Below are 57,671 nucleotides of genomic sequence, written 5' to 3'. Positions count from 1 at the left end.
GAGAACTTATTGCAGCTCCCTCGGCGCCAGGCGGTGAACCGGCAGTTCCTTACCGTGCCCGCGGCGGCGGGGGCGGTCAGCTCACTGATCGTCCTTGGGCTTCGCCGGGGTGCCCGGGCCCGCCTCGGTCGCCTTGGGGGCGTCGGCCGCCTCGTCGGAGGCGTTCGGCGCGGCCTGCCCGGGCTTGTCCTCGTCCGGGTCCGTGGTCTCGGCGGCGCCCGCCATGAGGCCGGCGTCCTCCGGCGGCGTCCCGGGCGCGTCGGCGGCCTCGGGCGGGACGCCGGGGGCGTTCGCCGCCTCGGGCGGGACGGACAGCGCGTCCACCGATTCCGGCGGCGCCTGCGGGGCGTCCGCGGACCCGGCTGGGACGGACGGAGCGTCGGCGGGCTCAGCGGGGGCGGGGTCGGGCTCAGCCGGGGCGGGGGCGGGCTCAGCGGGCGCGTGGGCGGCTTCGGCCGCGGGCTGCTTGGTGAGGGAGGGCCCGGTCTCCACGGCGCCGGAGGCGGACGCTGTGAGCTCCGCCGGCTCCGGCACCGCGGGCGGCTCGTCCTCCTCGGTCAGCAGCACGCCGACGACGGCGCGGATCTTGTCCTCGGGGATCGCGCCGAGGCGCAGCAGCCGCGGCACGGAGCCGGTCAGGTCGATGATCGTGGACGGGTCGGCGTGCCCCGACCGGCCGCCGTCCAGGTACACCGACACCGAGTCGCCGAGCATCTTCTCGGCCTCGTCGGCGGTGCGCGCGGCGGGCTCGCCGGACAGGTTCGCGCTGCTGACGGCGAGCGGCCCGGTCTCCTTGAGCACCTCGACGGCGAGCTCGTGCATCGGCATCCGGACCGCGACGGTCCCCTTGGTCTCGCCGAGGTCCCACATGAGGTTCGGGTTGGCGCGGCACACCAGCGTCAGCGCGCCGGGCCAGAACTCGTCGATCAGGTCCTGGCCGTAGGTGCCGAGGTCCTCGACCAGCGCGGTCGCGGCCCGCACGGACCCGACCAGGACGGGCGGCGGCATGTCGCGCCCGCGGCCCTTGGCGTCCAGCAGCGCCTGCACCGCGGCGGGCGTGAACGCGTCGGCGCCGACCCCGTACACCGTGTCGGTCGGCAGGACGACCAGCTCGCCGCGCCGGACCGCCGAGACGGCGTCGGCGATTCCCCGGGTGCGCTCCATCGGCTCGGAGCAGTCATAACGTCGGCTCACGGTCGCCCGTCTTCCCATCTGCGCGGCGCTCGTCCTTTATGGCACGGCCCAGGATAGCCCCGTGACGTGCGGTGCCGCGTCCCGAGCCGGCCGGGCCCCGGACGGCGAGGGCGCGGGCCTAGTCGGAGACCAGGCGGGCGGTGACGAACCGGTCCCGGTTGGTCAGGTCGCGGCGGTTGCGGACGTCCCGCCAGCCGTTCTCCTCCGCGAAGATCCAGTAGACGCCGTTGCCCTGCAGGTCGCTGTGCTCGACGGCGACGTGGCCGCCGGGGCGCAGCAGGCGGCGGGCGGTGCGCTCGACGATCCGGATCGCGTCCAGGCCGTCGTCGCCGCCGCCCCACAGCGCGTCCGCGGGGTCGTGGTCGCGGACGTCGCGGGGCACGTACTCCCATTCGCTCATCGGGATGTACGGGGGGTTGCTGACGACGAGGTCGACGGTGCCGTCCAGCTCCGGCAGCGCGTTGCCGAAGTCGCCCAGGTGCAGGCGGACGCGGCCCCGCTCGTCCAGTTCCTCGATGTTGCGGGTCGCGTGCACGAACGCCTTGGGGTCCTTCTCCACGGCGTGCACGCGCGCGCGGGGGGCCTCCAGGGCGATCGACAGCGCGATCGCGGCCGACCCCGTCCCGAGGTCGACGACGAGCGGGTCGCGGACGTCCATGTCGCGCAGCGTCTCCAGCGCCCAGCCGACCATCACCTCGGTCTCCGGGCGCGGCACGAACACCCCCGGGCCGACCTTCAGCTCCAGGTAGCGGAAGAACGCCCGGCCGGTGATGTGCTGGAGCGGCTCGCCGGCCTCGCGGCGCGCGACGTACTCCCAGAACCGGGCGTCGAACGCGCCGTCGGGCACCCCGTGCAGCTCCGAGCGCTTCACCCCGTGCACGGCCGCGGCCAGCTCCTCGGCGTCCGCGCGCGGCGAGGCGGCCCCCGCGTCCGCAAGGCGCGCGGTGGCCCTGGCGATCTCGTCCAGCAACAGCGTCATGACCGTGCTCCTCGAGGGGGGACGACCCCCCACACCCCCCGGTTCGCTGCGCTCATGACCGTGCCTCTCGAGGGGGGACGACCCCCCACACCCCCGGGTTCGCTGCGCTCATGACTTCTGGGCTTCGGCCAGCCGGTGTTCCATGTCCGCGTCGACCAGCGCCTGCGTCACGTTGTGCAGGTCCCCGTCGAGCACCTGGTCGAGGTTGTAGGCCTTGTAGCCGACGCGGTGGTCGGAGATCCGGTTCTCCGGATAGTTGTAGGTGCGGACCCGCTCGGACCGGTCGACGGTGCGGACCTGGCTCTTGCGCTCGGCCGCCGCCGCCGCGTCCGCCTGCTCCTGCGCCATCGCCAGCAGCCGGGACCGCAGGATCCGCAGCGCCTGCTCCTTGTTCTGCAGCTGGCTCTTCTCGTTCTGGCAGGAGACGACGACGCCGGTCGGCAGGTGCGTGATGCGGACCGCGGAGTCGGTGGTGTTGACGCTCTGCCCACCGGGCCCCGACGAGCGGTACACGTCGATGCGCAGGTCGTTCGGGTCGACCTGGACGTCCACGTCCTCGGCCTCGGGCGACACCAGGACCCCGACGGCGCTGGTGTGGATGCGGCCCTGCGACTCGGTCGCGGGGACCCGCTGCACCCGGTGGACGCCGCCCTCGTACTTCAGCCGCGTCCAGACGCCCTCTTCCTGCGCGCCCTTCGCCTTCACCGCGACGGTGACGTCCTTGTAGCCGCCGAGGTCGGACGGATGGGAGTCGAGGACCTCGGTCTTCCAGCCGACCCGCTCGGCGTACCGCAGGTACATCCGCAGCAGGTCGCCGGCGAACAGCGCCGACTCCTCGCCGCCCTCACCGGCCTTGACCTCCAGGATCACGTCCTTGGAGTCGTTGGGGTCGCGCGGGACGAGCAGCCGCCGCAGCCGCTCCTCCAGTTCGTCCCTGCGCTTGTCCAGGTCGGCGGCCTCGGCGGCGAACGCCTCGTCCTCGCCGGCCAGCTCCCGGGCGGTGGCCAGGTCGCCCTCGGTGGTCGCCAGCTCCCGGTGCGTCTCGACGATCGGCCGCAGCTCGGCGTAGCGCTTGCCGAGCCGGCGCGCCAGAGCCTGGTCGGCATGGACGGACGGGTCCGAGAGCCGCCCCTCGATGCCGGCGTATTCGCTGATGAGTTCGTCGAGATTCACGGTGTGTCCTGGCCCGTCCCGGCCCGGGGGCGCGGCGGCCTCCGGAAGCCGACTCCGGACGGCCCGGGGACCTGGAGAGTCCCCGGGCCGTCCCTGGTGGCTGTGCGGCGCTGTGCGTGGTCGGCCGTGCTACTTGCCGGCCTTCTTCTTGCCGAAGCGCTGCTCGAAGCGCGCCACCCGGCCGCCGGTGTCCAGGATCTTCTGCTTGCCCGTGTAGAACGGGTGGCAGTTGGAGCACACGTCGGCGTGGATCACGCCGTTCTCGGCGGTGCTGCGGGTCTCGAAGGTGTTGCCGCACGTGCACGTCACGGTCGTGACGACGTAGTCCGGGTGAATGTCGGGCTTCATGGGTTCTCCTCGCATGGGGCGGTCGCCGGGCGCTCCCGCTCGCCGGGCCGTTTCCATGGGCGTGTTCCATGGGACGGGGCCACGGGAGATCGGGGAGGCGTGAACCGGTACCGCAGCGGTTGCACTCCAAGTGTGCCAGATACCCGAACGTGCCGAGGTCACCGGTCATTCCCGATCTTGCACGGGGGCGGGGCCCGGGCTCGCGCGATCGGGCCGGGGGCGGTCAGGCGTCGGCGCGGCCCAGGTAGGCGAGCACGGCCATCACCCTGCGGTGCCCGCCCTGCGCGGGCTGCAGGTCGAGCTTGGCGAAGATGTTGGAGATGTGCTTCTCCACCGCGCCCTCGGTGACGAACAGGTCCTGCGCGATGGCGCCGTTGGCGCGGCCCTGCGCCATCAGGCCCAGCACCTCGCGCTCGCGCGGCGTCAGCGCCTCCAGCGGGTCGCCGATGCGGCGCCGGCCGAGCAGCTGGCCGATCACCTCGGGGTCGATGACCGTCCCGCCGGCGGCGATCCGGCGGACCGCGTCGATGAACTCCGCGACGTCCGACACCCGCTCCTTCAGCAGGTAGCCGACGCCCTCGGCGCCGCCGCCGATCAGGTCCGTCGCGTACCGCTCCTCCACGTACTGCGACAGCACGAGGATCGGCGTGCCGGGCCTGCGCTCGCGGACGGCCAGCGCCGCGCGCAGCCCCTCGTCGGTGAACGACGGCGGCATCCGCACGTCCACGATCGCGAGGTCCGGTTCGTGCTCCTCGACGATGCCGAGCAGCCCCGGGCCGTCCCCGACGGTCGCGACCGTCTCGATCGCCGCGTCCGCGAGCAGCCGGACGAGCCCTTCGCGCAACAGCACCGAGTCCTCGGCGATCACTACCCGCATGCGCCCATTATCGGCCCTCGCGGGGTGCGCCGGGGCCCGTCACCAGGTGCAGGGCAGGTCCGCGCGGATGATCGTCGGGCCGCCGGGCGGGCTGTCCACGATCAGCATGCCGTCGATGGTGGCGGCCCGGTCGGCCAGCCCGGACAGCCCGCCGCCGGCCCGTGCCACGGCGCCGCCGGCGCCGTTGTCGGTCACCTCGACGACCACCCAGCGGTCCTCGCGGGCGACCCGGACGGACGCGCGGGTCGCCCGCGCGTACTTGGCGATGTTGGCGAGCGACTCGGCGACGATGAAGTAGGCGATGCTCTCCACCGCGGCGGGCGGGCGCTCCGGCAGGTCGACGTCGACCTCGACGGGCACCGGCGCGCGGCCGGCCAGCCCGGACAGCGCCGGGTCCAGGCCGCGGTCGGTGAGGATCGCCGGGTAGATGCCGCGGGCGAGGTCGCGCAGCTCGGTGATGGCCTCCTTGGTGCCGGCGTGCGCCTGCTCGATCAGCGCCCGCGCGCCCTCCGGGTCCTCGTCGAGCTTCGCGCGGGCCCGGCCGATGTCCATCGCGACGGCCAGCAGCCGCTGCTGCGCGCCGTCGTGCAGGTCCCGCTCGATGCGGCGGCGCTCGAACTCCGCCGCGTCCACGCCGCGCGCCCGGCTGGCCCGCAGGTGCGCCGTCCGCTTCCGCAGCTCCAGGTTCTCCGCCTGGGACGCGTTCGGGCCGAGCATCAGCCGCGCCCACAGCGCGTGGCCGATCGCCAGGGAGCGGGTCGCGTACATCGCCGGGACGAGCACGACCAGGCCCGCCACCGACACCGGGAGCGCCTCGAACGGGTTCCCGGACCAGTACGTCACCCACCCGAGGTTGATCTCCATGCCGCCGCCGAACAGCACGATCAGCGGCATGAACAGCAGGGTGCCCGTCAGCGCCCACGCGAACGCCGACGCCGCGAACTCCACCAGCGTGAGGGGGAGCAGCAGCCCGAGGTAGACCAGGTCTTTCCAGGTGGCCGGGTCGGCGGCCATCGTCCTCAGCCGGACGAACGGGTTGCGGCCCTCCGGCGGCCGGCGGTACGGGTCGGGGACGGCGACGCCGAACGCCGCCCCGACGAGCCGGCGCTCCAGCCGCGCGCCGAACCGCCACGCCACCATCAGCAGCGCCAGCAGCGGGAACCCCACCCAGATGATCAGCGTGCCGATCGACACCGCGAGCCCGGCGGCCAGCACCACGAACCAGGTCAGCCCGAACGCCAGACTCACCGCCAGGTACAGCGCGGAACACCAGGTCAGCGGGGATCGGACCATCGCGATCGGGTGCCAGGAGGCGGTCACGACCGACCGGGCCCCCGCGGCCGTCCGGGTCGCGCCGCCGGCCCCGCCGCTCGCCGGCGGGCCCTCGGCGCCCCCGTAGTCCCTGCTCAGCTCGCCCACGTCGTCCCTCCACGCCCCGTTCCAACCTACGGTGCAAGCCTGCCTTCCGGGACGCCCCGCCACCATGCGGGCCCCCGCCCGAACGGAGGTGGGGCTAACCCCACCATCGGCGCCCGCACCCGCCGCGGGAGCGGGAACGCGGAACGCCCCCGCCCGGAACCCGGACGGGGGCGTTCACGCACAGGGACTAGCGGTCGTCGGAGACCGTGGTCTTCTGCACCTGGAGCAGGAACTCGGCGTTGGAGCCGGTCTCCTTCATCTTCTCGATGAGGAGCTCCAGCGCCTGCTGGGTGTCGAGCGCGTGCAGCACCCGGCGCAGCTGCCAGACGACCCGCAGCTCCTCCGGCGCCATGAGGATCTCCTCCTTGCGGGTGGACGACTGGTCGACGTCCACCGCCGGGAAGATCCGCTTGTCCGCGAGCGACCGGTTGAGCTTCAGCTCCATGTTGCCGGTGCCCTTGAACTCCTCGAAGATGACCTCGTCCATCCGGGAGCCGGTCTCGACCAGCGCGGTGGCGAGGATCGTCAGCGAGCCGCCGTTCTCGATGTTGCGGGCCGCGCCGAAGAACCGCTTGGGCGGGTACAGCGCGGTCGAGTCGACACCGCCGGACAGGATGCGGCCGGACGCCGGCGCCGCCAGGTTGTAGGCCCGGCCGAGGCGGGTGATCGAGTCGAGCAGCACGACGACGTCGTGGCCCAGCTCCACCAGCCGCTTCGCGCGCTCGATCGCCAGCTCGGCGACCGTGGTGTGGTCCTCGGCGGGACGGTCGAAGGTCGAGTGGATGACCTCGCCCTTCACCGTCCGCTGCATGTCGGTGACCTCTTCCGGACGCTCGTCCACCAGGACGACCATCAGGTGGCACTCCGGGTTGTTCTTGGTGATCGCGTTGGCGATCGCCTGGAGCACCATCGTCTTGCCGGCCTTCGGCGGCGACACGATCAGCCCGCGCTGGCCCTTGCCGATCGGCGACACCAGGTCGATGATCCGCGTGGTCAGGATGTTCGCGTCGGACTCCAGCCGCAGCCGCTCCTGCGGGTACAGCGGGGTCAGCTTGGAGAAGTCGACGCGGCCCTTGGCCTGCTCCGGCTCCATCCCGTTGACGGTGTCGAGCCGCACGAGCGCGTTGAACTTCTCGCGCCGCTCGCCCTCGCGGGCCTGCCGGACGGCGCCGGTGATGACGTCGCCCTTGCGGAGGCCGTTCTTGCGGACCTGCGCCAGCGAGACGTACACGTCGTTCGGGCCGGGCAGGTAGCCGGTGGTGCGGACGAACGCGTAGTTGTCGAGGATGTCGAGGATGCCCGCGACCGGGATCAGGACGTCGTCCTCGGTGATCACCGGCTCCTCGTAGCGCTCGCGCGCCCCGCCGCGTCCCCGGTTGCGCTCGCGGAACCGGCGCCCGCGGCGGCTCCGGCCGCCCTCGTCGTCGTCGTGCTGGCCACCGCCGCCGCCCTGGCTCTGGCCGCGCTGGCGGCCACCGCCGTCGCGGTCGCTCCGGTCGCTCCGGTCGCTCCGGTCGCCGCGGTCGCCCCGCTCACCGCGGTCGCCCCGCTCACCGCGGTCGCCCCGGTCGCGGCCCTCGCCGCGGTCGCGGCCCTCGCCGCGCTCACGGCCGCCGCGCTGGCGCTGGCGCCCGCTCTCGCGTCCTTCGCGGCCGTCCCGGCCGGACTCGCGGCCGCCCTGCGCCTCGCCGTCCTCGGAGCCGCCGCCCTGGGCCGCGGCCGGCTCCCGGTTCTGCCGGTCGCCGCGCTCGCCCCGGCCCTCGGACGCCCCCCGGTCCTGCTTGTCGGCCGCGCGCCCGCCCTGGCGGCCGCCCTGCCGCTCGGCCCTCTCGGGGCGCTCGGCGGTCTTGCCGTCCTGCTTGTCGGACTGCTGCCTGCCGTCCTGCGCGCCCGGCTGCGCCTCGGCCGCGGCCGGCTCGGCGACGGCCGCGGGCGCGGTGTCGGGGATGGCGACCTGCTCGGAGGTCTCACGCTTGGCCGCGGCGCGGGTGCGGCGCGGACGCTCGGCCTTGGCCGGCTGCCCGGCCTTGCCCTGGTCGCCCTCGCCGGCCCCGGCGACGGCCCCGGCAGCGGCTCCCTGCTCGCCCGCCGAGCCCTGCCCCTGGCCGCCCTGCTTGTCCTGGATGGCGGCGATGAGCTGGCTCTTGCGCATCCCGGTCACGCCGGTGATGCCGAGGCTGGACGCGAGCGCCTTGAGCTCGGGCAGCACCATGGCCGAGAGGCCGGTGCCGCGGCGGCGCCGGGGGGCGGCGGACTCCGCGCCGTTCTGGGCGGCGTCGGCCGCGGGTGCCGTGCTGGATGCGTCCGTAAGGAGTTCGCTGGATTCGCTCACTAAGGGTCCTTCCCAGGGAGCGGGCGTCGGCCGGCAGTTCGGCCGGTCAACCCGGTAATACGGCCCGGCGGGGGCGCCGAGTCGGGCTCCGCTGATCACGATGGGGCCGGGATCGGCGATTTTCTGGGCACAGCCAGATGATGGACGGGACGGTTCGCTCGCACGTGTCCCCGTCACCGCCACGTCCGAAGTTTCGCTGGAATGCCTGACAACGGAATGTCACGGTGTCGGGGAGCCTGGTACGCGGGACCGACACGGCCGGAGGGCCGGACAGGCGACGCGCGGCTGACGAGCACGCTGCCCCGAACGGGGCATCTGGTGCGGCAATCAGCCTAACATCACCAGGGCACACTGCTATTCCCCAGAGGTCGATGTCTTCGCATTTTACCTAGGTGGATCTTGTGCGGACCCACACCGGCCGGAGCGTCGCGGCGATCCCGGCAGCGGTCCCCCACCGGCACCGCGTCACGTCCGGTGGTCGGGTTCACCGGGCAGGACGCGTGCACCGCGGGTCGCGACGTCCAACGGGTGTTCGTGCCACCCATTACCCACTCGCAGAGCCATCGAATCAACTCGTGATGCGGTTGTGAAGGCCAGGACAGTGGGTCCCGCCCCGGAAATCACCGCCGGTACTCCGGCCGAACGGAGCCGTTCGAGGAGTTCCGCCGACTCCGGCATCGCGGGCGCGCGGTAATTCTGGTGGAGCCGGTCCTGCGTGGCGTCCAGCAGGACGTCGGCGCCGAGGCCGCCCGAGAGCGCGGCGACGAGCAGCGCGGCGCGTCCCGCGTTGGCCGCCGCGTCGGCGTGCGGGACGCCGTCCGGCAGCAGCCCGCGCGCCCGCTCGGTCGCCAGGCGCTGCTCGGGGACGAACGCCACGACCTGCCTGACCTGCGGATCCAGCCGGACGAGGCGGGCCCCGCCCGGGGCCGTCCAGGCGATGGTCAGGCCGCCCGCCAGGCACGGCGCGACGTTGTCGGGATGCCCCTCGATGTCGGTCGCGAGGCGCAGCGCGGCGTCGTCGTCCATCAGGTCGCCGTGCGGGTGCAGCGCCCGCGCGGCGACGATCCCCGCGACGATCGCGGCCGACGACGAGCCGAGCCCGCGGCTGTGCGGGATGCGGTTGCGGCACCGCAGCCGGATGCCCTTCGGCTGCCCGGCCGGCTGGCCGGGTCCGGCCGCGGCGAGATCGTCGAGCACGTCGAACGTCCGCCGCAGCACCTTCACGATCAGGTGCCGCTCGCCGCGGTCGGCGACCTCGGCGCCCTCCCCGTCCACCTCGATGGACACCCCGTCGCCGGTCAGCGCCACCTCGACGTCGTCGTGCAGCGACAGCGCGAGGCCGAGCGAGTCGAAGCCCGGCCCGAGGTTGGCGCTCGTCGCCGGCGTCCGCACCACGACGGACCTCTCCGGCGGGTTCATCAGGCGAGGCCGAGCGCGGCGGCCGCCTCGTGGGCGTCGACGCGGACGACCGTCGGGGCCGGCGCGCCGGAGATCGCCCAGTCGGGGTCCTTCAGGCCGTTGCCGGTCACCGTGCAGACGACCCGCGTCCCGGGCTTCACCACGCCCCGCTCGGCGGCCTGCAGCAGCCCCGCCACGCTCGCCGCGGACGCCGGCTCCACGAACACGCCCTCTTCCCTGGCCAGCAGCCGGTAGGCGGCCAGGATCTGCCGGTCGGTGACCGAGTCGATCGCGCCGCCGGACTCGTCGCGCGCGGCGATCGCGAGGTCCCAGGACGCGGGGTTCCCGATCCGGATCGCGGTGGCGATCGTCTGCGGCTTCAGCACCGGCTCGCCCTTGACGAACGGCGCCGCGCCGCTGGCCTGGAAGCCCAGCATCCGGGGCGTCCGCGCGGCCACCTTGTCGGCGGCGTACTCCTTGTAGCCCATCCAGTACGCCGAGATGTTGCCGGCGTTGCCGACGGGCAGGCAGTGCACGTCCGGCGCGTCGCCGAGCGTGTCGACGATCTCGAACGCGGCGGTCTTCTGGCCCTGCAGCCGGTACTTGTTGACGGAGTTGACCAGCGCCACCGGATAGTCGACCGACAGCTTGCGGGCCAGCTCCAGGCAGTCGTCGAAGTTGCCGTCGACCTGGAGCAGCCGCGCGCCGTGCACCAGCGCCTGCGCCAGCTTCCCCATCGCGATCTTGCCGTTGGGGACGAGCACCGCGCACGTCATCCCGGCCCGCACCGCGTACGCGGCGGCCGACGCGGAGGTGTTGCCGGTCGAGGCGCAGATGACCGCCTTGGCGCCGTCCTCGGCCGCCTTGCTGATCGCCATCGTCATCCCGCGGTCCTTGAACGAACCGGTCGGGTTGAGGCCCTCGACCTTCAGGTGCACCTCGCAGCCGGTCAGCTGGGAGATCCGGACGGCCGGCACCAGCGGCGTGCCGCCCTCCAGCAGCGTCACCACGGGCGTCGCGTCCGTCACCGGAAGCCGGTCGCGGTATTCCTCGATGAGGCCGCGCCACACGCGGGCGTTCCCGTTCACGTCGGTGTCTCCTTGGCTGACCTGCGGATGTGGACCCGGATTCTACCGGGATCTCACTCTTCGCCCTCGACGCGCATGACGCTGGCGACCTCGCGGACGCTGTCCAGCCCCCGCAGCCCCCGCACCACCGCCGAAAGCGCCGCGTCCGGGGCCCGGTGCGTCACCACCACGAGCTGCGCCTCCTCGCCCAGCCCCACCTGCCGGACGGCCTGGATCGACACCTCGTGGCGGGCGAACTCCTCCGCGACGGTGGCGAGCACGCCCGCCTCGTCCGTCACGTCCAGATGGATGTAGTAGCGGGTCACGGTCTCGCCCATGGGCAGCACCGGGAGCTTCGCGTACGTCACCTCGACCGGGCCGGGCGTGCCCCCGACCACGTTGCGCGCCACGGCGACCAGGTCGCCGAGCACCGCCGACGCCGTCGGGGCGCCGCCCGCGCCCGCGCCGTAGAACATCAGCGACCCCGCCGACTCGGCCTCCACGAACACCGCGTTGTAGGCCTCGCGGACGCTGGCCAGCGGATGCGTCCGCGGGATCATCGCCGGGTACACCCGCACCGACACCCCGCGCCCGTTCCGGCCGTCGTCCGACGGGACGCGCTCGCAGATCGCCAGGAGCTTGACCACGCAGTCCATGCCCTTGGCGCCCGCGACGTCCGCCGCGGACACCTCGGTGATGCCCTCCCGGTGCACGTCCGCCGCCGTCACCGGCGTGTGGAACGCCAGCTGCGCCAGGATCGCCGCCTTCGCCGCGGCGTCGAACCCCTCGACGTCCGCCGTCGGGTCCGCCTCCGCGTACCCGAGCGACTGCGCCTCCTCCAGCGCCTCGTTGAACCCCGCGCCGGCGGAGTCCATCTGGTCGAGGATGTAGTTCGTCGTGCCGTTGACGATGCCCAGCACCCGGTGCACGTGGTCGCCGACCAGCGACTCCCGCAGCGGCCGCAGCAGCGGGATCGCCCCCGCCACCGACGCCTCGTAGTACAGGTCCGCGCCGTACTCCCGGGCCGCCGCGAACAGCGTCGCCCCGTCCTCGGCCAGCAGCGCCTTGTTCGCGGTGACGACCGACTTGCCGGTCTTCATCGCCTCCAGGATCAGCGTCCGGGCCGGCTCGATGCCGCCGATGACCTCGACGACGATGTCCACGTCGTCCCGCGTGACCAGCGCCTGCGCGTCCGTGGTGACCAGCTCCGGGTCGACGCCCGCGCGCACCCGCTCGGGCCGCCGCACGGCGACCCCGGCCAGTTCCAGCGGCGTCCCCACCCGCGCGGCGAGATCGTGGGCCTGCTCGTTCAGCAGCCGGACGACCTCGCTGCCGACGGTGCCGCATCCCAGCAGCGCGACCCGCAGCGGGCCACGTTCGGGTTTCACGCTCCGACCTCCGCATCCAGCCGCAGCAGGTCCTCGGCGGTCTCCCGGCGGACGATCACGCGCGACCTGCCGTCCCGCACCGCCACCACGGCGGGCTTCGGGACGTGGTTGTAGTTACTGGCCATCGAACGACAGTACGCACCGGTCGCGGCGACCGCCACCAGGTCCCCCGCCGCAATATCTTCGGGGAACCACAGGTCCCGCACGACGATGTCGCCGCTTTCGCAGTGCTTGCCGACAAGCCTACTGAGCATGGGCCGCGCGTCCGACGACCGGCTGGCGAGCGCCCCGGTGTACTCCGCGCCGTACAGGGCGGTGCGCAGGTTGTCGCTCATCCCGCCGTCCACCGACACGTACGTCCGCAGGCCCTCCACGTCCTTCACCGTGCCGACCTCGTACAGCGTCACGCCGCCCGGGCCGATGATCGCCCGGCCCGGCTCCACCGTCAGCCGCGGCATCGCCAGCCCGTACGCGCGGCACTCGTGCGCCACGATCTCCCGCAGGCCGTCCGCGATCGACTTCGGGTCGTGCGGCTCCTCCCCCGGCAGGTACGCGATCCCGTACCCCCCGCCGAGGTCGAGCTCCGGCAGCTCGATCCCGTGCTCGTCGCGGATCGCCACCAGCAGCTCCGCCAGCCGGTGCGCCGCGACCTCGAACCCGTCCACGTCGAAGATCTGCGACCCGATGTGGCTGTGCAGCCCCACCAGCTCCAGCTGCTTCAGCGCCAGTACCCGCCGCACCGCCTCCAGCGCCGCCCCGGAACTCCGGGAGAACCCGAACTTCTGGTCGTCGTGCGCCGTCGCGATGAACTCATGGGTGTGCGCCTCGACGCCCGTCGTGACCCGCACCATCACCTTCGGCCGGACGCCCTTCTCCTGCGCCAGGTACCCCAGCCGCGCGATCTCCTCGAACGAGTCGACCACGATCCGCCCGACCCCGACCTCCAGGGCCTTCTCCAGCTCCCAGGACGCCTTGTTGCTCCCGTGCAGCGTGATCCGCTCCGTCGGGAAGCCCGCCGCCAGCGCCACGGCCAGCTCGCCGCCGCTGCACACGTCCAGCCCGAGGCCCTCCTCCTTCAGCCACCGCGCCACCGCCGTGCACAGGAACGCCTTGCTCGCGTAATGCACGTCACCGTCGTGGAACGCCGCCACGTACTCCCTCGCGCGGGACCGCACGTCCTCCTCGTCGTAGACGTACAGGGGCGTCCCGTACTCCTTCGCCAGGTCCCGCACGTCGATGCCGCCGATCGTCAGCACGCCGCCCTCGCGGGTCGCGCCACGCGGCCAGACGTGCGCGTCCAGGGCGTTCAGATCGTCCGCCGGGCCCGCCGGGTGGTCTTCGGGCAGGACGTCAGCGTGCCGGGGCCCGGCAGGGTGAACTCGACTCATATCCGCTCTCTTGGGGTCTCACCGATCATCTTCAGGCCGTTGCCGAGGGCGATGCGCACGGCCCGCGCCAGCCCGACGCGTCCCGCGTGCACCGCCCCGGGTTTCTCGCACCCCACCGGCACGGCCGGGCACCGCTCATGGACGTCGTGGTACGCCCCGGCCACCCTCTCCAAGCAGAACGCCAGCGGCCGGGCATCGCCTTCCCGCTCCGCCTGCGCCGCCCGCCCGGGCACCTCCGCGAGCACCCCCACCAGCCGCGTCTCCTCGCGTCCGGGCCGCTCGAGCCGCCCTTCCGGCACCCCGAGATCCCGAGCCCACCGCCCCACCCAGCACGCCCGCGCATACGCGTACCGCACCGCGAACCCGGGGTTCTCGAACGTCCTGGGCCGGTCGTCCCACCCGAACCGCGGAACACTCGCCGCCCCGTAACCGGGTTCCCGCAGAACGGCCTGCACCACGTCCGCCGCCGGCACCTCGACCCGCACGAACCCGCCCCCGGTCACCGTCCCCCCGACCCGCTTCGCGATCACCTCGGGCCCGACCCCGAGCACCAGCGCCACCGGACTCTCGAACACCCCCGCGCCGCGCGCGAGAACGACCACCCCGTCGGGCACGGCGACGTCCAGCTCGCCCTCCGCGACGGCCTCGGTCACCGCCGCCAGAAGGGCATCGCTCACCTCGGCCGGAGTCACCCTGGTGAGACTATCCGACCACTATCTGGACACCGCAGCGAGTTTCCGCACCGTCTGGATCAGCTGGTTCGGGTCGAACGGCTTCGTCACGTAGGCGTCCACGCCGATCTCGTGGCCCCGCCTGATGTCGTGCTCCTGCGCCCGCGCGGTGATCATCACCACCCGGATGTGCGCCGTCCCCGGGTCCTCCCGCAGCTTGATCGCGGTCACCCAGCCGTCCAGCCGCGGCATCATCACGTCCAGCGTGATCACGTCCGGCCGCGCCCCGGCCACCTTCTCCAGGCAGTCCTGACCGTCCACCGCGGTCGACACCTCGAACCCCTCGAGTTGCAGGTTCACCGCGATGAGCTGCCGGATCACCTCGTCGTCGTCGACGACCAGCACCCGTCCCAGTGGCTCGGTCACGGCCTCGAAGTTAGTCGACTCCTCCCCCGAACGCACGGCGAACGTCCACGTACGCGTCACCCCGCCAACCCTGGTAACCTTCCAACACGCGCCGCACCGCGACGCAAGGGCCCCCTTAGCTCAGGGGATAGAGCAACGGCCTCCGGAGCCGTGTGCGCAGGTTCGAATCCTGCAGGGGGCACCCAGAAACGATCAGCCAAAACCCCGGTTGACCAGGCACGATGCCGGTCTCCGGGGTTTCGTGTATGTGCAGCCGTATGCCAGCGGAAGCCGCCATTCGTCGCCGTTCACGGAACATACGCGGAACGGGAGTGAGGCCATCTGCGCAGGTCACTCCTACTGAAAGAGTCCCGGCGTGGAACCGGGGCTCTACGTTAGCGGCCAAGAGCCGCATCCATCCGTGCAAACCAGTGCCAGTCCTCGCCGTCAAGGGACGGCGGCGCTCAGGCCACTGCGCGGCCCCGCGCCGGGCCGCCCCGAGCGTGCGGCGTGGGCGCCGGTCACCGGGCGGCCGCGCCGGGCCGCGCATCGCGACGCGTCCGCCGGCCCGCCCCGCCCGCAGCGGGGGCACGCCGCCCTATCCCTCCAGAGGCTCCGTTCGCCTGAACTTCGGTTCCTGACTCACCCCGAAACAGGCGACCACACGTGGCTCGTCCGGACTCATAAAGAGCTGGAAGTGGTACGCCGGGTCACGGTGCTGAGTCACAATCCACACAAGCGCCTCCTCCAAGTCGCAGGCCCGAAGGCTGTGCAACGCCTCGGCATAGCCCAATGTCGGTATGCCGTTCTCCCGAACGATCTCTTCGCGCACCGAGTAGAGCCCGACGATATCTGGGAGGGGTAGTGGATTCGTGTCCGTCCGTAGGTCAGCTCCACTGAGCAGGGCATCTCGACATGCCCTGTGAGCTTCCCCGTCCCGATCAAGTAGCGCAGCCAACGTGTCCCGATGTTCAGCTCGTACAGCGCGCGCCCGTGGAAGCCGTCGAAGCGGTGGGTCACACCCGGCCTTCCCAACCCGGCGGCGTGTACCGCACGAAGGCGTCCTCACGGCCCTGCAGGGCGTCCTGGACGGCCTCCTCGTAGCCGGGACGGGCGTAGGCGATGGCTCGTAGGCGCCACTGCTGGAGCAGAGTACGAACCTGCTTGAACCGCGCCAGGTCGTGCGCAGCGTCCAGCGCCTGGTCGTACTCGGCCCGGAACTGCTCCCGATGTGACCGTGGGAGCGCGTCGTAGATCGCGGCCGGATCCTCGCCGGGATCGTGCGGCGCGGACGGTTCCTCGGGCTGGGCGGTCATGGCCCCAATCTACCGGTGCTCGTTGCGGAACATGTGCGGAACGGGCGAGCCTAGGAGGGACGGGACGGAGCGTCCGTGCGCAGGTCAGAGGCCCTGTGGCCGGTGATCTCCGGAGCCGTGTGCGCAGGTTCGAATCCTGCAGGGGCACCAGACAGAAGGGAACGGGAGACGGTTTCACCGTCGCCCGTATTTGTTTTCTCTAGCGCGTCCGGTGCCGCCCGCATGTGCTGCCCCATCGTGGCGCCGATCAGCGTGACCTGGCAGTCGGCGATATCGGTTCGCTCGTCGTCTTGGATTTCCAATCGGAATACCTCAAAGAGGCGTCGGAGCGCCGCCGCGCGCGCTCCGAATGTCGTGCATGAGGTCTATGTCGCCGTCGCCAAGGTGCTCCGGGTTCTTGACCAAACGACTTCTCCGGGCCTCGATGTCGTCGATCGCACGGCGGAATGAATCGATCTTTTCCTGGCGCTCCCGCGCCTCGTTATTCTGTGCTGTCAGCAGGCTGGTACCGAGACGTGCTCTGCGATTCGGGCCGGAGATGTTCACAGCGAAGAACTCGCTGACCCCGGACAGAAGGTCCTTTTCAGGAACCCACAGACTCTTTCGGATGAACTTGGGAGCGGTTCGAGGCAGGAGTTATCACGCCGCTCGGCCGGTGTTGTTTTTGGCGTGATCGTCTCGGGTGGATCGGTCGCCGACTCCTATGACCGTTGGGTGATCAGCGTTCGGGCTTTTGGCCCAGGAGGAGGTCGGCGTTGCGTGTGGTGAGGGATCGCCAGTCCGGGTGTCCGTCGGCGAGAACCGAGTCGAGTGACGCCAGCAGGCGCAGGGCGAGTTCGTGTTGCGTCCAGGCGTAGTCGCTGCCGTAGAGCAACCGCTCTGGCCTGGCGATGCTGGTGAGCGCGGCGATCTGCTGCTTCGACGGCATGCCGGCGAGGTCGTAGTAGAAACGGCCGAGGATGTCGGCGACCGTGACGCGGTCGGCCGCTTCGCCGCCGATCGTGCGGAACGCTTCGACGCGCTCGGTGAGCAGCGGCAGCACTCCGCCGAGGTGGGGCACGATCAGGCGGATGCGGGGGAACTTCGCTGCCGCGCCGCTGAGGATGAGGTCGATGACCGTACGGGCTGTCTCGAAGAGGAACTCGATCATCGGGTGCGGCCGTCCTGACGACAGTTCCTCGTGGCCCGGGCAGGTGGTCGGGTGCAGCAGGACGATCGCCGCGCGGCGGTCGAGTTCGGCGAGCAGCGGCGTGAACCGCTCGTCGGCGAGCCGGATTCCTGCGTGGTTGGACAACAGCGCCACGCCGTCGGCACCGAGTTCGTCGAAGCAGTAGGCGATCTCCGCCAGTGCGCCGTCCACATCGGGCAGCGGCAGGGTGGCGAACTGCCCGAACCTGTCCGGATGCTCTCGCACCTCCTGGGCGCAGAACTCGTTGACCTCGCGGGCCAGGGAACGGGCGGCCCGATCGTCACCGAAGTGGGTGCCCGGCGAGGACAGCGACAGCATCGCTTTGGCGATCCCGGCCTCGTCCATGAGCGCCAGATGCTCTTCGGCGGTCCATCGCGGCCAGTAGGCCTCGGGCATGCCGTCGGGTTGCACGTGACCGCCTGCTTTGGCGGCCTCGATGTAGTGCGGGGTGGTGAAGTGGGCGTGGAAGTCGATCAGGCCTTGCGTTCTCATCCGTTTCCTCCCAGGTGCGTGTGCTCTGGCGTCACGTTTACGCTAGGCAGACAGGCCATCCAATGGCACCAGGCATGCCACTGAGTAAAACGGAGATGTGGTGCCGACTTCAGATCCGCCCCAGGCGAGTTCCGGGGCCCGGACGCCCGCGGCGTCCCCCAAAGTGGGCGAGGCGGTGATCGACCGAGCCTTCGCCGTGCTGGGCGCCTTCGACGCCGACCACCGCGTCCTGCCCCTGACGCGCCTCGCCCAGCGGACCGGTCTGCCCCGCAGCACCGCGCTGCGCCTGGCCCGCAAACTGACCGAGGCGGGGGCGCTGGAGCGCCTCGACGACGGCCGCTACGTCATCGGATTGCGGCTGCTGGAGATCGCCTCGCTCGCCCCGCGCGGGCACGGGCTGAGGGCCGTGGCGATGCCCTACCTGGAGGACCTCTTCCACGTCACGGGCCAGCACATCGTGCTGGCGGTGCGGGACGGCGCCGAGGCCATGCTCGTGGAGCGGCTGTCCGCGCACAACGCGAGTCCCGCGCTTTACCGGGTCGGAGGCCGCATGCCCCTGGCCCGGACCGGTGTCGGCCTGGTCCTGCTGGCCCACGCCCCCGCCGATGTGCAGGAGCAGGTCCTCGGACGCTTCGAGCCGGGCCATGGCTGCGACGGGATGCGCACCGCCGAGGATCTGCGCCGTGTCCTCGCCGAGGTCAGGCGGGGCGGCTATGCCATCGGAAGCCAGGCCGAGCCCCTGCCGCACACCACGGCGGCGGCGCCGGTCCGCGACGCGGACGGCGTCGTCGTCGCCGCCGTGTCCGTGGTGGCACCGAGCGTTGATTTCGACGTGGCGGTCTATGTTCCGGCCGTCCGCGCCGCCGCGCGTGCCATCTCGCGGGAGATGAACGACGGCCGCTGAGCCTGCTGTTGCGGTGCGCCGCCCCGCTCCTCTGGCGGGCGGTCAATCCCCCGCCTCGTCGTCCTCGTCCCCGCAGGAGCAACCTTCGTTAACGGAAAGCTCGTCGAACGCCCACAGATGATCCGCCACCACGGACGGACGGGCCACTGAAACGCGTCGAGTTCCACCGCAGTGGGGAACACACAGTCACGGACCTGCGCATAGGGCCAGCGAGCACGAGGTATACGGAGGCAGAAATGAAAGCGATCGTCGCGACCGATCAGGCCGCGGAAGCGGCCGGGATCAAGCTGGCGGAGCGGCCCGAGCCGACGCCGGCGATCAACGACGTCGTCGTTGAAGTCCATGCGTCGGGCTTCGTCCCGGCAGAGTGGGAGTGGCCCTCGACGTGGGTCGATCGCTCCGGTCACGACCGAGCCCCGGCGATCATCGGCCACGAGTTCGCCGGAGTGGTCGCCTCCCTCGGCTACGGCACGACGGGACTCTCGGTGGGCCAGCGGGTGTTCGGGATCACGGACTGGCACCGCGACGGAACCCTGGCCGAGTACGCGGCCGTGGAGGCGCGCAACCTCGCGCCGCTGCCCGGGGCCGTCGACTTCACGATGGGTGCGAGCCTGCCGATCTCCGGCCTGACCGCATGGCAGGGCCTGTTCCAGCATGGTCGTCTTCGGGCGGGGCAGAGCGTCCTCGCACACGGCGCCGCCGGCGCGGTCGGATCTGTGGTGACGCAGCTCGCCCGGGAGTTCGGCGCCTACGTCATCGGTACCGGGCGGGCGGCGGACCGCCAGGCGGCGCTCGACTTCGGCGCGAACGAGTTCCTCGCGCTCGACGACGGGGATCTCGAAGACATCGGAGGGGTCGACCTGGTCTTCGATGTCATCGGCGGTGACGTCCAGAGGCGCTCGGCGGGCATCATCCGGCCTGGCGGGACGCTGGTGTCGGTGGTCGGGCCTGCTGAGACCCGCCCTGTCGACGGTCTCGCGGTCGACTTCGTCGTCGAGTCCGTTCCCAGTCAGCTGGTGGAGATCGTCGACCGGGTGCGGGACGGGCGCCTTCGCACGCACATCGGAACCGTGGCGACCCTCGACGACGCCGTCCCCGTGCTCAACCCGACCGAGCGGCGCAAGGGCAAGACCGTCATTCGCGTGCGCCCCTGAGCTTCCTGGAACGGACGGAGCGGCAGGAGTCGACGAGGGGAAAATCAGGCGGACTGGTGTGGCCGCTGCTCGTGCGACGCCCTTCCGACCAGTCCGCCAAGCACAGTCGAGTGGCGAACCGAACGCTCGCCGACGCGGAGCGAGCGAAAAATCTTGGCGACGACGCCTCGAGTTGGCCCACGGCCGCTTCACCGAACTCGTCGAAGAGAACCGCGATCTGCGCACGCAGATCGCCCGCCTCCACGAAGAATTACGCGCCCACCGAATCTCAGGGGCCACGACGAAGACAATGCCCACATCGCAAACACCCTGATCAGAGCCCATAGGAGCGACTTCGGCCCTGGGGAACATGGGTTCGGACGCCGTCGAAATGCGCGTGACGTCCGCCCCGTCCCTGCAAGACCATGTGTCCCATGGACTCCGTGCGGATCAGACTCATGACACCGGACGATCTGCCCGCCGCCCAGCGGGCCTCCGCCGCCGCCTTCCTGGAGGCCGACCGGATGGCCCGGCGCTGGGACGAGCCGGAGCCCGAGCCGCCGGACGAGGCGTCCGGCCGCCGCTGGATCGAGGGGATCGGCCACCACGTCGCGACCGACCCCGGCGGCTGCTGGGTCGCCGAGGCGGACGGCGGTGAGATCGTCGGCCTCGCGGTCGCGCAGAACCGGGGCGGCGTCTGGTACCTGGCCGTCTTCGGCGTCCTGCCGGGCCTCCAAGGCCAGGGCGTCGGCCGCAGGCTTTTCGACGCCGCCCTGGCGCACGCGGGCGACCGTCCCGGCCTGATCTCCTCGTCCCCGCACCCGGCCGCTACCCGCCGCTACCGCCTCGCGGGCTTCGCCCTGCACCCGCTGATGAGCATGACCGGACGCGTCGACCGCAGCGCCCTGCCCGCGATCGACGGCCTCCGCGAAGGACGCCCGGACGACTTCGAATGGATGGACGCGCTGGACGTGACCCTGCGCGGCGGCCCCCACGGCGCCGACCATCCGCACATGCTGGAGCGCCGACGGCTGATCGTCTCGTCCTCGCCGGGCGAGCGGCCCGGCTATGTCTATCTCGACAAGGACGAGGGGAATCCGATCCTGCTGGCCGCCGCGCAGGTCGAGACCGCCGAGCGGCTCCTGTGGGAGGCCCTCGCGCACACCCGGCAGAAGGCCGTCATCGGGCACATCACGGCCGGGAACCCCTGGGCCATCGACATCGGCCTGGCCGCCCGCCTTGACCTCGACCGGGACGGCTACCTCGCCGTGCGCGGGATTTCCGAACCGGCGCCCTATCTGGCGAGCAGGCATCATCTCTAAAAGGATCAGATCACCTGTCTGCACGGCGAATTCCGCACCCAAACGCCCTGATCAGGCAGGAACACCTCGACTCCACACGCAGCGGAGGCACTGCGGCACTTGGTTCTAACGAACCGGTCCGTGCCGAAGAGGGGCTTCTCTCTGTACTTCGGCTTCGGATGCGCAAGCCAGGTACCGGGTGAGAGGCGCGGTCGCGTCTAGGCCACCTGGCGGGCTTCAGGTTGCCGGGAGTTCGGCTGCGCGGGCGGTGAGGCGTTCCCAGTTGCGGTGGGCGATGTCGGCCTTCTGGTCGTCGGTGAAGGGCGCGTTCTCCAGGAAGGAACGCGCGGCGCCGTTGCTGGTGTCGACGTAGGGGAAGCCGCCGGGGCGGAAGCCGTAGGTGAAGGGGTAGTCGGTGGAGTACAGCATCCGGTCGGTGCCCATGACCTCGGCGGTCCAGCGCAGGTAGCGAGGGCTGTTGGTACCGCTGCCGGCCACCCAGAAATTCTGCTTGAAGTAGTCCGCGAGCGGCCGCTGAAGGCCGCCGGCCTCAGCGAAGAATCCGGTGTGGTCGAGGTAGAACATCACGACCTCGCCCCAGTGGCCGGCGATCACCTGCAGGTCGGGGAACCGGTCGAAGACACCGGAGAAGATCATTCGCAGGTACTGGACGCCCAGGTCGTAGTACCAGCCGATCGCCGCCCCGGCCAGCGGCGTGCCGATCCGGCCGATGTCGGAGTAGTAGGCGTCGACCACCGCCTGGACCGGCATCTGCGGGTGGAAGTGCAACGGCACCCTCAGCCGCTCTGCGGTGGCGTACAGCTCGTCGTTGTCGGGATGGTCGGCCAGCTTGTCCCCGGTGCGGCCGTACAGCATGGCGCCGGGGAAGCCCAGCTCGCCCACCGCACGTTCCAACTCGGCCGCGGCGGCCGCCGGCGACTGGGTGGGGATGGCGGCGAACGCCTGGAAACGGTCGGGACGCGAGGCGACGATCTCCGCGAGCTGGTCGTTGGCCTCGCGGGCCACCGTGATCGCGTCGGCCTCTGGCAGGTCCTGGACGCCCGGCGACGACAGGGACAGGACGGCGACGTCGATGCCCTGGTCGTCCATGTGGGCGATCCGCCGCTCACCGGTCTCGCGCAGGTTCCCGGCGATCGGGCCGTCCCCGAAGCCGCGTGCGGGGATCTCGGGCGACCCGGCCCGCTGGTACGCCTCGTAGACGGCGGGCACGACGACGGTCTCTTCCACTCCGGTGATCCGCAGGCGGTCGGACATGGCGATACTCCTTGCACTGTTTTCGATGGAAACGAGAGCACGATACCATCGATAGTATCCCTGTTATCGATAAGACGTTAACCTTGATACTTCGGTCGATACTCTAAGCGCGTTATCGTTGGTACATGCCCGGTGACCCGAACCCCGTGTCCAGCGCCGCGGTGCGCGAGCAGACTCGCCGCCGGATCATCGAAGTCGCGCTCGACCTGCTGGAACGCGGGGGCCGCGAAGCGGTCACCACCCGCGCGGTCGCCGAGGCCGCCGGATTGCAACCACCGGCCCTGTACCGGCTGTTCGGCGACAAGGACGGGCTGCTCGACGCCGTGGCCGAGTACGGGTTCACCCGGTTCCTGGCCGCCAAGCACCTGGACGCCGACCCGCAGGACCCGGTCAACGAACTGCGCGTCCGCTGGGACACGGCGGTGGACTTCGGACTGGCCAACCCCGCGCTGTACGCGCTGATGTACGGCGAACCCGCCCGGTCCACCACCGTCTTCTGGAAGGGCCTGGGACTCCTCGCGGACCGCATCCGCGGTCTGGCCGTCGCCGGCCGACTGCGCGTCAAGGAGGACCTCGCGGCCCAGATCATCCACGCCACCGCACGCGGCGCCGTCCTGACCTGGCTGTCCCTGCCCGAGTCACAGCGCGACCGCGCCCTCCTGGTCGAGCTGCGCGAGGCGATGATCACCGCCGTCACGGACCAGGAACCGGCCGTTAAGGAACAGGGCCCGGCCGGAGCCGCCCGCGCTCTGCGCGCCTCGCTGCCCGACCAGGACGCCCTAAGCCCCGGCGAACAGCAGCTACTGACGGAATGGCTGGATCGGCTGTCCCCGTAGCCGTCCCTGCCATCGCGTCGCGGTCGGCAGCTCCGGTGACGGGGTCAACGAGGCGTCCGCGGCGGCATCGCGATGGGACACGCCTTGGAGACCGCCGCCTGGCGTCTCCGGCGCTCTGGTCCGCGATGAGAGATCGGCCGGGGGCTTGTCGGTACCGTGCAGGTGTGCTCGCCGAACCCGCGCCCGCCCTCAGCGATCTCGCGCTGGGCCTGATCGTGGTCGTCCTCGCCGTCAGGCTGGGACGGTCGCAGGTCGCGCACCGGTACTGGCGCACGTCCTTCTGGTGGGCGGGAGCCGCGGCGCTGGCCGGCTTCGTCCACCACGGCGTCGTGAAGCACTCGGCGCGCTGGACCGGGCCGAGCTGGGCCGTCATCAGCGCGATGGTCGTCATCGCGGTGTCCTACCTGCTGGCCGCGACCGTCGCCGAGGTGCTCGGTCCGCGCCATCAGAGGACGTTCTGGGCCCTGCGGTCGGTCGGGATCGCGGCCTACGTCGTCCTGGCGGTCACCGGCCATGCCGGGGTCGACGCGCTGCTGGCCTGCGAGAGCCTCACGATGATCAGCATCATCGCGCTGTGGGCGCTGGCGGCCCGCCGCCGGCACCCGATGGCCGGCGCGGTGATCGTGGCGCTCGTCGCCGACGGCGCCGCAGCAGCAGCCAAGGCCATCGACCCGGCCATCACCCAACGCGTCGCGCTGGACCCGACCTCGCTCTACCACCTCGCCCAGATCTCGGGCATGGTCCTGCTGTACGCGGCGGTCAGCACGCCGCGCCGCCCCGATCCCGAACCGCGCGTCCTCCCCGGGTGACCGGACCCTGGCACCTCAGGCTGCTCCGGCGCCCGCAGGGACGGCATGGAGGAGCCTCGACCACGAGCGCCTCGACGAGCTGGCGCGGGACCATCCCCGGCTGCACCGCGGCGTGGCGCGCCGCAGCTCGTCCAGGCGCGCGTTCCGGGGGTCAGGCCCAGAGGGCTATGGCGAGGGCTATGCGGTCCTCGAAGTCGAGGGGGTCGCGGCCGGTCAGGGCCTCGATGCGGGACAGCCGGTTGCGCAGGGTGCTGGGATTCAGGGACAGCGCGCGGGCCGCCGGGCCGACGGCGCCGCCCGCGTTGAGGAAGGCGCGCAGCGTCTCGGTGAGCCTGCCGTCGTGCGCCTCGTCGTAGTCGGCTAGGGGGCGGGCGATCTGGTCGGTGAACGGGGCGACCTCGCCCGGGTCGAGGCGGCGGAGCAGGGCCCGGAAGGTGGCGAGGTCGGCGGCGTGCACGATGCCGCCGGTGCGGCGGGCGGCGTCGAGCGCGGCGAGGGCGTCGGTCAGCGAGCGGGGCAGGTGCTCCAGGGGGCCGGACGTGCCGATGCCGGCGAGGTCGGTCCCGGCGTACGCGTCCCCGGTGATCATGAACGCGACGTCGTCGTCCACGCCGATGACGCCGGAGGCGGCGGGCGCCTCGCCGGCCGGCATCGCGACCGCGACCAGCGCGCCGGGGTCGAGCCCGGCGTCCTCGACCCGCGGGAGCAGGGTCTCGGGGGGCACCAGGCCCCGCTGGACGTCGCGCAGCAGCCGGCCGGTCTCCGCGCGCTCGCCCCATTCGTCGCGGGTGGAGGCGAGCTCGGCGGCGAACCAGTCGGCGAAACCGCGGAACGGCACCTCGGGCGGGACCTCGACCAGCGGCAGGCCGAGCCGGTCGCAGTGCCGCCGGAGCGCGTCCGGGACCGTCTCGGTGACGTCGCCGACGCCGTAGCCGATCGCGCCGCCGCGGCCGGCCTTGACCGAGGCGGCGAACGCGGCGCAGGCGTCCGGGTCGCGCAGGGACGCCCCGGCCGTCAGCACGACCTCGTTGCCGCGCAGGTAGGGGCCGGGGTCGAGCAGTTCGGTGGAGTGCGCCGAGCGGATCGTCCGGTCCAGGCCGGCGGCCCCGGCGACCAGCCGCAGCCGGAAGTGCGGGACCTCCAGGAGCCGCCGGACGGTGAGGCGCGGCATCGCGGGATCGCTGCTCACACGGCCACCTTCTCACCACGGCTCCGCGCCGCGGGCAGGCCGGGCGCCACGTTTTGGAGAAGGTCACGACAAGCCCCGCGTCCTGCAGAGCATTTGGCCAAGAAACGGCCATGCCCCTTGCCACCTGCACCAATGCCGGGTTTGCCTGGGTTACCAGGAGATGGGGAGTGCGGATGCGCGAGCGAGTCGCGCTCGTCACCGGGGCGGCCGGCGGGATCGGCGGCGCGATGGTGCGCGAGCTGTCGGGACGCGGCTGGACGACGGCCGCGCTCGACCTGCGCCCGGCGCCGGACGCCGACTACGGGGTCGGGGTGGACGTCGCCGACCCCCGCCAGGTGGCCGCGGCGGTCCGCCGGATCGAGCGGGAGATGGGGCCGGTCGAGGCGGCGCTGTGCGCGGCGGGGCACTACGCGCTCGTCCCGGTGTCCGACATCGCCTGGGACGACTGGAAGCGGATGCTGCGGGTCCATCTCGGCGGGCTCGTGAACGTGTGCCGCGCGGTGACGCCCGCGATGGCGGAGCGCGGGCACGGCACCGTGGTGGGCGTGGCGTCTGACCTGGCCCTGGCGGGCGGTGACGCGGAGGCGCACTACGCGGCGGCGAACGGCGCGGTGATCGGCCTCGTCCGGTCGCTGGCGGCGGAGCTGGCCCCGTCCGGGGTGCGGGTGAACGCGGTGGCGCCGGGGCCCACCGACACGCCGATGCTGCCGCCCGACTCGCCGTGGCGGCGGCCCGCCTTCCTGCAGACCCTCCCGGCGGGCCGGCTGTCGTCCCCGGAGGAGATCGCGCTCGCGGCGGCCTACCTGGTGGAGGACGGGACGTTCTGCGCCGGCGAGGTCCTGTCGCCCAACGCCGGGGCGGTGATCTGATGGCGGTCGCGCTGATCACCGGTGCCGGCGGCGCTCTCGGCGGGGCCGTCGCGCGGCGGCTGGCGTCCGCGGGGCACGTCGTCGCGCTGAACGACCGTCTCGGGCGCGGGATCGACGGGCTCGCGGCGGAGCTGGGCGGGGTCGCCGCGGCCGCCGAGGTGTCCGACCCGGACGCGGTGCGGGAGATGGTGGAGCACGTCGAGCGCCGCACCGGCGAGCAGATCGGGATCCTCGTCGCGAACGCCGCGTGCTCTCCGCTCGCGCCGCTCGCCGAGCAGGACCTGGACGACTGGTGGCGGACCGTGGACGCCGACCTCGGCGGGGCGTTCGCGTGCGCGCAGGCGGTCATGCCCGGGATGGTGGAGCGCGGCGGCGGGCGGATGGTGCTGGTCTCCTCCGAATGGGGGGTGATCGGGCGTCCGGACGCGACGGCGCACTCGGCGTCGAAGGCGGGGATCATCGCGCTCACCAAGTCGCTGGGCCGCGAGCTGGCGCCGCTGGGGATCGCCGTCAACGCGGTCGCGCCGAGCGTGCTCGGCACCGCGGAAACCGCCGACGAGAGCGGCGAGGCCCGCGCGCGGGTGCCGCTCGGCCGGCTCGCCGAGCCGGCGGAGGTCGCGGCGGCGGTCGCGTTCCTCGCCGACGACCGGCTGCCGACCCTCGTCGGCCAGATCCTGCACGTCAACGGCGGCACGACCCGCACCCGCGCGTGACCCCCGCGCGGGCGGGCCGGTCAGTCCGGCAGGGCCTCGACGGAGCGCCGGACGTCGCGTCCGAGCACGGCGAGCAGGTGCGCCGGGAGGTCGACCAGCGACCGTTCGAGCAGGTCGGGACGGTCGGCGGCCGTCCCGATCAGCCCGCGCGCCTCGGCCTTGGTGAGCGTGCGCCCCTCGGCCTTCCGGAGCGCGATGAGGCCCTCCCGCCAGCCGTTGCCGATCTTGCCGTGCGCCCGCGCGCGGATGTACGCCAGGACCCGTTCGGCGGCGTCCGCGGGCTCGTCGTTCCGCTCGGCCAGGACCAGCGCCGTCCCGGGCGACGGGGTGCCGCGGAGCAGGCGTTCGATCCGGTATCCGGGGGCGGCGAGCCGCCGGAACCCGCGCTGCCCCTCGGCGTCGCGCAGGAACGGCTCGTCGTTGCGGCAGACGAGGCCGACGCGGGGCGCGTTGGCGGCCAGCAGCGCGCGGGCGGCCGACCCCCCGAACCCGGGGTAGAGGTTGATCAGCACCGTGCCGTGACCCTGGAGGTTGCGCGGCAGCGGGGCCGCCAGGAAGTCGCGCAGCGGGATGCGGCGGCCTGCGGTTTTGGCGGGCCATCCGTCGCCGACCAGCAGCGGGGCGTCGCCCCCCGCCAGTTCGAGGACGCGTTCGGCCGCCGCCTCGTCCAGGGCGTCCGCGCCGGCCTCCACCGACTGGGCGCCGTGCGTGTACATCGCGGTGCGCGGGTCGTCGGCGGCGGCGCGGGCGGCAGCGGCGGTCCGCTTGGTGGGACGCAGCACGTACAGGGCGGCCGTGCTGCCGATGGCCTGCGCGCCGACATAGCGGTTGAAGCCCGGAAGCATCGCCTCGTAGGCCAGATGCAGCGGATTCAGCGCCTTCTGGACGGCGAGCCCGAGCGCCGGCTGCTGCTCGCCGAACCCGTAGGCGAGCAGGACGCGGCCGTTGCGGTGGTCCTGGAGCCCCTGGAGGCCGCGGGCGACGAACAGCCCGACGCCGTCCGGGGTGTACGGCGGGTCGGTGAAGACCAGCTGGCAGGAGTCCCGCAGCGCGGCGGGCAGGCCGAGCCGCAGGTCGGCGGCGTGGCAGCGGACGTCCCAGCCGCGCCGGGCGGCCTCGGTGTCGAGGAACTCCAGCAGCCGCTCGTCGATGTCGGCCACGCTCACCCGCAGCCCGTCGGCGCCGCCGGCGGCGAACAGGCCGAGCGAGGTCAGGTCGTGGTCGCCGACGCACAGCACGTGCGCGCCGCGCAGGTCGAAGCCGTCCAGCATGAACCGCGCCCGCTTCAGGACGGTCTCGGCGGTCGCGGGCACGTGGTCGAGGGCCTGGACGGGCGGCGGGGCCGCGACGATCAGGGCGTCCATCGCGGCGAGGGCCGCCGGGTCGCGGCGGGCCCGCTCGGTCCACGGGTCGGCGATCCCGGCCGTCGCGGCGTCCCCGAATACCCCGTCGTATTCGGGGACGTGCCGCCGCGCGATCCGGCGTCCGTCGCCCGACGGCTCCAGGTGCGGTTCGAGCGCCCGGAACACCGCCTCGACCGTCCGCCGCGACGTGCCGGTCAGGGAGACGACGTCCTCGACGGTGCGGAACGTCCCGTCCGTGAGCAAATGCCCGATCCGGTCGATGCGCCGTGCGTCGATCCCGAAACCGGCCCGCAGGTCGCGGACGGCGTCCGGAGCGGGTCGCGGCGAGTCGTCCTGTGTCATGTGCGGGCCTGGTTCGTTTCGTCGGGGACGGATGCGGACCGATCCTATGCGCGTCCTACTCGCGGGCGCCGATGACGTCGGCGGGACGGGCCGCCATCGCCAGCCGGGCGGGCAGCGCCGTGGCCGCCGCCGCGAGGAGGGCGCCCCAGGCGAGAACGCCCAGGTGGGCGAGCGGCGGGACGTACGGGGCGCCGCCGGTCATGCCCTGCCCGAACGCGGTGAGCACGGCGAGCGCGATCGCGGTGCCGAGGACGCCGGCGATCAGCACCACGGCGAGCGTCTCCCAGCCGAGCATCCGCGCGATCTGGCGCCGGGTGGTGCCGACCAGCCGCAGCAGGGCGAGCTCGCGGGCCCGGTCGGCCGTCGACATCGCCAGCGTGTTGACCACGGCGATGGCGGTGAACGCGATGATCAGGCCCATGGCGACGTAGTTGACCTCGGCGTTCGTGGACGCCTTGTCCTCGGCCGGCGACGCGGCGTCCGTCGTCGGCACGCCCTTCGGCGCGGTGCCCGCGATGAGGAGCGTCCCGCGCGGGTCGTCCACGTGGGCGGCGAGGAGGTCGTGGGCGACGGTCAGGTCACCGAAGCCGAGCCCCCGTCCGTAGACGGCGATGACCTTCGGCGCCATGGGCGTGCCGTCGCCGAGGGTGAGGCGGAGCGTGTCGCCCGGTGCGACGTGCAGGCGGGACGCCGCGGTCGTGCTGACGGCGATGGACGACGCGTCCAGATTCCTGATGTCGCCCTTGCGGACGTCCAGGTCCATGGTCTTGTCGAGCCCGCTGGGCGTGACGCCCTGAATGCCGTAGTTCTCCAGGCCGACCCGGACGGTGCTGTGCACGACCTCCGTCACGGCGGTGACACCGGGCGCGCGGCGGATCTCCTCCGCCGTGCCGTGCGGGACCTTGGGGCCGGCGATGTGCGCGGCGACCGTGCCCTCGGTCGCCTGGCGCGCGGAGGCGTGCCCCATGGTCGTCTGGACGAACAGGATCGTGGCCGTCAGCCCCATCATCAGCGTCAGCGGCGTGATCACGGACGCGAGCCGCCGCGCGCCGGCGCCGAGGTTCGCGGCGGCCAGCCGCCCGCCGACCGGGAACGCGCGCAGCGGGACGCCGAGGACGGCGACGGCGGCGCGGGCGATGACCGGGCCGAGCAGCGCCACGGCGACCGTCCAGACGATCGCGGCCAGCATCGTGACCGGGCTCGACGCGGCCTCGGTGTGCAGGCCGGCGAGGACGACCGTCAGCACGACGGCGCCCGCGAGGACCAGCAGCCCCGCCGCAGCGCGGACGGCGCCGAGCCGGGCCGGGCGCAGCGCCGCGTCCCCCAGGGCCTCCACGGGGCGGATCCGGGCCGTGCGGCGGGCGGCCAGCCGGGCCGCCGCGACGGCGGCGACCACGGCCGCGACCGCCGCCGCGGCCGGCGGGAACGGGCTGACGACCAGGTCCAGGTTCGGGGGCAGGGCGCCGAGGCCGCGGAACCGGTCGCGCAGCCAGAACGCCAGCGGCAGCCCGGCGGCGGCCCCGAGCGGCCCGGCGACGAGGCCGACGAGCAGCGCCTCGCGCCCGATCATGCGGCGGACCTGCCGGGGCGTGGCGGCGACGGCGCGCAGCAGCGCGATCTCCCGCTCCCGCTGCTGCACCGACAGCGCGAACGTGCCGGACACGACCAGGATCGCGACGAGCAGGGCCGTGCCGCCGAGCGCGCCGCCCATGCTGATCAGCTTGATGCGGGACTTCTCCGCGCCCAGGAACTCCGCCTTGCCGCGGTCCATCCCGGTGTGGACGGTGGCGCGGGTGCCGCGCAGCGCGCCGGTGATCGCGGTCTTCGAGCCGGTCGCGCCGATCGCCGTGACCATGCCGGGATGCCCGGCCAGCCGGCGCGCCTCGGCGGTCGAGAAGAAGATCGCCGCCTGGTCCTCCAGCGCCTGCCGCGTCACTCCGGAGACCCGGTAGACGCCCGGCTCGGCGGACGCGACCCGCACCCGCGACCCGGCGTGCAGGCCGTTCGCGCGGGCCGTCGCGGCGTCCACGACGATCTCGTCGCGGGCGCCCGGCGCCCGGCCCTCCCGCAGCGTGAACGGGGTCAGCCCGGCCGACTCCCAGCCGTGCCCCCACGACTCGTCCGCTCCGGAACCGATCTCGGCCGGGAACGCGACCTCGGTGACCACGTCGCGGGCGCCCGCCGCACGGACCCGATCCGCGACCGACACCGGCAGCCAGGCCCGCTCGGCGATCGCCTTCGCCTTGTGCTTGACCTTGCCCTTCTTCTTGACCTTGGTCTGGTGGACGAACTGGTCGCCGGTCACCACCACCGGCGCGCCCGCGTACCGCTCCGGCGCGACCGAGCCGCGCAGCCCGGTGTCGAGCAGGACTCCGCACGCGCACACCAGCGCCGCCGCGCACAGCAGCGCGACGAACGCGCCTGCGAAGCCGGCCTTGCGGTGCCGCAACGTGGACAGCACGATCCGCAGCATCAGTTCCACGCCCCCATCCGGGTCATGCGAGCCGCCACCTTGTCGCTGGACGGCGCGTCCATCGAGTCGACGATCCGGCCGTCCGCCAAGAAGAGGACCGTGTCCGCATAGGACGCGGCGACCGGATCGTGGGTCACCATCACGACCGTCTGGCCCATGCCGTCGACGGTCTCGCGCAGCAGGGACAGCACGTCCCGTGCCGTCATCGTGTCGAGCGCGCCTGTCGGCTCGTCCCCGAACACGACCTCCGGACGGGTCACCAGCGCGCGCGCTATGGCGACACGCTGCTGCTGCCCGCCCGACAACTGGGCGGGACGGTGCCCGAGGCGTTCGCCAAGCCCCACCCTGCCAACGACCTCATCGAGCCATTTCCGGTCGACTCGCGTACGCGAGAGCAGCAGCGGCAGGGTGATGTTCTGCTCCACCGTCAGCGACGACACCAGATTGAACGCCTGGAACACGAAACCGACCCGCTCACGGCGCAGCTCCGTCAGCTTCGTCTCGTTCATGGAGGACAGCTCCGTGTCCCCCAGCCGGACGCTGCCGGACGTGGGCGTGTCGAGGCCCGCCGCACAGTGCAGGAACGTGCTCTTGCCCGACCCGGACGGGCCCATGACGGCCGTGAACCGGCCGCGCGGGATGCCCGCCGTCACCTCGCGCAGCGCCGCCACCGCCCCGCGCCCCTTGCCGTACACCTTGCTGACCGCGTCCATCCGCACCGCTTCGTTCATACGGACAAGTCTTCTGACCTGGGGCTTCACGGACCAGAGACGTCATCACCGGTCACCCGTGACCTCGTCATGGTCCGACCCGTGACGCGGTCACCGGTCTGCATGTCCTGGTAGACATTGCACCGTGATCAAGGTGCTTCTGGCGGACGACCACCACGTGGTGCGCAGCGCCCTGGCCTCGCTGCTGTCGCTCGAGCCCGACCTGACCGTGGTGGCCGAGGTGGACCGCGGTGACGAGGTCCTCGCCGCCGCCCGCTCCGCCCGTCCGGACGTCGCGGTCCTGGACGTCGACATGCCGGGAATGGACGGTCTCGCCGCGGCGGCCGCCCTCCGCGACGCGCACCCGGACATCGCGACGCTCATCCTCACCGGCCACGGCAAGCCCGGCCACCTGCGCCGCGCCCTGGCGGCGAACGTCCGCGGCTTCCTGCTGAAGACCGCGCCGCCCGACGAGCTCGCCGCCGGGATCCGCAAGGTCGCCGCCGGCGAGCGGGTCCTCGACCCCCAGCTCGCGCTCACCGCCTGGGACCTCGCCGACAACCCGCTCACCCCGCGCGAGACGGACGTGCTGCGGCTGGCCGCCGAGGGCGCCGAGGCCCCGGAGATCGCCGCGCGGCTGCACCTGTCGGCCGGGACGGTCCGCAACTACCTGACCGCCGTCGTCACCAAGCTCAACGCCCGCAACCGCACCGACGCCGCCCGCATCGCCCAGGAGGCGGGCTGGCTCTAGCCGACGGCCGCTTCCACCCGGAAGTTCCCCTGGCCGTCGGCGCGCGCGCTGAGCGTCCCTCCGAACGAGGCCAGGCGCGTCGCCAGGTTCCCGATTCCCGACCCCGGAGCCGTACGGGGCGCCTCCGGATCCAATCCGTCGTTCTCCACCACGAGGCGGACGGTACCGCCGTCCCGCGCGGTCGTGATGGCGCAGCGTTTCGCGGCGCTGTGGCGCAGCACGTTGGTCACGGCCTCACGCAGCACCGTGCTGAGCACCGCCGACGTCTCGTCCGCCAACTCGCCGTGCGCGAGTTCCATCTCCACTTCGACGCCCGCCGCCGTCAGCACGGACCGCGCCGAGCGCGCCTCCCCGTCCAGCGACAATTCCGCTTCGCCACCGGTCGCGGTCTGCAGGTCCTTGCCGGCTCGTTCCGCCATGGCCACGACCTCGTCCAGCTCCGCCCGCGCGCGCGCCGGATCCACGTCCGCCAGCCGCCGCGCCAGCTCGCATTTGAGGAGGATCGCCGCCAGGCTGTGCCCGAGCAGGTCGTGCAGATCGCGCGCGGCCCGCAGCCGCTCCTGCACCGTCGCCGCCCGCGCCAGCTCCTCCCCGGCCACCCGCAGATCCCGGACGAGCCACGCAAGCCGGACGAGCCCGTACACCACCAGGCCCGTGACCAGCGTGCTGATCACGTAATTGGTGACGGCCGCCGCCCCCAGGCCCAGCGCCCACGCACCGGCGCCCACGCCCGCCATCGTCGCCACCACCAACGGGACGGCGAACCTCACCGGGACACCCACCAGGAGCGTCCCGACAAGGAACCCCGCAACGCCCAGCCACGCCTTCCCGAACAGCGGGACGGGCGCGAAGCTCAACACGGCTAGGAACAGCCCCCACGCCCTTGGCTGTCCACTGCTCGTCCACAGGAGCTGTAGCGCGCCGATGAGAACGAGCATCACCGCCGCAGCCGCCCACTCCAGCCCCCAAGGAACCATGAGCAGTCCCTTGATGGAGAACCCGGCCAGTACGGCGGCCAAGAGTCCCACCGAGAGCCGGTAGGCGGTCCGGTCCGGCAGGCTCACCGGCCGCTCCCCCGCCTTCATCGAAACCTCGACCGCGAACCTGCCGTCCTCCTCCAGACCTGTGGCAAAGTCACCGCCCGCGGCCCTCACCCGCTGCGCGGCGTCCTCCAGCCCCTCCGCGCCCCTCTCCACCGTGCGGACGCCGTCGTTCACCACGCGCAGCCGTACGAACCCGTCCTCTTCCGAGGTCTCGATAAGGCAGTTGTGTGCCGTCCCCACCCGCACCACGTCGGTGACGGCCTCGCGCAACGCCATCGCCAACAGGGCCCCTGCCGGCCCCAGTGGCTCCCTATGGCCCGTCCGTACTTCCGTCTGGACGCCTGCCGCCTCCAACAGCGCGCGCGCCGCCGACGCCTCGGGCGCCAGCGACATGCTCCGGAAATCGGCCGCCGCCGCCCGCGCCTCGTTCAGCGACCGCCGCGCGACGTCCAGCACGTCCGCGATCGCCCCGGGCCGCTCGACCGCGCGCCGGCTCCCGTCCGAGATCTCCCGCAGCCCCTCGCCGAGGCCCCGGTTCAACTCCGCCGCGATGCGCAGCCGCTCCCGCGCCACCGCCGCCATCGTCAACGGCAACCGCGCGGCCACCGTGTCGTCCACCCGGTCCGCCAGCCGCACCAGCCCGTAGACGACGAGCCCGGTGAGCAGGCAGGTGATCGTCACATCGGCGTCACCGAGGACCGCCGCGCTCCCCACGACCACCACCGCGAGCGGCCACAGCCCCGCCAGCACGAGCGACCCCGCGACGAACCCGAGGATCCCCAGCGACGTGCCGAACGCCAATACACCGGCGTAAGCCGCCGCCGCCTGGACGGGAATGCCCCACCGCCACCGGCCGTCGCGCGAGACGACCCGCACGACCTGGACGCCCAGGACGACCGCCACCAGGGCGATCGCGGCCCCGATCCGGCCGGCCCCGGCCGTCCGCGCGGGCGCCGCGAGCACGTACACCCCCGCGAACGACGCCAGCACGGCCCCGACGATCGGCCGCGCCGTCCCCCGCACACCAGCCCCCACAATTCGGATGTACCTCGCCTACCCGGCGTGGCACGATCCTGCCATGCCGATCGACCAGCACCTCCTCGCCGCCTTCCTGCTGACCTCGGTCATCGCGATGCTCGTGCCCGGCCCGGACATGCTGTTCATCCTCGGCTGCGGCATGCGCGGCGGCCCCCGCGCCGGGCTCCTCGCCACCGCCGGCGTCGCCACCAGCGAGGCCGTCCACGTCGCCGTCGCCGCCGCCGGCCTCGCCGCCCTCTTCGCCGCCGTCCCGATCGCCTTCGCCGCCGTCCGCCTCGTCGGCGCCGCCTACCTCATCTACCTGGGCGTCCAGACCATCCGCCACCGCAACGCCCAGGACGACGCCCCCGCCGCCGCCCCGTCCGGCCGCCGCGCCTACCTCAACGGCCTGCTGACCAATCTGCTGAACCCCAAGATGGTCACGTTCACCATCGCCTTCCTCCCCCAGTTCATCAACCCGCGAATGGGCGACGTCTGGCTCCAGTTCGCCATTCTCGGCGCCATCCTGATCGCCCTAGAATTCCTCGTCGACGGCACGGTCGGCGTGCTCGCCGGCCGGATAGGCGAATGGCTCCGCCGCCGCCGCACCGCCCGCAGCCGGCTGGACGTCGCGACCGGCTCCCTCTTCATCGGCCTCGGCCTCCGCCTCGCCGCGAAACCCTGACCCTCCGGATCCGGTCGCCCGATAAAGGATCTTGCCGCCTTCCGAATCGCGCGATCCCTGACACCCGGTCAAGCCGTGTGAAAGAGTCGTCAGCGGTGCCGCCGGGACCGCACTGACGGCACGGACCGGCGCGACGGGGCTGGAGGGGAACGCCATGCCGCCTGTGGATCCGAGATCGGTGCCGCCCGGCGCCTACGGCAACTGGCCGGGCCTCAACCAGACCGGCGACCTCCGCGTCGACCGCGCCCGCCTCCGCGCCATAGCCAAACGCCTCGAATCCGACCTCGAAGAGATCATCGAGGCCAGCAAGGAGCTCCAGCGGGCCGACGCCGACGACGCGGCCTACGGCACCTGGGACGCGGCGAAGGCACTGGTCCCCAGTATCAGGCGAGGCCATTCGGTATTGGCCGACCAGCACAGCGCCTTCCTGTTCGAGGCGCTGCGAACCATCAAGATGCTCCGCCGCACCGCACAGGCCTATGACGACGCCGAGGCGGAACTCGAAAGACGCGTCGCCGTTGTACAGCGGCAACTTCAGCAAGCTCAGACCGATTCCGGTTCGCCTGGGAAGCCCCCGTCTCCCGTCGCCTCGCCGCGCTCTGGACCCGGGTCGTTGGAGTGAGGGAGCGCAGATGACGGACGAGCACACCTTTCCCATGCGCGAGAGCGCCCCGACAGGGTCACCGGCAAGCTATGACCGCAAGAGCATCGAGGAACTGCTGAAGTCCAGCGAGCCCGGCGCGGTGACGGAATCGGGACACGCCTACGTCAGGTTCTCCCAGGCCTATCAGCGGATCACCCAGCGGCTCGCCCAGGCGGGCCACGACCTGAACGAGGCCTGGTCGGGCACGGACGCGGCGGCCGCGCAGGTGCAGATGCGCGACCTCTGGGCATCGAGCCACACGATCAGCGCCACCGCCCGCGATTTCGGTACCGCCGTCGAACGCCACGGCTCGGAATACCTCGGCTGGTACAAGAACAGCATGCCGCAGCCGAAGACCGACGCCGAAGCACGTTCCTGGATGCAGGGCGCCAACGAACGCATCACCGAGACGTGGACGTCCCTTCCACCGAACATCTCGACACAACTGCCGAACAACCTCATGACGTACGGCGCTCCCATCACCCCTGGCGGATCCGGTGGCACCCCCGCTTCCGGGGCGCCGGCCGGTTCGGGCGGCTCGGCCGTATCCGGAGGCTCCAGCGATCTGTCATCGACCCCTACCCCGGCCGGCGCCCCGAGCGGGTCCACCAGGCCGGGCGCCGCAGCCCCCTCAGGCACGTCGCCGCACTCTGGCAGCGCGCCTCTCGTGCCCTCCACCGGCGGCGGGTCGCCCTACGGCGGGCGGCCGAACACCCCGGGCAGCCCCTCGGGCGGCGGCGGGGGAACGGATCTGTCCGGCGTCGTCCCTCCTGCGGGCAGTGGCGGCGGCAACAGCGGCCCGCCGCTCACGACACCGCCGACCTCCCCCTCCGGTTCGTCCCTCGGTCCGGGCGCGGGGCCTCAACCTTCCCAGCCGGGCGGCCCTGGCCTCGGTCTCCCCGGCGGTGGCGCTTTCGGCCCTCCCGGACGGGCTGGGCTGGACCTGCCCGGCCGCACCGCGCTCGGTCTTCCGGGCGGCGGAGCCGGATTTTCGCAGGGCCGTCCCGGTTCCGAGCCCGGGGGGCTGGACCGCAACGGCGTCATCGGCCGGAGCCGGTTGGGGCCGCCTCCCCCACCAGAGGCCGGAGCCCCCGGTGAGGTTCCGGCGCCCCGCACGGGCCCGATGGGAATGGGCCCGATGACCGGTGCGGGCGGCTCGCCCCACGGAGACCGGGAGCGTGATCGCGGCTCCTGGCTGAGCGAAGACCCCGACGTCTGGAACGAGGACATGCAGGTGGCTCCCAGCGTGCTCGGCTCCGAGCCCAATCGTCCTCAGAGCAAGCAAGGCGAGAGAACGGCGAAGGACAACGGCCGAAAGCGCGGTGGCGGATTTCCCGGGGACGGCGTGTGAACCTTCTCCGCCGCCTCATCGCAGGTGCGGGAGCATTGAGCCTTGTGGCGCTCACCGCTCACCCGGCCCTGGCGGAGCCACGGCCGCGTAAGGACGAGTGGTGGTTTCCGGCTTGGGGCATCGAGAACGATGTCTGGCCCCTTTCGAAAGGTGCCGGCGTCACCGTCGGCGTCCTCGACTCGGGCGTCAATCCTCATCTTCCCGAGCTGTCCGGGGTCGTCCTCAAAGGGGCGGACACCGCGGGTGGGAAGAGCGACGGCCGCAAGGACCTCGACGCGAAGGGCCACGGCCACGGCACCACGATGGCCATCATGATCGCGGGACAGGGGGGCGGGAGCAGCGGCTTCGCGGGCATCGCCCCCGAAGCCAAGATCCTTCCAGTGCACGTGCTGTCGATAGACGTCGTGGGCCCCGACCGCGTCGACGGTTATAAGGCGATCGCCGACGGCATCCGTTTCGCGGTCGACAAGGGCGCGAAAGTGCTGAACCTGTCCTTCGGCGCCGGTGCGCCGGGCACTCCCGACCAGTGTTCACGGGAAGTCCGCGACGCGGTGGCTTACGCGATACAGCACGACGTCGTCACCGTCGCGGCGGCCGGCGACACCGGGAACACGAACAATTTCCCCGAGGCGCCCGCGTCCTGCCCGGGTGTTCTGGCGGTCGGCGGCGTCAACGCCGATCTGCGGCCTTGGGAAGGCACTCAGCGGCAGCCCTACGTCTCCATCGCCGCTCCGGCGAGCGGCTCGGTGGCGGTCGGCAAGACGGGCACGATCTACTCGGATGCGCAGGGAACCAGTGCGTCGGCGGCGCTGGTGTCAGGGGCGGTGGCTCTGGTCCGCTCGCATAATCCGAGCATGTCCGGCCGTACGGTCGTCCAGCGGCTCATCGCCACCGCTCTGCCGATCAACAAGCCCGTCCCCGACAAGGCGACCGGCTACGGCGCCATCCGCATCAACCGCGCCATGGACCCCGCGAAGTACCCGGTGCCGGCCGGCGCCGCCAACCCTGTCTACGCCAGATTCGACCAGTCACAGCGCGCCGCGCAGAAGGTGAGCGCCGCGTCGTCTTCCCCCGCCGCCGAGTCGCACCGATCGAGCGGTGGGCCGTCTCCGGTGGTTTTTGCCGGGATTGCCGGGGGTGTTGTGCTTTTGGTCGGGGTTGGTGCTTTTGTTTGGCTTCGCGGGCGGCGCCGTCCTCGTCAATCGGCCTCTGTCTAGGGTTCTGCCGCAGGCCGCCTTTTCAGCGGAGGTTGAGGCGGGAGAGGTACGTGGTGGTGGAGTCGGGGTCGCCGGTGTGGGCTCGGTAGCCGTCGGGGCGGACGAGGACGAGGGTCGGGGCGGTGATGCCGTAGGCGGCCTCGGCGTCGGGGTTGCCCGTGATGTGGACGGCGCGGACGGCCGGTCCGAGGGGCGGGGCCTCGGTGTTGAACGCCAGCAGGGTGAAGTGGGGGCCGCGGAAGGCGTCGAAGAGGGTGGTGCCGTCCGCGAGGAGGACGTTGGGGGCGCGGGTGCCGCCGAGGGGGCCGGACGAGAGCGGGCTGTCGGGGTAGGCGAGGAGCAGCTGCCGGGTCTCCTCGCCGCGCCGGTAGGCGTCGGCCTGGCCTTCGGCGGCCTTCCGGTAGAGGGCGGTGCTGATGCCGAGGACGCCGGCGGCGACGGGGAGCCGCTCCTCCTCGTAGGTGTCGAGGAGGAGCGGGGACGCGCCGGAGAGGGCGGCGGCGAGCTTCCAGCCGAGGTTGTAGGCGTCCTGGACGCCGGTGTTGAGGCCCTGGCCGCCGGCGGGCGAGTGGACGTGGGCGGCGTCGCCGGCGAGGAGGACGCGCCCGGAGCGGAACCGTTCGGCCATGCGGATGTTGACGCGGTGGACCGACGCCCAGCCGAGGCCGGTGAGGCGGAGGTCGTCGCGGCCGGTGCCGGCGGTGAGGTGCTTCTGGTACGTGGCGAGCGAGAGCTCCGGGTCTTCGCCGGGGGCGAGGGGGCCGGTGAACTGGAAGTCGGATGTGCCGGGGAGCGGGCAGAGGCCGATGCGAGGGGTCCGGGTCTCGGGGTCGGCCCACATGTGCCAGTGGTCGCGGTCCAGGTCGGGGGTCCGGACGTCCCCGATGAGCATGCGCTCCTCTTCGCGGGTCTCGCCGAGGAACGGGACACCGAGGGTCTTGCGGACGGTGCTGCGCCCGCCGTCGGCGCCGACGAGGTAGGCGGCGCGGACGGTCGTGCCGTCGGTCAGGACGGCGGTGACGCCCTCGTCGTCCTGCGTGAAACTCGAAAGGCCCACGGTGTCGACGCGGCCGCCGAGGGCGGTGAGGCGGTCGCGGAGGATCCGCTCGGTCCGCCACTGCGGCACCATCAGGACGTTCGGGTACGGGACGGCGGGGGTCGGCGGGACGGGCTCGTGCATGCGGCCCTCCCAGACGACGTCGGCGCCGGCGTAGGCGCGCAGCGGCGGGTAGGGGGCGCCGGCCGCGCGGACGGCGTCGATGACGCCGAGGTCGTCGAAGACCTCGAGGGTGCGGGGCTGGAGGCCCTTGCCGCGCGAGCCGGACGGGTGCCCGGGGTCGACGATGCGGTGCGGGACGCCGCGGCGGGCGAGGTCGACGGCGAGGGTGAGGCCGGTCGGGCCGGCGCCTGCGATGAGGATCATGGGTCCCAGGATCGGGAGCGGCCCTGGCAGATCGCTGGCAGCGCGCTGGCGGCGGCTCTCAGTCGCGTTCGTAGCGGTAGCCGCGGCCCCGCAGGGTGGTGATGCTGCCCGGGTCGGCGCCCTGCTGGGCGAGCTTGCGGCGCAGGGCGGAGATGTGCACGTCGAGGGTCTTGGTGGGGCCGAACCAGTTGGTGTCCCAGACCTGGTCGATGAGGTCCTCGCGGGTGACGACCTCGCCGGCGCTGGACACCAGCCGGGCGAGCAGGTCGAACTCCTTGGGGCGCAGCGCGATCTCGGTGCCGGCGTAGCTGGCGCGGCGGGCGGCGAGGTCGAGGGTGAGGCGGCCGGCGGTGACGAACCGCTCATCGGCGCGGCCGGCGCTGCTGCGGCGCAGGTGGGCGCGGAGCCGGGCCATCAGCTCGGTGAGCCGGAACGGCTTGGTGAGGTAGTCGTCGGCGCCGGCGTCGAGGGCGACGACGACCTCGAACTCCTGGGTGCGGGCGGTGAGCACGACGATCACCGCGTCGCGCAGCACGGTGCGGAGCCGCCGGCACAGGGTGACGCCCTCGATGTCGGGGAGCCCGAGGTCCAGCAGGACCAGGTCGGGGGCGCGGCGGGACGCGCTGTCGAGGGCGTCGCCGCCGGTGGCGGCCCAGTCGGCCTCGTAGCCGTGCGCGGCGAGGGCCTCGGCGAGCTCGCTGCCGATGGCCTCGTCGTCCTCCACGACGAGCACGTACGGTCCGGCCATGGTCCCGATGGTACGGACGGGGGCGGTCACGTGCGGGCGGGGACGGCGGTCGCCCGGGCGCCGGGCCGCCGCGGCGGGCAGAACGAGCCGTGGGTGGTCGCGGTGACGGCGTCGGTGACGGCGTCGACGACCTTGCCGAGCCGGGAGCCGGGCTCGTCCGCGCAGTCGCGGTGGACGTGGACCGCGTGGCCGAGCCCGACGCCGGCCAGCGCCGTGACGATCAGTACGCCGATGAGCAGCCTGCGCATGATCGTGCCTCCCCCTCTCGACGCCGGCGTCAGCAGGCAACCTAGTGCGGGGCGCGTGAGCGGCGGCTGTGCGGCGGGTTAGGGCCTCGCTTACCTTGGCGCGGCGCGTCCGCGCGGCGGGCCGGGGCGTCCCGGCCGCGGCTATCCTCCGGGCGGGAGGCGAGTGTGGACGCGGTTGCGAGGACGGCGCCGCTGCGGCGCAGGCTGCTGGTCACGATCGCGGGGATCACCGCGGTGGCGGTGGCGCTGCTGATCATCCCGCTGGCGGTGGCGGTGCAGCGGCTGTACCGCAACGAGGCGGTGACGAGGCTGGAGCGGGACGCGACCCGCGTCGCGGCGACGGCGCCGGACGACGAGGCGCGGCGGCCGCGGCCGATCCGGCTGCCGGAGGGCCTGAACGAGCGGCTGCGGGTGGGGATCTACGGGATCGACGGGAACCTGCTGACCGGGGAGGGCCCGCCGCACTCGGGCGCGGCGCGGCAGGCGCGGGACGGGCGGTTGCACCAGCGCGACGAGCACGGCCGGCTGGTGGTGACGGCGCCGATCCCGTCGGACGAGGGCGTGACGTCGGTGGCGCGGGTCGGGATGCCGGAGCGGGTCGTCGCCCGGCGGATCGAGCGGGCCTGGTGGGTGATGGCGGCGTTCGCGCTGCTGATCATCGGGCTGGCGGCGTTCGTGGCGCGGTACCAGTCGCGGCGGCTGGCGCGCCCGCTGGAGCGGCTGACGGCGGCGGCGCAGGCGCTCGGGGACGGCGACTTCACCGTCCGGGCGCGGTCGTCGGGGGTGCTGGAGGCGGACGAGGCGGGCCGGGCGCTGGAGGTGACGGCGCGCCGGCTCGGGTCGATGCTGGACCGGGAGCGGGCGTTCAGCGCGGACGTGTCGCACCAGCTGCGGACGCCGCTGACCGGGCTGCTGCTCGGGCTGGAGTCGGCGCTGGAGCGGCCCGGGGCGGACCTGGCGGCGGCGGTGCGGACGGCGGTGCGGCGCGGCGAGCACCTGCGCGACATCATCGACGACCTGCTGAGCCTGGCGCGGGACGCCGCTCCGAACCGGGAGCGGCTGGACGTGCCGGGGCTGCTGGAGGAGCTGCGGCTGCGGCCGCCCGCGGGCCGTCCGCTGGAGGTGGCGGCGCGGGGGCCGCTGCCGGAGGTGCACGCGTCGGCGTCGGCGGTGCGGCAGATCCTCGGGGTGCTGCTGGACAACGCGCAGGCGCACGGCGCGGGGCGGGTCACCGTGGAGGCCAGCGACATCGGCGGCGGCCTGGCCATCGACGTGTCGGACGAGGGGCCCGGCGTCACCGAGGCCGAGGACATCTTCGCGCGCCGGCACTCAGGCGGCATGGGGGACGGCGGGCACGGGATCGGGCTGGCGCTGGCGCGGGGCCTGGCGGAGGCGGAGGGCGGGCGGCTGGTGCTGCGCCGGCCGTCCCCGCCGATCTTCACGCTGCTGCTGCCCGCGTCCGAACCCATGCCCGAGCCCGCGCCCGAGGACGCCGCCGACGGCGGCGGCTGATGGCGCGCCCGATCCGCGTGGCCGTCATTCGGCCTTGAGGTGGGTGCCGAACCAGCGGAGCGTCGCGGGGACCATGCGGCGGAACGTGCGGTAGTTGTGCCCGCCGGACGGCAGGAACAGGCTGTCGGCCCGCGTGGGCGGGCGGATCCCGGCGATGAACCGCTCGTTCTCCGGGAAGGTCTTCTCGCCGACCCGGCAGGACGCCACGAGGAGGGAGATCGGCGGGGCGGGAAGGTGCTTCTCGCGCCACAGGAGGTTGCTCTCGTCCTGGAGGGCCTTGTTCCCGCCGAACAGCTTGCCCGTCGTGATGTCCTGGATCGTATTGAAGTATCCGGACAGTGACGCCGCGGCCGAGTAGCGGTCGGGGTGCTTCATCGCGAGCTTGGCGGCACAGAACCCGCCGGTGGAGTCGCCCATGATCCCCCAGCCGGTGCGGGCGGCGGCGACCCGGTAGTGCGCCCACATCGCCAGCGGCACGTCGGCGGCGAAGAAGCTCTCCACCTGCGGACCGCCGGGCACGTCCGCGCACTCGGTGTCGCGCGGCGGCGCCTCCGTCGGCCGCATCAGCACGTAGACGGCGGGCGGGAGCCCGGCCCGCTCCCCCTGCCTGACCAGTTCGGGAAAGCGCATGGTGTGCAGCAGCGCGGTGGGATGCCCCGGATAGCCGGTCAGGACGACGATCACCGGAAAGCGCGTCCGGGCGTACGCGGGCTGGTAGTACTGCGGCGGAAGCAGCACAAAGGATTCGGCGCTCAGTCCCGTTTCCTGGCCCTGGAAGCGATATTCCTCTACCGCGCCGGATACGGCGGCGTCGCGTTTGGTGGCGGCACTGCCGAGCCTTTTGACCGTGGCGGTGTCGATCTGCTTCACCGGCCCGCCGGCCTTCGCCATCACGTGCTTGATCCGCGCGGGCGCCGCGTTGGTCGCGAACAGGTCGTCCCAGCCGGAGTAGAACTCGAAGTGCGCGTTGACGGCGACGAGCACGGCGAGCAGCGTGACGGCCTGCGTCCCGGCCAGCAGCCCGAGCCTGGCGGCGACGGCGCCGGCCCCCGAGCGCGCGCCCCGCGGCCACCACCACAGGGTGAACGCGAACAGGCCCGCGACCGCCAGGAACAGCAGCGCGATGAATCCGCCTCCGGTGAGTCCCATGCCCTCCCCCTAAGGCAGCCGGTCTTCGTCCGACCGCCAAGTTAGCCACCACCGCATCAGCCGGACGACAACGCCGGGTTAGCTCTGCGTTAACCCGCCTCCGGCGGCACTGGGTAAATACGGAGGGCGCACCGAAAAGAATGCCGCTAGATCTTGACGCGAGGTATATGGGGAATTTATTTGCGGCTGCTATGATGGCGTTATCGCCGAATAGGCTGCCTTTCTCGAGCGCTCCGGGAACACCGGAGCCGGAAGGAGGGCAGGCTCGATGAACGAAGGACAGCCCAGCCGCACCGCGCTGTCGGCCGCGGCGGCGCGGGCCGCCCACCCGCTGGTGGACGACCGGCCCCTCATCTTCACCGATCCGCTCGCGCCGCGCCTGCTCGGCGGCCTCGCGGACGAGATGATCGGCTATCACCGGAGCAACGGCGGGCACATCATCCTCGCCGGAACCCGGACCGTCACCACCGTCCGCAGCCGGTACGCCGAGGCACGGGCCGGCGCGTTCGGCCAGTACGCGATCCTCGGCGCGGGCCTGGACACCTACGCCTTCCGCGCGCCCGCCGGCCGGCGCGTCTTCGAGGCCGACCATCCGGCGACGCAGGAATGGAAGCGGGGGCTGCTGGACGCCGCCGGGATCCCCGTGCCCGAGCACGCCTCGCTCGTCCCGGTGGACTTCGAGGCGCCGGACGGGCCGGTCCGGCCGCTGGCCGCGGCGGGTCTCGACACCGCGCGCCCGGCGCTCGTGAGCTGGCTCGGCGTCGCCTACTTCCTCACCCGCGACGCCGTCGCCGGGACGCTCGCCGAGATCGGCCGCCTCGCACCCGGCACCGAGCTGGTCATGGACTACGCGCTGCCGCCCGGCCTGCGCGACGCCGACGGCGACGCCTACGCCGAGATCGCCGCGCGGGTCGTCCGGGACTCCGGCGAGCCGTCCCGGACGTGGTTCGCGCCGGACGAGGTGAACGCCCTGCTCAAGGACCACGGCTTCGACGTCGTCGAGAACCTGACCCTGGAGCGGGCCGTCCCGCCCCGGGCGTGGCGGCGCACCGACGCGCTGCGCCCCTTCGACTACTTCCGCCTGGTCCGCGCCGTGGTCACCGGTCGACCGGTCACCGGCTAGCCGGTCAGCCGGAGGCGTCGCGCCGCTCGCCCGGGGCCGGGCCGTGCAGCCGGACGGCGCTCAGGGCGAGCGCGATCTCGACCAGGTCGCGGGGGTGGGCGAGCGTCCGGCCGGTGAGCTGCTCGACCTTGCGGAGCCGGTTGAGGACGGTGTTGCGGTGGCAGAACAGCCGGTCGGCGGCGCGGGCGGCGGAGCCGTCGCAGTCCAGCCAGGTGGTGAGGGTGGCGAGCAGGACGTCCCGGAACGCGGGGTCCACGCCGGTCAGGCCGCCGAGCGCGACGTCGCCGAGCCGCCCGGCCAGCCGGGGCTGGGACAGCACCAGCGCGTCGGGGAGGCGCCGGTCGAGGCGGGCGATCTGCCGGCCGGAGCCGCGGCAGGTCCGCAGTGCCAGCTCGGCCAGCCAGCGCGCGCCGCCGAGCTCGGCGAGGGAGTGCACGACGGGGCTGACGCCGGCGTGCGCGTGGGCGTAGGGGCGGACGGCCTCGACGAGGTCGTCCAGCTCCGCGGCGCCGAGCGCGACGAGCGCGACCTGCGCGTCGGCGCGCAGCCGCCAGATGAACCGCATCCCGCCGATGTCGCCCGGGCGCCGGTCGCGGCCGCCGGAGAACTCGCGCGCGAACCCGCCGGCGAAGCCGCCCTCGGCACCGAGCATGACCACCGCGTAGCGGCCGGCGGCCGGCAGCCCGAGCACGGACGCGGCGGTGGCGAGCAGGCCGCCGTCCGCGCCCTGCCCGTCCAGCAGCGCGTCCACGATCGCCTGGACGCGCTCCTCGCTGCGCCGGGCCAGCGACAGCTCGGTCTGGTGGTAGGCCGCGGCGGCGGCGCCGGACTGCTCGTCGATGGTGTCCCAGGTGCGGGTCGCCTGCCGGACGAGCGCGGGCACGTTGCCGGGGTCGTGCCGGCCGACGACCTCGACGACGGCCTCCCAGAACACCCGCCCGGCCAGCCGGTACGAGCGCAGCAGCTGGTCCAGCGGCTGGCCCTGATGGGCGCGGCGCCGCCCGAGCCGGCGCGCCCAGTCCAGGTCGGCGCGGCCCCGGCCGGGGTCGAGGATCGCCTCGAAGCCGTGCCCGAGCCCGGTCCGGCAGACCTCCGACAGGTCGCCGCGCAGCTGCTCGGAGCGGTCGCCGTCGTCACCGGCGAGGATCTCGGCGGCGAGCCGGTCGGCGAGGTCGGGCAGCCGGTCGGTGAGCCGCAGCACCGCCTTGCGCAGGATCGCCCGGTCGTCGTCCGCGCGGCCCGGCTCCCGGCCGAGGGGGTCGCGGCGCGGCGGCTCGTGGGCGGGGTCCCCGCGGAGGGCCTCGCCGCTTCCGGCGTCCGCGCGTTCCGTGGTTCCCGACCGGCCTGCCGTCATCGCCCGCCACCTCCGGCACAATGCAGGGGGGCTCATCGTGCCACCGCGAGTACTTTGGGACCACCGGTCCCCGCCCGCACTGTGCCGGTGCACAATCGCGGCCCGTTCCCGTTGCGCCGCCGCCCCGAAACAGAACGCCGCTCTGGACCGTCCGGCGGGCGCGTGCTCCTCTGCTGACCATGGGTGTGTTGTCTGGACACGATCGGCTGTACGGGCGCGACCGGGAGGTCACGGCCGTCGAAGGGCTCCTCGGCCGGGCGCGGGACGGGCACGGCGGCGCGCTGACCCTCGTCGCCGACGCCGGCATGGGCAAGACGGCGCTGCTCGACGCCGCCGCGCGCGACGCCGCCGCCGGGTTCCGCGTGCTGTCGACCATCGGCGTCCCCGCGGAGGCGGACGTCCCCTACGCGGGGCTGCACCGGCTGCTGCGGCCGCTGTCCGGCCTGGTGGCGGAGCTGCCGCCGGCCTTCCGCACGGCGCTGGCCCCGCTGACCGGCGGCGCCGCTCCCGCGCCGTTCGTCCTGTACTCGGCGGTCTGCGAGCTGCTGAGCCTCGCCGCCCGCGCCGAACCGGTGCTGTGCCGGGTGGACGACGCGCAGTGGCTCGACCGGGTCACGCTGGACGCCCTGGCCTTCGCGGCGCGCCGCGTCCAGGACGAGCGGCTCGCGATCGTCTTCGCCTCCCGCACGCCGGCGCCGCTCACCGGCATCCCGCACCTGCGGCTGCCGCCGCTGGACGAGGACGCGAGCCTGCGCATCCTGCAGGACGCGGTCGGCGACGCGCTCGGCACGGAGCTCGCCGAGGAGGTCGTCGACCTGGCGAGCGGGTGCGCGCTCGCCGTGCGGGAACTGGCCGGCGGGCTGACCGCCGCGCAGCTGTCCGGCGGCGCCGCGCCGCCCCGCGCGCTGCCGCCCGGCAGCGTCCTGCGCACCCTGTACCGGCGCCGCCACCTGCGGCTCCCGTCCGGGGCGCAGCGGCTGGTGCTGATGGTGGCGGCGGAGGAGTGGCTCGGCGCGCCGACGGTGGCGCGGGCCGTCCGGACGGCGGGGATCGGCGCCCGCGAGATCGAGGCGGCGCGCGAGTCGGGCCTGCTGCGGCTGGCCGACCACGCGGTGGCCGGGGACGACGCGGTCGTCGTGCGGGACCGGCTCGTCCGGACGTCGCTGTGGGCGGAGGCGTCGCGGATCGAGCGGCGCGCCGCGCACGCGCTGCTCGCGCAGCTGCTCGTGCAGGACTGGCAGCGGCCGTCGCTGATCTGGCACCGGGCGGCGCTGTCCGGCGAGGGCGACGACCGGATCGCCGACGAGCTGGCGGAGGCGGCGTCGGCGTCCCGGCGGGCCGGCCGGTACGGCGACTCCTGGCGGGCGTGGCAGCGCGCCGCCGCGCTGACGTCCGAGCGCGGCGCGCGCGCGGACCGGCTGCTGGCCGCCGCCGGCGACGCCTGGGCGGGCGGCCGGGCGCGCCGGGCGCGGGCCCTGCTGCGGGAGATCCGGCCGCTGGACCAGGACGGGACCCGCGCCGGGCTCGCCGAGCTGCTGCGCGGCGAGATCGAGGCGGGCTCGGGGTCCCCGGCCACGGCGGTGCCGATGCTGCGGGACGCGGCCGAGCGGCTCGCCGGAACCGACGGCGGGCCGGCGCTGTCGGCCCTCATGTGGGCGGCCGAGGCGGCCGACGCCGCGGGCGACCACACCGCGTACGCGGAGATCGCGGAGCGCGCGGCGAACCTGCCGGGCGCGCCGGAGACGCCGCGCGCCGACCTGATGCGGGCGCACCTCGCCGGGATGGCCGCGACGTTCCGCGGCCGCTACACCGAGGCCGCCGGACTGCTCCGGCGCGCCGTCCGGCTGGGCGAGACGGCCGCCGACGACTCCGCCGCGCAGGCGTGGGCGGCGCTCGCGGCCCTCGCCCTCGGGGACGGGCGGGCCCGCACGCTGGCGGCCGGGGCCGTCGCGTCCGCGCGGCTGCGCGGCGACGCGCCCGCCGAGTCCTACGCGCTGGCGGCGGCGGCGCGGTGCGAGACGCTGCTCGGCCATCCGCCGGTGCCGGTCGCCGCCTGCCACGAGGGGCTGCGGCTGGCGCGGGCGACCGGGCAGCACGGGCACGCCGCCGAGCAGCTCGCCGCGCTCGCGCTGGTCGCCGCGTTCAACGGGGACCGGGACGCGGCGCACCGGCGCCTGGAAGCGCTGTCCGGCGGCGCGGACCGGCGCGGGCTCGGCGGCGCCGACCGGCGGGGCCTCACCCGTGCCGCCGCGTTCGGCGCGTGGGCGCCCGCCTGCCTGGACCTGGCCGCGGACCGTCCCGGCGACGCCGCCGCCCGGCTGCGGCTGCCCGGCGGCGCGGGCCTGGCGCACCCGCTGGCCCGGCTGCTCGCCGCCCCGCACCTGGTGGAGGCGCTGACCTACACCGGCCACCGGGCGCGCGCCGTCCGCGCGGCCGAGGACTTCACCCGCTGGGCGGACGCGACCCGCACCGCGGGACGGCTCGCGCTCGCCCGCCGCTGCGCCGCGCTGCTCGCCGAGTGCGACGACGAGGCCGCCGCGCACTTCACCGAGGCGCTGCGGCTGCACGAGTCCGCGGACGCGGTGTTCGAGTTGGCCCGCACGGAGCTGCTGTTCGGCGCGCGGCTGCGGCGCGGCCGGCGCCCGCGCGCCGCCCGCGAGCACCTGCGCACCGCGCTGCGGATCTTCGAGCGGTACGGCGCCGCCGCGTGGACGGGGCAGGCCCGCGCGGAACTGCGCGCGGCGGGCGACGCGGGCCCGGCCCCGGACCCGGAGGCGGCTGCACCGCGCACCGCCGCCGGGCCCGGGGAGCCGCCCGCGCTGACCGGCCTGACCGCGCAGCAGGCGCACATCGCCCGGATGGTCGCCGAGGGCGCCACCAACCGGGAGATCGCGGCGCGGCTGCTGCTCAGCCCGCGGACCATCGACCACCATCTCCGCAACGTCTTCACCCGCCTCGGGATCCGCTCGCGCGTCGAGCTGGCCCGGATGATCCGCTGACCGCCCGCGCCCGGCCTACCGGGAGGCCTCCTCGTACTCCTTGTCCTTGGCGGACTTGGTGTCCTTGGCGCTGTCCTTGCTGTCCTTGGCGTCGCTGCCGCGGGTGCTCTTGGAGGCGGAGTCGCTCTTGGCCTTCCGCCCGTTGCCGGACTCGGCCTCCTCCTCCTTCAGCGCGTCCTCGTGCGTCTTGACGACCTCGCTGTCGCGGATCTCGCCGCGCCAGCCCTCGATCTCGTCGGCGCGGGTCAGCGACTGGGTCATCACGTGCCGGCGGAAGTGCTTGAGCTCCAGCCGGACGCGGCGGCCCTGCGCGCGCCACAGGTTGCCGGTGCGCTCGAACAGGCCCTGCGGGTGGTACTCCAGGACGACCAGGACGCGGGTGAGGTTCGGCGCCAGCTCATGGAAGCTGACCGCACCGTCCACGTGGCCCTTCGGGGCCTTGGAGCGCCAGACGATGTGCTCGTCCGGCACCTGCTCGATGATCGTCGCCTCCCACGTCCGCTTGGACCAGAAGATCTTCGCCTGCCAGTTCAGCTTCAGGTCGTCCGCCTGGTCGACGGTCATGACCTTCTTCGTGAAGGACGGGAACTCCTGGAACTGGGTGAACTGGTCGTAGACGAGGCGGCGCGGCGCGCCGATGTCGGTGTGCTCGACGATATTGGTGACCTTCACCTTCTTGCCGCCGCCGCCCTTGCCGCCGCCCTTCTTCAGGGCCCCGCCGACGGTGTCCTTGAGCCGGCCGAACAGGCCCTTGCCCTTCTCGCCGGCCTTCTCGGCGGGCTTGCCCGCGGTGTCCTTGGCCTTCTCGGCGGTGTCCTTGGCCTTGTCCGCGGCCTTGCGGGCGGCGCCCTTCGCGGACGTGCCGCCGCTCTTGGCCTCGGCTTCGTCGGACGCGCCGCCCCGCACCGGCTCGGGCTCGTCGCCCTGGCCGCCGCGGCGGCCGAGCGCGCGGCTCGCCGCGACGGCGGCGCCGGCGCCGAGCAGGACTCCGCCGGTGGCGCCGAGCGCCTTGCCGCCGGGAACACCGCTCGGCAGGTTCTGCGTGATCCGGCCGAGGCCCGAGGGGCCCTTGCGGCCGACCGGCAGCCGCTTGGCGATCTGGCCGATGGGCACCGGGCCCACCTTCGTTCCGCGTTTCATGGTGCGTGCCTCCGCACATGTCTCGGTTTCGGGGGTCTGTTCACTGCGGGTCGCTCACGGGGCCCGGACGACCTCGCCGTCATGGATCTCGCCGCGCCAGCCCTCGACCTCGTCCGGGGCGGTCAGCGACCGGGTCATGACGTGGCGGCGGAAATGCTTCAGCTCCAGGCGGACCCGGCGGCCCTGCGCGCGCCACAGGTTGCCGGTCCGCTCGAAGATCCCGCCCGGGTGGTACTCCAGGACGAGCAGGACGCGGGTCAGCTCCGGCGCCAGTTCGTGGAAGCTGACGGTGCCGTCCACCCGCCCCTTCGCGGCCTTGGACCGCCACACGATGTGCCGGTCCGGGACCTGCTCCACGATGGTCGACTGCCAGCTCCGGCTCGACCAGAAGATCTTCGCCTTCCAGTTCAGCTTCTGCTCGGACGCCTGGTCGACGCTCACCACCTTCTTCATGAAGGACGGGAAGTCCTCGAAGCGCGTCCACTGGTCGTAGACGAGCCGGCAGGGCGCGCCGACGTCGATCTGCTCGACGATGTTGGTCAGCCCGCCGCGCCGCCCGCCGCCGAAGAGCCGCTTGAGCGTCTCCTTCAGCGCGGTCCACCCGGCGCTGAGCAGCGCGCGGGCCGGCGACTTCCCCTCGTACAGGGCCCTTGCTCCGGCGAGCGCGGCCTTGGCCGGCGGTCCGCCGAACTCGGCCCGGGCGGCGAGCCTGCGGACGGTCCGTTCGAGCCTGGCCTCGTACCGGGCGATGACCCGGTCCACGATCCGGCGGCCGGCGCGCCCGGCGACCCGTGCGGCCAGGAAGCCGCCCGCGCCGACGGCGAGCCCCGTCCGGAAGTTCATGTCCTCGTCACCTCGCCGTCCACTCGGAGTCGTGCGGCGGGCTACCCCGGTAAAGAGGGGCAAAACAGACCGCAGGCCAGCGCCCCGCCCCGGCCGCGCGGCGGCATCACCCCACGTCACCGCCCTGTCACTGACCGGACGCCTGGCGTTCGCTCGCAGTGAACGCGCCGGACGCGCATGGCGGGGCCCCGGGACGGCCCGACCAGACCAGTCCAGCGTGCACACCGGACCACGGGCCCCTCCGGTAACGGTTAAGACTCTTGCGGAATGCACCTCTTGAACTGGTACGGACCAGTGTTTATCTTCATGGCCACCACGCGCGTTTGTGCTCAGTGAGCCATCGCACCGCGCACAATTCTTCATGCGCGAAAGGGAGGAGGGACGGGCGGCCGACGCCGCCCGTGGAGGGACCGCGCCAGAGGTCATGCGACGGCACGCCGCGTGACCGGGCCGAAGCCGGCGCGAACATGCGGGCCGAAAAGACGCACGGACGCGCGGGAGCGTCCGCACGTGCGAGCCGAAGAAGGCGGGACAGATGAAACGGCACCTCATCGGCGCCATCGCCGCGGGCCTCACCGTGGCCCTCGGCGTCAGCGGATGCGGCAAGGGAAGCTCGTCCGGCGGAGACGACTCCGACGGCAAGACGATCAAATTCGTCGCGGCGATCTACGACGACAACACCAAGCCCTTCTGGGACGCCCTGATCAAGGACTTCGAGGCCAAGAACTCCGGGTACAAGGTGAACCTGGAGATGGTCGACTGGACCCAGATGGACGCCAAGGTGAAGACCTACGTCCAGACCAAGCAGGTCCCCGACATCCTGAACTACAACGCGTTCTCCGACTTCGCCCGCGACGGCCTGCTCTACAAGGCCTCCGAGGTCGTGTCGCCGGCCACGCTCAGCGACTTCACCCCCACGTTCGTCGAGCAGGCCAAGTTCAACGGCGAGCAGTACACGCTGCCGTTCATCTCCAGCGCCCGGCTGATGTTCTACAACAAGGACCTGTTCAAGAAGGCCGGCATCGCCGACCCGCCCAAGACCTGGGCCGACATCAAGGCCGACGCCGAGAAGGTCAAGAAGGCCGGCGCCATCGGCTACGGCCTGCCGCTCGGCCCCGAGGAGGCCCAGGCGGAGTTCTTCTCCTGGGCGATGAACGACAACGGCGGCTGGGTCGACTCGTCCGGCAAATGGGCGATCAACCAGCCCGCCAACGTCGACACCCTCAACTTCCTCAAGGACCTCAACAAGTCCGGGCTGACCCAGCCGAACCCGGAGAGCACCGACCGCAAGACGGTGTTCAACCAGTTCGCCCAGGGCAAGGTCGGAATGGCGATCGGCGGCCCGTTCACCAAGGCCGGATTCATCACCCCGGCGAACCCGAACCTGAACTTCGGGGTCACCTCGCTGCCGGTGAAGAACGCGAGCTCGCAGCCGAACACGCTCGGCGTCATGGACGTTCTCGACGCGTTCAAGAAGAACGACGGCAAGAACAAGGAGGCCGTCAAGAAGTTCCTCGACTTCTTCTACCAGAAGGACAACGTCTCGCGGTTCCTCGCCAAGGAGGGCTTCCTGCCGACGACGAAGTCCGCCGGTGACGCGCTCAGCTCCGACCCGTACATGAAGCAGTTCGTGGACGCGCTGCCGACGAGCAAGTTCGCCCCGACCAGCAACCCCGCGTGGTCGGCGGTGGCGGGCGCCGTCAAGCAGAGCCTCGGCACCTCGGTCGCCGACAAGGACCCGAAGAAGGTGCTCGACGGCATTCAGCAGACCGCCGAAAAGGCCAGCTGAGTGCAGGACGTCGCCGTGCGGCGGGACGCCGGATTCCGTCCGGCGTCCCGCGCCTCCCTGCCCAGGCGCATCGGGCGCGCGCTCGTCCCGCTGCTGTGGCTGGGCCCGTCCATCGTGCTCATCGCCGTCGTGGTGCTGTGGCCCGTCATCGAGATGGTCCGCACCTCGCTGCTGAAGATCAGCTCGTCCGGCGTGACGCTCGGCAACCGCGGCTCGGCCAACTACACCGACCTGTTCGACGAGGACGCCCTCATCCCGGTGGTGCTGCGCACGCTGCTGTGGGTCGCCGCCATCGTCGTCGTCACCATGGTGCTGTCGCTGGCCGTCGGCCAGCTGCTCAACGCCCGCTTCCCCGGCCGCCGCATCGTCCGCTGGGCCGTCATCGTCCCGTGGGCGGCGTCGGTGCTGATGACCGCGCTGATCTGGAAGTGGATGCTGGACAACTACTCCGGCCTCGTCAACCGCGTGCTGCTCGACCTGCACGTCATCGACAAGCCGGTGAACTGGCTCGGCCATCCGCACCAGGCGATGATCTGGATGATGTGGGTCGCGGTGTTCGTGTCGCTGCCCTTCACCTCGTTCGTCATCCTCGCCGGGCTCCAGGCCATCCCGTCCGACGTGTACGAGGCGGCGCGCGTCGACGGCGCCGGCGCCTTCCGCACCTACTTCGGGATCACGCTGCCGCTGCTGCGGCCCGCCGTCCTGATCGCCTCCATCATCAACGTGATCAACGTCTTCAACTCGTTCCCGATCATCTGGGCGATGACCGCGGGCGGTCCCGGGCACGCCACCGACACCACCACCACCTTCATGTACAAGCTCGCGTTCTACGACCAGCACGTCGGCGAGTCCGCCGCGATGGCCGTCGTCAACTTCGTCCTGATCCTGGTGATGGTGCTGGTGTACCTGAAGGCCACGCGGTGGCGGGAGGAGGTCCGATGAAACGCTCTCCCGTCCGCAAGATCGTCCTCACCGGGGTGGGGTGGCTGGTCGCGCTGATCTTCGTGGCGCCGTACCTGCAGATGTTCCTCACCTCGCTGAAGACCGAGCACGAGCTGACCGAGTCGCCCGGCACCTACCTGCCGGGGCACTGGCAGTGGTCCAACTTCGTGGACGTCTGGAAGGCCGCGCCGATCTGGACCAACATGCGGGTGTCGCTCGTCGTCGCCGCCGTCGCCACCGTGGTGACGCTGGCGTGCGCGATGCCCGCCGCGTACTACACCGCGCGCAACCGGTTCCGCGGCCGCGGCGCGTTCCTGCTGCTCGTCCTGGTCACCCAGATGTTCGCGCCGACCGCGCTGGTCATCGGCATCTTCCGGGAGATGGTCGCGCTCAACCTGACCGACACCCTGCTGGCGCTCATCCTGGTGAACGCCGCGTTCAACCTGCCGTTCTGCATCTGGATCCTGCACGGCTACTTCTCCAGCATCCCCAAGGAACTGGAGGAGGCCGCGTTCCTGGACGGCGCCGGACGCCTCGGCGCGCTGTTCCGGGTGACGCTCCCCATCTCCACCCCGGGCGTCATCACCGCCGTCGTCTACACGTTCATCTCCGCCTGGAACGAGTACATCGTCGCTTTGACCGTCACCGCGTCGCCGAACCGGCAGCCGCTGACCGTCGCGATCCCCTCGTTCGTCACGCAGTACCAGGCGCACTGGCAGTACCTGTTCGCCACCTCGCTGATCGCCATCGTCCCCGTCGTGATCCTGTTCGTCTTCATCGAGCGGTACCTGATCGGCGGCCTCACTGCGGGCTCGGTCAAGTGACGCTCATCGGGCTGGACGTCGGCGGGACGTCCATGAAGGCCGCGCTCGTCTCCGCCCCGGCCGGGGCGGGGGCGGGCGGGGACGTGCTGCTCGCCGAGTCGTGCCCGACCGACCGCACCGACCCGGTCGGCGGGATCCTCGACTTCGCCGCGCACATGGCCGCCCGCGCCGACGCCCTCGGGCGGCCCGCCCGCGCCGCCGGGATCGCCGTCCCCGGCATCGTCGACGAGGCGTCCGGCACCGCCGTCAACTCCGCCAACCTCGGCTGGCGGGACGTCCCCATGCGGCACCTCGCCGCCGAACACCTCGGCCTCCCCGTCGCCCTCGGCCACGACGTCCGCACCGGCGGCCTCGCCGAAGCCGTCCTCGGCGCCGGACGCGACGCCGGCGACTTCGTCTTCGTCGCCATCGGCACCGGCATCGCCGCCGCGCTGATCCTCAACGGCTCCACCTACCCGGGCGTCTCCGGCTGGAGCGGCGAGGTCGGCCACATCGTCGTCCGCCCCGGCGGCGAGGACTGCGCCTGCGGCAACCGCGGCTGCCTCGAGACCTACGCCTCGGCCGCATCCATCGCCCGCCGCTACACCGCCCACGCCACCGTCCCCGCGGGCGCCCCCTCCCCCAACGGCGCATCGCTCACCCGCGCGGAGGACGTCATCGCCCGCGCCGCCACCGACGAGGTCGCGGCCCAGGTCTGGTCCGAGGCCCTCGACTGCCTGGCCGACAGCCTCGCCGCCACGACGCTCCTGCTGGACCCGGGCCTGTTCGTCCTCGGCGGCGGCCTGGCCCAGGCGGGACCCGCACTCCTCGACCCCCTGGAGTCGCGGCTCGCCGACCGCCTGAAGTTCCGTCCCGCACCGCCGCTGGCCGCCACGAAACTCGGCGACCAGGCCGCTGTCCACGGCGCCGCCCTCCTCGCCGCCCGCCTCCTGTAGCACCCCGGCCACACGACGCGCCCACCCGCCTCAGCAGACGCTGCATGCGCCTGGAATTCGCTCCTCAGCCATTCCACGCTCGTTCGACTTTTCTGCCCGCCGAGCCAGAAAGCGAGCCCGGCCCCGCTGCCGTGGTCCGGCGTGGGCCACCGTTGCGTGACACATGCCAAGGCACTTCGAACACCGGCCTCCGACCACCGCCTCATGACCAACTCGCGTTCCCTCTTGTCCTCTTGTCCTCTTGTCCTCTTGTCCTCCAGGGGAGCGGTCAGCCCGATGACGAGAGGTGTTCAGACATTCGGAGTGGAGTGTTCGTCTGTTAGTCAGAAGGGTGTTCGGGTGGTGGGGTGGCGCTGCGTACGGGGCCGCTTCTCAAAAGTCAAGGGCGCCTTCGGCGTCGCTTCGCGATGGACTTCGTCCACCCTTGACTTTCGAGCCTCTGCGGCCCCTAAGGCAGCGCTTAGGGGCAGGCTCCGCCTGCCCCGCCCGGTCGCGCCACCCCACCACCCCCTTCCGTACGCGTGCTCGCAAATCCCCATAAAATAGCGTTCCCCGGGCCCCGTAGAGGATGATCAGTATGCCGCGGGTATACCTAGCCATACCTTTTTTCGGAGCATCGAAATAAGGGCCGTCGCGCCGACTTTTGTCGAGCACGTAGGGTATGCTTTACCTATGCAATCAGTGACGGTCGACTTGGAGGCCGCGTCTACCATGCAATTGGTGGACGTGGTCTCGGCGATCGCTGCTGAACTCGCCCAGCGAGAAGCTCCCGAGTCGGCGGCGGCGTGTCTGGAAGTCACCGAGACTCTGGCTGCCGCAGCCGATATGCAGGAAAGTGCACTCGCTGGTTTCATCCGCCGAGTCGATGCCGTCGGTGAGCAGAAGCGGTGGGGATATCCGTCGACGCGGGCGTGGTTGCGGTCGCGGTTGGGGATGCGGGAGAACCGCACGACCGAACGCCTGGTCTTGGCCCGGCAGCGGCACCGCCTGCCGCAGGTCGCCGAACGCCTCGCCGCCGGGGAGTTGTCGTATGGGTATGCGGCCACGGTCGCGCAGAGTGTGGCCCGCTTGGAGGACACCGACTGCGCCGAAGCCGAGACCACCCTGCTGAGCTTCGTCGACCAAGGCTTCTCAGCGGCGAAGGTGGGCGTGTTCGGCCGCCGCATCTGCGACGTCATCGCCGAACGCAACGGCACCGAGGCAGACCCCGGCGAGGACGCCAAGCGCGGCTACGCCAAATCCTGGATCACTAGCACCGGCTCCCTGGACGGCGGCCGCTACATCAAAGGCTGGCTGAACGCCGAGGACGCTGCGATCTGGGACGGCACGCTTGCCCCGCTGGCCAAGCCGGCCGGGCCCGATGACACCCGCGACGTCGGGGAGCGCACCGCCGCCGCCCTGTCCAGCGTCCTGTCGGGTGGGCACAAGGCCACCAAGGTCACCGTCATCTGCGACCTGGACACCCTCACCGGCGGCAACGCCCCCGCCCGCCTCACCGACGGCACCCCCATCCCCGCACCGCAGGCCCGCCGCATCGCCCTATCGGCCGGAGTCTCACCCCTCCTGCTCGGACGGGGACACACGCCCCTGTACCTGGGGTATCGGGAGCGGTTCGCCAGCGCGGCCCAACGACAGGTGCTGGAGACCCTGTATCCGACCTGCGCGGTACGGGAGTGCGAGATCCCCGGGACGTTGTGCGAGGTCGACCACGTCAACGGCTGGGCCCTGGGCAACTCACCCACCGATATCGACCAGCTCGCCCTCACCTGCGGGTGGCACAACCGCTTCAAACACACCAGCCCAGATCAGATCGGCATCGGCAAAGATCCCGACGGGCGGTACATCTACCGATTGCTGCCACCGCCGGGCGCCCGATCAAGATCCAGACCCCGGACGGGTAGCGGGCCACCGGGGCCGTTCGGCCCGCCCGACAGCACCGTCAACTGGGCCGCGTAACCGCCCCACTCTCACGTCACCGGTTCGCCCGAATCCCACCTGGATCTCGGGCGAACCGGCATGCCCAATTGCATGGCGTCCTGCCCTCCGCCGTGACGGCTCGGACGACTCCAACCCCAGCGCAGGGCGAGCCAACCATGTCCCACGCGTGCGGCACCGTCCCGAAATCCACCAGCCCAGCAATGGCCCAGGGCACGCCGCTTCCTCACCCTGCCTCGTCGGCACATTCGGCTTCAGCCACGCATGCCCGGAGAAACGGACCCCTGTCAGCCCCTCCATCCCACCCGCCCCCCTCTTCGTCCGCTGGTTCGGGGGCGGTGGGGTGGCGCGACCAGGCGGGGCAGGCGGAGCCTGCCCCTAAAGCGCTGCCTCAGGGGCCGCAGAGGCTCCAAAGTCAAGGGTGGACGAAGTCCATCGCGAAGCGA

Annotated in this window: 48 protein-coding genes, 1 tRNA gene and 1 pseudogene; 21 read left to right on the top strand and 29 right to left on the bottom strand. The window is 72.8% G+C overall.

Features of this window, described 5'->3' with window-relative positions; translation table 11 throughout:
• Nucleotides 1-453: 453 nt before the first annotated feature.
• From ACA514_RS44650 to ACA514_RS44590, 13 genes and pseudogenes are all read right to left on the bottom strand, one after another.
• A pseudogene (locus ACA514_RS44650) lies at nt 454-1,194 on the bottom strand (L-threonylcarbamoyladenylate synthase); the annotation flags it as partial.
• 118 nt (nt 1,195-1,312) lie between these two features.
• Nucleotides 1,313-2,173: a peptide chain release factor N(5)-glutamine methyltransferase gene (gene prmC / locus ACA514_RS44645; protein WP_375047556.1), complete on the bottom strand. Its 861-nt coding sequence runs from the start codon at nt 2,171-2,173 to the stop codon at nt 1,313-1,315.
• Between the two features lie 108 nt (nt 2,174-2,281).
• Entirely contained in the window at nt 2,282-3,346 is a 1,065-nt protein-coding gene (gene prfA / locus ACA514_RS44640) for a peptide chain release factor 1 (RefSeq protein WP_375047555.1), read from the bottom strand.
• A 129-nt stretch (nt 3,347-3,475) separates the two neighbouring features.
• Nucleotides 3,476-3,694 (bottom strand): 50S ribosomal protein L31, encoded by a 219-nt coding sequence (gene rpmE / locus ACA514_RS44635; RefSeq protein ID WP_151544542.1) that lies wholly within the window; start codon nt 3,692-3,694, stop codon nt 3,476-3,478.
• A gap of 223 nt (nt 3,695-3,917) precedes the next feature.
• Complete coding sequence (locus tag ACA514_RS44630; protein WP_375047554.1) at nt 3,918-4,571, bottom strand: response regulator; 654 nt, start codon at nt 4,569-4,571, stop codon at nt 3,918-3,920.
• Between the two features lie 39 nt (nt 4,572-4,610).
• Complete coding sequence (locus ACA514_RS44625) at nt 4,611-5,990, bottom strand: sensor histidine kinase (protein WP_375047553.1); 1,380 nt, start codon at nt 5,988-5,990, stop codon at nt 4,611-4,613.
• A 187-nt stretch (nt 5,991-6,177) separates the two neighbouring features.
• Nucleotides 6,178-8,322: a transcription termination factor Rho gene (gene rho, locus ACA514_RS44620; protein WP_375047552.1), complete on the bottom strand. Its 2,145-nt coding sequence runs from the start codon at nt 8,320-8,322 to the stop codon at nt 6,178-6,180.
• Nucleotides 8,323-8,787: 465 nt separating this feature from the next.
• Nucleotides 8,788-9,741 (bottom strand): homoserine kinase, encoded by a 954-nt coding sequence (thrB, locus tag ACA514_RS44615; protein ID WP_375047551.1) that lies wholly within the window; start codon nt 9,739-9,741, stop codon nt 8,788-8,790.
• Nucleotides 9,741-10,808 carry a threonine synthase gene (thrC, locus tag ACA514_RS44610; protein WP_375047550.1) on the bottom strand — a complete coding sequence of 356 codons (1,068 nt, stop codon included), beginning with the start codon at nt 10,806-10,808 and terminating at the stop codon, nt 9,741-9,743. The genes thrB and thrC overlap by 1 nt, the downstream gene beginning before the upstream one ends.
• A gap of 53 nt (nt 10,809-10,861) precedes the next feature.
• Nucleotides 10,862-12,175, bottom strand: coding sequence for a homoserine dehydrogenase (locus ACA514_RS44605; RefSeq protein ID WP_375047549.1), 1,314 nt, complete (start codon nt 12,173-12,175; stop codon nt 10,862-10,864).
• Entirely contained in the window at nt 12,172-13,563 is a 1,392-nt protein-coding gene (gene lysA / locus ACA514_RS44600; protein ID WP_375047548.1) for a diaminopimelate decarboxylase, read from the bottom strand. Before lysA ends, ACA514_RS44605 begins: the two co-directional genes overlap by 4 nt.
• Complete coding sequence (locus ACA514_RS44595) at nt 13,560-14,240, bottom strand: DALR anticodon-binding domain-containing protein (RefSeq protein WP_375047547.1); 681 nt, start codon at nt 14,238-14,240, stop codon at nt 13,560-13,562. Before ACA514_RS44595 ends, lysA begins: the two co-directional genes overlap by 4 nt.
• A gap of 36 nt (nt 14,241-14,276) precedes the next feature.
• Entirely contained in the window at nt 14,277-14,639 is a 363-nt protein-coding gene (locus tag ACA514_RS44590; protein ID WP_375047569.1) for a response regulator transcription factor, read from the bottom strand.
• Between the two features lie 130 nt (nt 14,640-14,769).
• On the opposite strand from ACA514_RS44590, the gene ACA514_RS44585 reads away from it, so the two are divergent.
• Nucleotides 14,770-14,841 (top strand) — tRNA-Arg (locus tag ACA514_RS44585).
• An 814-nt stretch (nt 14,842-15,655) separates the two neighbouring features.
• Here the strand turns inward: ACA514_RS44585 and ACA514_RS44580 are convergent.
• From ACA514_RS44580 to ACA514_RS44570, 3 genes are all read right to left on the bottom strand, one after another.
• On the bottom strand, nt 15,656-15,955 hold the full coding sequence (locus ACA514_RS44580; protein ID WP_375047546.1) for a DUF6247 family protein: 300 nt from the start codon (nt 15,953-15,955) through the stop codon (nt 15,656-15,658).
• A gap of 312 nt (nt 15,956-16,267) precedes the next feature.
• Nucleotides 16,268-16,501: a hypothetical protein gene (locus tag ACA514_RS44575; protein WP_375047545.1), complete on the bottom strand. Its 234-nt coding sequence runs from the start codon at nt 16,499-16,501 to the stop codon at nt 16,268-16,270.
• Nucleotides 16,502-16,673: 172 nt separating this feature from the next.
• Nucleotides 16,674-17,636: an amidohydrolase family protein gene (locus ACA514_RS44570; protein WP_375047544.1), complete on the bottom strand. Its 963-nt coding sequence runs from the start codon at nt 17,634-17,636 to the stop codon at nt 16,674-16,676.
• A 100-nt stretch (nt 17,637-17,736) separates the two neighbouring features.
• On the opposite strand from ACA514_RS44570, the gene ACA514_RS44565 reads away from it, so the two are divergent.
• The 3 genes from ACA514_RS44565 to ACA514_RS44555 all read left to right on the top strand — a co-directional run bounded on the left by ACA514_RS44565 (nt 17,737) and on the right by ACA514_RS44555 (nt 20,995).
• On the top strand, nt 17,737-18,540 hold the full coding sequence (locus tag ACA514_RS44565; protein WP_375047543.1) for an IclR family transcriptional regulator: 804 nt from the start codon (nt 17,737-17,739) through the stop codon (nt 18,538-18,540).
• A gap of 236 nt (nt 18,541-18,776) precedes the next feature.
• Nucleotides 18,777-19,694, top strand: coding sequence for an NADP-dependent oxidoreductase (locus tag ACA514_RS44560; protein ID WP_375047542.1), 918 nt, complete (start codon nt 18,777-18,779; stop codon nt 19,692-19,694).
• Between the two features lie 437 nt (nt 19,695-20,131).
• Complete coding sequence (locus ACA514_RS44555; protein ID WP_375047541.1) at nt 20,132-20,995, top strand: GNAT family N-acetyltransferase; 864 nt, start codon at nt 20,132-20,134, stop codon at nt 20,993-20,995.
• 216 nt (nt 20,996-21,211) lie between these two features.
• Here the strand turns inward: ACA514_RS44555 and ACA514_RS44550 are convergent, their stop codons facing one another.
• Entirely contained in the window at nt 21,212-22,249 is a 1,038-nt protein-coding gene (locus ACA514_RS44550; RefSeq protein ID WP_375047540.1) for an amidohydrolase family protein, read from the bottom strand.
• Nucleotides 22,250-22,374: 125 nt separating this feature from the next.
• Between ACA514_RS44550 and ACA514_RS44545 the strand changes: the two genes are divergently transcribed.
• The gene (locus ACA514_RS44545; protein ID WP_375047539.1) at nt 22,375-23,085 is read left to right on the top strand and encodes a TetR/AcrR family transcriptional regulator; all 711 of its coding nucleotides are present in this window, start codon (nt 22,375-22,377) and stop codon (nt 23,083-23,085) included.
• Nucleotides 23,086-23,249: 164 nt separating this feature from the next.
• A complete protein-coding gene (locus ACA514_RS44540; protein ID WP_375047538.1) occupies nt 23,250-23,894 on the top strand; it encodes a hypothetical protein in 645 nt (214 codons plus the stop codon).
• Between the two features lie 151 nt (nt 23,895-24,045).
• On the opposite strand, the gene ACA514_RS44535 is transcribed toward ACA514_RS44540, so the two are convergent.
• Nucleotides 24,046-25,083 (bottom strand): PucR family transcriptional regulator, encoded by a 1,038-nt coding sequence (locus tag ACA514_RS44535; RefSeq protein WP_375047537.1) that lies wholly within the window; start codon nt 25,081-25,083, stop codon nt 24,046-24,048.
• A gap of 173 nt (nt 25,084-25,256) precedes the next feature.
• Between ACA514_RS44535 and ACA514_RS44530 the strand changes: the two genes are divergently transcribed.
• Nucleotides 25,257-25,952 (top strand): SDR family NAD(P)-dependent oxidoreductase, encoded by a 696-nt coding sequence (locus ACA514_RS44530; RefSeq protein WP_375047536.1) that lies wholly within the window; start codon nt 25,257-25,259, stop codon nt 25,950-25,952.
• Nucleotides 25,952-26,665, top strand: a complete 714-nt coding sequence (locus tag ACA514_RS44525) for an SDR family NAD(P)-dependent oxidoreductase (RefSeq protein ID WP_375047535.1) — start codon at nt 25,952-25,954, stop codon at nt 26,663-26,665. Before ACA514_RS44530 ends, ACA514_RS44525 begins: the two co-directional genes overlap by 1 nt.
• A gap of 20 nt (nt 26,666-26,685) precedes the next feature.
• On the opposite strand, the gene ACA514_RS44520 is transcribed toward ACA514_RS44525, so the two are convergent.
• From ACA514_RS44520 to ACA514_RS44510, 3 genes are read right to left on the bottom strand one after another with little or no spacing between them, the layout of a single operon-like run.
• Nucleotides 26,686-28,371 carry a bis-aminopropyl spermidine synthase family protein gene (locus ACA514_RS44520; RefSeq protein ID WP_375047534.1) on the bottom strand — a complete coding sequence of 562 codons (1,686 nt, stop codon included), beginning with the start codon at nt 28,369-28,371 and terminating at the stop codon, nt 26,686-26,688.
• 55 nt (nt 28,372-28,426) lie between these two features.
• The gene (locus ACA514_RS44515) at nt 28,427-30,844 is read right to left on the bottom strand and encodes an ABC transporter permease (protein WP_375047568.1); all 2,418 of its coding nucleotides are present in this window, start codon (nt 30,842-30,844) and stop codon (nt 28,427-28,429) included.
• Nucleotides 30,844-31,575: an ABC transporter ATP-binding protein gene (locus ACA514_RS44510; protein WP_375047533.1), complete on the bottom strand. Its 732-nt coding sequence runs from the start codon at nt 31,573-31,575 to the stop codon at nt 30,844-30,846. Before ACA514_RS44510 ends, ACA514_RS44515 begins: the two co-directional genes overlap by 1 nt.
• Before the next feature lie 124 nt (nt 31,576-31,699).
• Between ACA514_RS44510 and ACA514_RS44505 the strand changes: the two genes are divergently transcribed.
• Nucleotides 31,700-32,305 (top strand): response regulator, encoded by a 606-nt coding sequence (locus ACA514_RS44505; RefSeq protein WP_375047532.1) that lies wholly within the window; start codon nt 31,700-31,702, stop codon nt 32,303-32,305.
• Here ACA514_RS44505 and ACA514_RS44500 read toward each other — a convergent pair.
• Nucleotides 32,302-34,338 carry a sensor histidine kinase gene (locus ACA514_RS44500; protein ID WP_375047531.1) on the bottom strand — a complete coding sequence of 679 codons (2,037 nt, stop codon included), beginning with the start codon at nt 34,336-34,338 and terminating at the stop codon, nt 32,302-32,304. The two genes, ACA514_RS44505 and ACA514_RS44500, sit on opposite strands and share 4 nt — an antisense overlap.
• 88 nt (nt 34,339-34,426) lie before the next feature.
• On the opposite strand from ACA514_RS44500, the gene ACA514_RS44495 reads away from it, so the two are divergent.
• The 4 genes from ACA514_RS44495 to ACA514_RS44480 all read left to right on the top strand — a co-directional run bounded on the left by ACA514_RS44495 (nt 34,427) and on the right by ACA514_RS44480 (nt 38,261).
• Nucleotides 34,427-35,050: a LysE family translocator gene (locus tag ACA514_RS44495; protein WP_375047530.1), complete on the top strand. Its 624-nt coding sequence runs from the start codon at nt 34,427-34,429 to the stop codon at nt 35,048-35,050.
• A gap of 154 nt (nt 35,051-35,204) precedes the next feature.
• Nucleotides 35,205-35,672: a hypothetical protein gene (locus ACA514_RS44490; protein ID WP_375047529.1), complete on the top strand. Its 468-nt coding sequence runs from the start codon at nt 35,205-35,207 to the stop codon at nt 35,670-35,672.
• A 10-nt stretch (nt 35,673-35,682) separates the two neighbouring features.
• A complete protein-coding gene (locus ACA514_RS44485; protein WP_375047528.1) occupies nt 35,683-37,044 on the top strand; it encodes a WXG100 family type VII secretion target in 1,362 nt (453 codons plus the stop codon).
• Between the two features lie 44 nt (nt 37,045-37,088).
• A complete protein-coding gene (locus ACA514_RS44480) occupies nt 37,089-38,261 on the top strand; it encodes a S8 family serine peptidase (protein WP_375047567.1) in 1,173 nt (390 codons plus the stop codon).
• Nucleotides 38,262-38,283: 22 nt separating this feature from the next.
• On the opposite strand, the gene ACA514_RS44475 is transcribed toward ACA514_RS44480, so the two are convergent.
• From ACA514_RS44475 to ACA514_RS44465, 3 genes are read right to left on the bottom strand one after another with little or no spacing between them, the layout of a single operon-like run.
• Nucleotides 38,284-39,684, bottom strand: coding sequence for an FAD-dependent monooxygenase (locus tag ACA514_RS44475; RefSeq protein ID WP_375047527.1), 1,401 nt, complete (start codon nt 39,682-39,684; stop codon nt 38,284-38,286).
• A 58-nt stretch (nt 39,685-39,742) separates the two neighbouring features.
• A complete protein-coding gene (locus tag ACA514_RS44470) occupies nt 39,743-40,432 on the bottom strand; it encodes a response regulator transcription factor (RefSeq protein ID WP_375047526.1) in 690 nt (229 codons plus the stop codon).
• A 26-nt stretch (nt 40,433-40,458) separates the two neighbouring features.
• A complete protein-coding gene (locus ACA514_RS44465; protein WP_375047525.1) occupies nt 40,459-40,680 on the bottom strand; it encodes a hypothetical protein in 222 nt (73 codons plus the stop codon).
• A 165-nt stretch (nt 40,681-40,845) separates the two neighbouring features.
• On the opposite strand from ACA514_RS44465, the gene ACA514_RS44460 reads away from it, so the two are divergent.
• A complete protein-coding gene (locus tag ACA514_RS44460; protein WP_375047524.1) occupies nt 40,846-42,192 on the top strand; it encodes a histidine kinase dimerization/phospho-acceptor domain-containing protein in 1,347 nt (448 codons plus the stop codon).
• A gap of 24 nt (nt 42,193-42,216) precedes the next feature.
• Here ACA514_RS44460 and ACA514_RS44455 read toward each other — a convergent pair whose 3' ends face one another.
• Nucleotides 42,217-43,341: an alpha/beta hydrolase gene (locus ACA514_RS44455; RefSeq protein WP_375047523.1), complete on the bottom strand. Its 1,125-nt coding sequence runs from the start codon at nt 43,339-43,341 to the stop codon at nt 42,217-42,219.
• Between the two features lie 268 nt (nt 43,342-43,609).
• Between ACA514_RS44455 and ACA514_RS44450 the strand changes: the two genes are divergently transcribed.
• Complete coding sequence (locus tag ACA514_RS44450) at nt 43,610-44,464, top strand: class I SAM-dependent methyltransferase (RefSeq protein WP_375047522.1); 855 nt, start codon at nt 43,610-43,612, stop codon at nt 44,462-44,464.
• Nucleotides 44,465-44,468: 4 nt separating this feature from the next.
• On the opposite strand, the gene ACA514_RS44445 is transcribed toward ACA514_RS44450, so the two are convergent.
• Nucleotides 44,469-45,818, bottom strand: a complete 1,350-nt coding sequence (locus tag ACA514_RS44445) for a PucR family transcriptional regulator (protein WP_375047521.1) — start codon at nt 45,816-45,818, stop codon at nt 44,469-44,471.
• A gap of 188 nt (nt 45,819-46,006) precedes the next feature.
• Here ACA514_RS44445 and ACA514_RS44440 point away from each other — a divergent pair, with 188 nt between their 5' ends.
• The gene (locus ACA514_RS44440; protein ID WP_375047520.1) at nt 46,007-48,817 is read left to right on the top strand and encodes an AAA family ATPase; all 2,811 of its coding nucleotides are present in this window, start codon (nt 46,007-46,009) and stop codon (nt 48,815-48,817) included.
• A gap of 15 nt (nt 48,818-48,832) precedes the next feature.
• Here the strand turns inward: ACA514_RS44440 and ACA514_RS44435 are convergent, their stop codons facing one another.
• Complete coding sequence (locus ACA514_RS44435) at nt 48,833-49,930, bottom strand: SRPBCC family protein (protein WP_375047519.1); 1,098 nt, start codon at nt 49,928-49,930, stop codon at nt 48,833-48,835.
• Nucleotides 49,931-50,011: 81 nt separating this feature from the next.
• The gene (locus ACA514_RS44430; RefSeq protein ID WP_375047518.1) at nt 50,012-50,800 is read right to left on the bottom strand and encodes an SRPBCC family protein; all 789 of its coding nucleotides are present in this window, start codon (nt 50,798-50,800) and stop codon (nt 50,012-50,014) included.
• Between the two features lie 535 nt (nt 50,801-51,335).
• Here ACA514_RS44430 and ACA514_RS44425 point away from each other — a divergent pair.
• From ACA514_RS44425 to ACA514_RS44405, 5 genes are all read left to right on the top strand, one after another.
• A complete protein-coding gene (locus tag ACA514_RS44425) occupies nt 51,336-52,589 on the top strand; it encodes an extracellular solute-binding protein (RefSeq protein WP_375047517.1) in 1,254 nt (417 codons plus the stop codon).
• Nucleotides 52,590-53,531, top strand: coding sequence for a carbohydrate ABC transporter permease (locus ACA514_RS44420; RefSeq protein WP_375047516.1), 942 nt, complete (start codon nt 52,590-52,592; stop codon nt 53,529-53,531).
• Nucleotides 53,528-54,355: a carbohydrate ABC transporter permease gene (locus ACA514_RS44415; protein WP_375047515.1), complete on the top strand. Its 828-nt coding sequence runs from the start codon at nt 53,528-53,530 to the stop codon at nt 54,353-54,355. The genes ACA514_RS44420 and ACA514_RS44415 overlap by 4 nt, the downstream gene beginning before the upstream one ends.
• On the top strand, nt 54,352-55,290 hold the full coding sequence (locus ACA514_RS44410; RefSeq protein ID WP_375047514.1) for an ROK family protein: 939 nt from the start codon (nt 54,352-54,354) through the stop codon (nt 55,288-55,290). The genes ACA514_RS44415 and ACA514_RS44410 overlap by 4 nt, the downstream gene beginning before the upstream one ends.
• Before the next feature lie 672 nt (nt 55,291-55,962).
• Nucleotides 55,963-57,246, top strand: coding sequence for a DUF222 domain-containing protein (locus ACA514_RS44405; protein ID WP_375047513.1), 1,284 nt, complete (start codon nt 55,963-55,965; stop codon nt 57,244-57,246).
• The last annotated feature ends 425 nt before the right edge of the window (nt 57,247-57,671 follow it).

Source organism: Actinomadura sp. NTSP31 (assembly GCF_041951385.1).
In the GTDB taxonomy this organism is placed as follows: domain Bacteria; phylum Actinomycetota; class Actinomycetes; order Streptosporangiales; family Streptosporangiaceae; genus Spirillospora; species Spirillospora napierensis.
Note: the sequence above shows the minus strand (reverse complement) of the source record. Positions and strands in the feature narration are given on the sequence as shown.

Coding starts and splice junctions, on each gene's coding strand:
- ACA514_RS44465 (WP_375047525.1), bottom strand. CDS start 40,680: ATGCGCAGGCTGCTCATCGGCGTACTGATCGTCACGGCGCTGGCCGGC.
- ACA514_RS44475 (WP_375047527.1), bottom strand. CDS start 39,684: ATGATCCTCATCGCAGGCGCCGGCCCGACCGGCCTCACCCTCGCCGTC.
- ACA514_RS44445 (WP_375047521.1), bottom strand. CDS start 45,818: ATGACGGCAGGCCGGTCGGGAACCACGGAACGCGCGGACGCCGGAAGC.
- ACA514_RS44520 (WP_375047534.1), bottom strand. CDS start 28,371: ATGACACAGGACGACTCGCCGCGACCCGCTCCGGACGCCGTCCGCGAC.
- thrB (WP_375047551.1), bottom strand. CDS start 9,741: ATGAACCCGCCGGAGAGGTCCGTCGTGGTGCGGACGCCGGCGACGAGC.
- ACA514_RS44570 (WP_375047544.1), bottom strand. CDS start 17,636: ATGAGAACGCAAGGCCTGATCGACTTCCACGCCCACTTCACCACCCCG.
- ACA514_RS44580 (WP_375047546.1), bottom strand. CDS start 15,955: ATGACCGCCCAGCCCGAGGAACCGTCCGCGCCGCACGATCCCGGCGAG.
- ACA514_RS44405 (WP_375047513.1), top strand. CDS start 55,963: ATGCAATCAGTGACGGTCGACTTGGAGGCCGCGTCTACCATGCAATTG.
- ACA514_RS44555 (WP_375047541.1), top strand. CDS start 20,132: ATGACACCGGACGATCTGCCCGCCGCCCAGCGGGCCTCCGCCGCCGCC.
- lysA (WP_375047548.1), bottom strand. CDS start 13,563: ATGAGTCGAGTTCACCCTGCCGGGCCCCGGCACGCTGACGTCCTGCCC.
- ACA514_RS44530 (WP_375047536.1), top strand. CDS start 25,257: ATGCGCGAGCGAGTCGCGCTCGTCACCGGGGCGGCCGGCGGGATCGGC.
- ACA514_RS44430 (WP_375047518.1), bottom strand. CDS start 50,800: ATGAACTTCCGGACGGGGCTCGCCGTCGGCGCGGGCGGCTTCCTGGCC.
- ACA514_RS44425 (WP_375047517.1), top strand. CDS start 51,336: ATGAAACGGCACCTCATCGGCGCCATCGCCGCGGGCCTCACCGTGGCC.
- ACA514_RS44545 (WP_375047539.1), top strand. CDS start 22,375: ATGCCCGGTGACCCGAACCCCGTGTCCAGCGCCGCGGTGCGCGAGCAG.
- ACA514_RS44550 (WP_375047540.1), bottom strand. CDS start 22,249: ATGTCCGACCGCCTGCGGATCACCGGAGTGGAAGAGACCGTCGTCGTG.
- ACA514_RS44485 (WP_375047528.1), top strand. CDS start 35,683: ATGACGGACGAGCACACCTTTCCCATGCGCGAGAGCGCCCCGACAGGG.
- ACA514_RS44470 (WP_375047526.1), bottom strand. CDS start 40,432: ATGGCCGGACCGTACGTGCTCGTCGTGGAGGACGACGAGGCCATCGGC.
- ACA514_RS44510 (WP_375047533.1), bottom strand. CDS start 31,575: ATGAACGAAGCGGTGCGGATGGACGCGGTCAGCAAGGTGTACGGCAAG.
- ACA514_RS44455 (WP_375047523.1), bottom strand. CDS start 43,341: ATGGGACTCACCGGAGGCGGATTCATCGCGCTGCTGTTCCTGGCGGTC.
- ACA514_RS44560 (WP_375047542.1), top strand. CDS start 18,777: ATGAAAGCGATCGTCGCGACCGATCAGGCCGCGGAAGCGGCCGGGATC.
- ACA514_RS44515 (WP_375047568.1), bottom strand. CDS start 30,844: ATGCTGCGGATCGTGCTGTCCACGTTGCGGCACCGCAAGGCCGGCTTC.
- ACA514_RS44490 (WP_375047529.1), top strand. CDS start 35,205: ATGCCGCCTGTGGATCCGAGATCGGTGCCGCCCGGCGCCTACGGCAAC.
- ACA514_RS44450 (WP_375047522.1), top strand. CDS start 43,610: ATGAACGAAGGACAGCCCAGCCGCACCGCGCTGTCGGCCGCGGCGGCG.
- ACA514_RS44630 (WP_375047554.1), bottom strand. CDS start 4,571: ATGCGGGTAGTGATCGCCGAGGACTCGGTGCTGTTGCGCGAAGGGCTC.
- ACA514_RS44495 (WP_375047530.1), top strand. CDS start 34,427: ATGCCGATCGACCAGCACCTCCTCGCCGCCTTCCTGCTGACCTCGGTC.
- prmC (WP_375047556.1), bottom strand. CDS start 2,173: ATGACGCTGTTGCTGGACGAGATCGCCAGGGCCACCGCGCGCCTTGCG.
- rpmE (WP_151544542.1), bottom strand. CDS start 3,694: ATGAAGCCCGACATTCACCCGGACTACGTCGTCACGACCGTGACGTGC.
- ACA514_RS44525 (WP_375047535.1), top strand. CDS start 25,952: ATGGCGGTCGCGCTGATCACCGGTGCCGGCGGCGCTCTCGGCGGGGCC.
- ACA514_RS44415 (WP_375047515.1), top strand. CDS start 53,528: ATGAAACGCTCTCCCGTCCGCAAGATCGTCCTCACCGGGGTGGGGTGG.